Raw genomic sequence first — 57,671 nt, forward strand, 5'->3', positions numbered from 1 at the left:
GATTCTGTACAACGTATTTACGCAAAATGGCTGAGGTTCAACTTATACATTGGATTCCATACCGTGAAATTACCCATTCTTGGCGTTTTTTGCTCCAAAGCGGCAATTATGCTGGATAAAATCCAATGTAGGTTCAGGAATACTTCATTTTAGTCGCATTTTATTGGATGAATTCCATTGTAGCGTTACCCGACCTCACCTATACCTACTCTCGAGACGACTGCTTCAGGTAGCAGGCAAGCTGAATCCGGAGTACGTTCTCCGGATCGTCGAACGATAAGCCTAGCAGATCCTCTATTTTTCTCAAACGAAGGTACAGCGTATTGATATGAATATGCAGCTTATCAGCTGCGAGGCTGGCCGAACGGTCGGAGGCCATGTACGTGAGGAGCGTGTCGGCAAGCCCGGAGCCCTGACTCTTCGCCTGTTGAAGCGGCTCGAAGATTTCCCGGACAAACGCTTCAAGCTCCTCCTTCGGATGGCGGATGAACAGACGGTTCAGCCCGATATCCGAATACAGCATAAAGGCGTAGCTTCCTCTTGCGGCCAGATAAGACAACGCTTTATCGGCTTCGCCATGGCTGCTGCCTGCCGCATGAAGATCCCTGAAGAACGAACCGGCTCCCGTTCGGATTCTGAGATTCGAATACTGCTCCCAGCTGCCCAAGAAGGAACGGAACCGCTTCAGCACCACCGCTTCGTTCTTCCTTGACTGAAGCACGATCGTCACTTTATTGCCGCTGGCGAAGATGACGGGCACGAGGATTTGCTGCCCCAGCGCTTCGCGCAAATCAACGACAAAGCGGTAAACATGCAGGTTCAGCTCGGCAGATGGAGCCGGAGAGCTCAACTCCGATACCGCAACCATCAAGGGAAGCGCGGTGTCGATCCCGAGCAAGTCGGCCTTTTCCCTCCATACGTCGGGATTTTTCGCATGAATAAGCTCAAGAAACGTATCTTGCGTCTTCTTGTAATAAAATTCGGAAAGTGACTGCTTCCTCAGCAGCTCCAGCGCCAAGACGGAAGCCCCCTGCTCGATTGCAATCTGCTGCAGGGAATCCAGCCCGCCCGTCAGTTCGACGAGCAAATACCCCAAGCAGGCGGAGGATGCCACTATGGGATAGCAAAAAAGCTTTTTGCCGGGGCTATTCCCCGATTCTTCCGCTTGCCGATAAGAAGGGCCTTGCTCGCGGGCATAGAGCCGAAGCAGCTCCTCCCCGCTTAACCCCGAAGCCCCACGCTTCCGCTCGGGATGCCACTTATTCTCCAGCAGATCCACATAAATAAGCGGCAGGCCTATCATCTTGCTAAGCTCCGAAGCAATAGAGGCGGCTCCTTTATTCTGAAGAGACAGCTTGACGAGAGAGGCATGAATCTCATCCCTCCTGCGAAGCTCCAGGTTTTGTCTGCGCAAATCCTCAATTAACCGGGCATTCGTAATGGCGATCGATACCTGATCGGCGAAGCCCTGCAAGAGCTGCATATCCTGCTCGGTCAACAGCGGTTTTTTGCCGGTCTGGTAGACAATAAGGACGCATTCAGGCTTGTTATGAACGAGAATCGGCACCGTGACGATCGACTTGCTCTGCATAAAATCGTACGCGTGCGTCAAATGCTCTACATTCTCCGCTGTCATATCTCCGAAATCGATCAGAATCTCGTCGAAGTCGCGGTACAGCTTAGGCGTTCCTCTGCGAAACGTCTTTCCTATCATCCCTTCATCCGGCTTTATGGCCATCTTAAGCATTTCTTTTCCGATTTCGCCAGCCTTCGCCCGCACCTTAAGACGGCCAAGCGCCGGATCATACATCCATAACACGCCTATCGTTTCATAAGGGATAACCGAGAGCGCGTTCTTAAGAATTTTGCTGAGCAGCTCGTCCAGATTAACCGATTGCGTTACTTCCCGGATGCTTTCCATCATTTTGTTCAATTTTACTTCCTGCTGCTTCAAGCTGGCTTCCGAATAATAAGGGTATAAGCCGGTCGACAAATGGAATAAATCATCCTCGGTAAGCTCAAGAAGCTCGGTTTGGATACGAACCGCAATGACGGTATGAATACCATATGGTAGATAAACTAACATATATCCAGCTTTTTTCTCCCAATAAGCGTGGCTTATCTCAAAGGGATTCGCAAACTCCGAAGTATCCGGCTTCAGCCCTCCCCTGGACTCCAATAAGGCCCAATATTTAAAGCTTTGACTGATCCAAATCTCGTATTTCCCTTGTATGATGCGTGAATTGCCCATATTCCGATACATAGAGCTCCACCTGCCAGCAATGTTTATATGTACAGTATTATAGCTATTCTTCTGGAGGAATGCACATTGTTTCTCGGAATTGAATCTTGTAATTTATAAATATACCTAATCGAAATCTACCATTACATGAGAAGGAAGGTAACAAAGATGGGGAATGCAACAGGTTCTAAAAAGAAATACGTCGTTCTGATCTTGCTTTTTCTCGGCTGGTGTCTCGGCAATCTGGACCGGTTCGTCATCAACTACTCCGTTGTTGATATTACGAAGGATCTTGGACTTAGCGCATCCACTCAAGGCGTCATTCTCAGCAGCTTCTTCCTTGGCTACGCGCTGATGCAAATACCGGGCGGCGCGCTGGCCGACCGGTTCGGTTACCGCAAGGTTATCGTGACTGCAATCTTCATGTGGTCGATCTTCACCATCTTGACCGGCGCAGCCTGGTCGGCCGTGTCTCTGATCGCGATCCGTTTCTTGTTCGGCCTTGGAGAGGGCAGCTTCTTCCCTTCCGGCTCGAAAGCCATTGCAAGCTGGTTCCCGCTTAATGAACGGAGCCGGGCGATGGCGCTAATGCTTTCCTCCGGTGCCATTATGGGGATCGCAACGCCATTCATCTATGCGGCATCCAGCGGAACCATAGGCTGGCAGAAGTTGTTCTATATTATCGGGGCGGTCGGCCTTGTCGTAAGCCTCTTTATTTTCTTCTTCCTGAAGGAGCCGAAGCGCGCCGCCATCCAGGAAGTCCCTTCGGGACAACCCGCGGCAAAGCCGAAATCCACGCTCAAAACCGTGCTCAAGACCCCGATGATCTGGAATCTATTCATTGGCTACTTCAGTATTTACGCGGTCAACTGGGGGCTCTCCGCATGGATGCCAACTTATATGATCAACGTTCGCGGGCTGGATATGACGCAGGTCGGGACGCTCAGCATTTTCCCATCCCTTGCAGGCATTATCGCGATGCTGTTCAGCGGCTATCTGCTTGACCGCATTCCGGAAGGCAAGGACAAGAAAGCCGGCGCGGTGCTGGCCGTATTGGTCGGGGTCTGCCTCTATCTCATGAGCAACGCCGGCAGCATTTTCCTTTTCATTACTTATCAGACCATCATTGGCGTTTTATTCGCTTTTATCGCAACGCTGATCGCATCCAACTGCTTGAAGACCATGCACGAATCGCAAGTCGCAACGGCGAACGGCTTCATTAATACGGGTGCCCAGCTTGCCGGCTTCCTGACACCGATGCTTATGGGCTTTATGGTGGATGCCTCGGGCGGATCCTACAATTCAGCTTTCGTCTTGCTCGTCGTATTTGCCGTCCTTTGCGCGGCTGCGCTCATGCTGGCTCGTCCGAAAGCAAATGCTCAATCCCAAGCTGTCGTCGATTCCGTTACCAACTAAAACTAACGCGAGGTGTTCAACCATGTCCATAGAAATCACGCAGGAAATCTCGAAGCTCATCGATCGCAAAAAAGAGCAGTTCATCTCCGCCAGCGATCAAATCTGGACTTTCGCGGAAACGCGGTTTGAGGAATTCCGATCAGCCGCTTTGTTAAGCGGCATTCTGGAGAAGGAAGGCTTTAGCATCGAGCAAAGTCCCGCCGGGCTGGAGACGGGATTTATCGCCACCTTTGGCGCCGGAAGCCCGGTTGTCGCCCTTCTCGGCGAATACGATGCGTTAACGGAGCTTAGCCAGAAAGCGGAAATAGCCGAATTCGATCCCGTTACGCCTAACGCGAATGGGCATGGCTGCGGACATAATCTGCTCGGAGCAGGCGCGCTTGCCGCAGCGGTTGCCGTAAAGGATTACATGGTCGCGAACGGCCTCCCGGGGACGGTCAAATATTACGGCTGCCCGGCGGAGGAAAGCGGCTACGGCAAAACCTTCCTGGCACGGGAAGGGAAATTCGCCGGCGTTGACGCGGCCTTCAGCTGGCATCCCGCATCTTTGAACGCCGTCATGCATGGCTCCTCGAACGCTGTCCTTCACGCGACATTCAAATTCTTCGGCAAAAGCGCCCACGCGGCGGCTGCTCCTCATCAGGGACGAAGCGCGCTGGATGCGGTCGAGTTAATGAATATCGGGGCAAACTATTTGCGAGAGCATATTGTCGACAAGGCTAGACTCCATTATGCGATAACCAATTCGGGCGGATTGTCGCCAAACGTGGTGCAGAAGGAAGCGGAAGTAACCTATCTGATCCGGGCTCCCAAGACGGACATGGTTCGCGCCTTGCATGACCGGGTTGTTGATCTTGCCCGCGGTGCCGCCCTTATGACCGGGACAACGATGGAGCATACCATTGAAGGTGCCTGCGCCAACCTGGTACCGAACAGCACGCTGCAGGCCGTCATGCACAAGCATTTAAACGAGCTCGGCGCGCCTGAATATACGGAAGCGGAATACGGCTACGCCAAGGCCATTTACGAATCGTTGTCCCCCGAGGACAAGCTGGAAGCAGGCCAAACGTTCGGCCGCGAGCTCGCCGCCCTTCTCGCGGAGCGGCCGCTCCCCGGATTCGTCGCCCCTTACAACGACGAGCGCGAAATGTGGATGGCAGGCTCGACGGATGTGGCGGACGTCAGTTGGAACGTGCCGACCGCGCAATGCGTCACAACAACGATGGCATTCGGCACGCCGCTGCATGCCTGGCAGACGGTTGCGCAGGGACAATCCTCTTACGCGCATAAAGGAATGCTGCTGGCAGGCAAAGTCATGGCTTGTGCCGCGGTCGAAGTACTGAGAAGCGAAGAGCTTGCGGCGGCAGCCAAAGCCGAGCTTGAGACGCGGCTGGACGGGCATGCCTATGACTGTCTTGTGCCAAAAGAAATCACGCCGCCGCGGATGTCGGAGCATCAGGCGGTTGTTCGAAGCTAATCGGCTGCCGAACCGGCAGCGTTTCACCCGAGGGAGGCAATCATGAGATTCAAAGACGTATTTTCCATCATTGGTCCGGCTATGGTCGGTCCCTCCAGCTCCCACACCGCGGGAGCTGCCCGAATCGGACGCTTAGCCAGACAATTGTTCGGCGCCATGCCGGCTCGCGCGGACGTGATTTTCTACGGCTCTTTTGCAGCGACCTACATCGGCCATGGCACTTACTCCGCTATCGTTGGCGGGCTGCTGGACATGGAGACGGACGATATCCGCCTGCCGGATTCGCTCAGGATAGCTGCCGAAGCAGGTATTCTGGTAGAGGTTCAGACGGGGAAAGGACTATTTCCTCATCCGAATACCGCGGAGCTGCGATTGTACCGGGAGCACGAAGAAGAGCCTTCCTTTACGATCGTTGGCACTTCCATCGGCGGAGGGAACATCGAAATCGTCAGCGTTGACGGTTTCAAGGTGAAGCTGACGGGCCAATACCCGACGCTTGTGATCTGGCATACCGATTCTCCCGGGATGATTGCCGAGGTGACGCGGCTTCTGCAGGAGGAAGGCATCAATATCGGCTATATGTCGGTTGACCGGAAGAACAGGAGCGGACAGGCGATGATGGCCATTGAGACGGACCAGGCCATTTCCGCGGAGCTGCTGGAGAAATTGAACGGCTACCCGGGCATTCAAGCCATCCGCTTAGTGAAATGAGGACGTCAACAGGAGAAAGGAGTCACCACGAATGAATTTTCGCACTTTAAAGGAACTAGCCGAAAAAGCGGAGCAAAGCGGCTTGTCCATTGGACGGTATATGGTGCAGGAACAATCCCAGGAATCGGGTAAAGCGCCGGAAGAGGAATTTGCGCAGATGGCATCCTATTTTGAAGTGATGAAAGAAGCCGTGCGCAGAGGGTTAACGGAGGACACCACCTCCCCAAGCGGCCTGACCGGCCAGGACGCCAAGCGCGTTATGGCTTACAGGGACAAACGGGCGAGTCTGCTGGGTGAGGACGCAAGCCTTGCGATGGCGTACGCGCTGGCCGTCTCCGAAGTAAATGCCTCCATGGGCCGGATCATCGCAACGCCAACGGCAGGTTCATGCGGCATTATACCCGGCGTTTTAATCAGCTGTCAGGAACGGTTCGGCTGGAGCGACGAGCAAATGGTTGAGGGCTTATTCGCAGCCGGCGCCATCGGCTATGTCATCGCCAATAATTCGTTTGTGTCCGGCGCGGAAGGCGGCTGCCAGGCCGAGGTTGGTTCGGCAATCGGCATGGCGGCCGGCGCGCTCGCCGACTTAAGGGGCGCATCGCCAGCCCAGGCGGTTCATGCCGTGGGGCTCGCGCTCAAAAACTCGCTTGGCCTCGTCTGCGATCCGGTCGGCGGTCTAGTTGAAGTGCCCTGCATCGTCCGCAACGGATTCGGAGCGGTAACCGCGCTTGCGGCGGCGGACATGGCGCTTGCGGGAGTCCGCAGCGTCATCCCGTCCGACGAAGTCGTGCAGGTCATGCTGGAGGTTGGCACAGCGATGCCGGAATCCTTGCGGGAGACAGCCAAAGGCGGGCTCGCCCAGACCCCGACGGGAAGAAAAATCATGAAAGAGCTGCTGGAAAAGTAAAGCGAAACAACATCTATTCCTTCTTGCTCAAACAAAAAAGGACTCTCTCAACGGTTATCTTCCGATAACGGCTGGGAGAGTCCTTTTCCATGCGTCCCTTACACCAAATGGCAAGCAACCATATGGTCGGTGCCAATGGTCCGAAGGGCCGGTACCTCTTCCTTGCAGCGTTCCGTCGCGAAAGGGCAGCGGGTGTGGAATTTGCAGCCGGATGGCGGATTGGCCGGATTCGGAATATCGCCGCTGAGCACAATGCGCTCCCGCTTCAGCTTCGGAATCGGTATCGGAACGGCCGACAGCAGGGCTTTCGTATACGGATGCTGCGGACGGAGGAACAGATCCTCCCTTGTGCCCGTCTCGACCATGGATCCGAGATACATGACGCCGATCCGCGTGCATAGATGCTCGACAACGCTCAAATCATGGGAGATGAACAAATAGGACAATCCGTTTGTTTGCTGCAGCTTCCGGAATAGATTAATGATTTGGGCCTGGATCGATACGTCCAGCGCCGATACCGGCTCATCGGCAATGATAAGCTCCGGATTCAGCGCAAGCGCCCGGGCGATTCCGATCCGCTGACGCTGGCCGCCCGAGAATTCATGCGGAAGACGGTCGATATGATAATCCGACAGACCGCATAACTCGAGCACCTCCAGCACCCGGTCGCGAACCTCCGATTTATCGGCCAACCCATGGTCAAGCAGCGCTTCGCCAATGGCGTCGCCAACGCGCACCCGAGGGTTCAGCGAGCTGTACGGATCCTGGAAAATAAGCTGAAGAGCCGGCCGAATTTGCCGAAGCTCATCCTTCGGAAGCGAATAGATATCCGTCCCCTTAAACAGAACGTCGCCCGACGTCTTCTCGGTCAAGCGGACGATGGAACGCCCTACCGTGCTCTTGCCGCTGCCCGATTCGCCGACAAGACCAAAGGTCTCGCCTTTGCGGATCGTGAAGCTAAGGTCATCAACGGCTTTCACATGACCCACCGTCCGATTCAGAAGTCCCGACTGGATGGGGAAATATTTTTTCAGATTGCGTACTTCGAGCAATGCTTCAGGCATACCGCTTCTCCTCCTCGTACAGCCAGCACGCCGCTTGCTGCGATTCGCCTACCGGAACAAGCGCCGGCTGCTTGGTACGGCAAATGGCCATGCACTGCTCGCAGCGGTCATGGAAGTAACACGACTCCGTCAGCTCAAGCGGATTCGGGACTTGTCCGGGAATGGAATACAGCTCATCCTGGAGCTGGTTCATAATCGGCTTCGAACGCAGCAATCCCTTCGTGTAGGGATGCTTCGGATTTGCGAATATCGCCTCCACTTCGCCTTGCTCGACTATTTTGCCTGCATACATAACCGCTACGTAATCCGCCATCTCCGCTACTACGCCAAGATCATGGGTGATAAGCAGGATCGACATTCCGCTCTCTTCCTTCAGGCTGCGAAGCAAATCGAGGATTTGCGCCTGAATGGTCACGTCAAGCGCGGTGGTTGGTTCATCGGCAATAAGCAGCTTGGGACCGCAGGAGATCGCCATCGCAATCATAACGCGCTGCAGCATGCCGCCGCTTAATTCATGCGGATACGCATCGATAATCTGTTCCGCTCTGGAGATGCCGACTTGCTTAATCAGCTCGATTGCACGCTTGCGCGCCGCTTTCCGGCCAAGCTTCTGATGCTCCATCAGCGGCTCGATTACTTGCTCTCCGATCTTCAGGACCGGATTAAGCGAGGACATCGGCTCCTGGAAGATCATTGCGATTTCGTGGCCGCGGATCGTGCGAAGCTCATTGCGGGACAGCTTCAGCAGATCGCGGTCCTGAAACTGAATACTGCCGCCTTCCACCTTGCCCCCGGCACTCTCAATGAGTCCCATGATCGACATCGCCGTAATGCTTTTACCGCTGCCGGACTCCCCTACGATGCAGACGGTCTCGCCCGGCTTGATTTGCAGGCTGACATCGTCCACGGCCCGGACGGTACCCGCTTCCGTCTTGAAGAAGGTTCGAAGATGATCAATGGTTAGCAATTCCTTCATGATAGAAGCTCACCTACCTTTTCTGTTTCGGATCCAGCACGTCGCGCAGGCCGTCCCCAAAAATATTAATGGCAATAACCGTCGCAAAAATCGAGAAGCCCGGCGGCAGCCATAGCCATGGCCGCTCTTGGAAATCGATCATATTATTAGCGGCATCAATCATATTGCCCCAGGTCGGCGTTGGCGGCATAACGCCTAAACCGAAGAAGCTTAGTACGGATTCGCTAAGAATCGCACCGCCGATATTAAGCGTCGCAATGACGATAATAAGCGGTACAAGATTCGGCAGCAGATGCCGGAACAGCTTTCTTTTATCGCTAAGCCCCAGCACGATGGTTGCCTGCATGAACTCCCGTTCGCGCAAGGACAACAGCTGGCCTCTGATCATTCGGGCCAAGCCCGGCCAGCTGACGACGCTGAGCATCAGCATAACGATATACATCCGGTAGTCCGGCGGCACTTTCCACTCGGACAGCAAGGCACCGATAATGAATAGAAGCGGAAGGCTTGGTACCGTAAGCAGCAAATCAGCCAGCCTCATAATGAGCTGGTCGACAACGCCGCGATAGTAACCGGCTATAATGCCAAGCAGGGTGCCGATAAACACAGACAATACCATGGAAGCAAGCCCAACCGTCAGCGAGATTCTGCCTGCCAGCAGCACCCGGGTCATCACATCCCGCCCAAGGGTATCCGTACCAAGCCAATGCTTGGCACTAGGCGCATGATTCATTAAGGCCATATTGATTTTGTTATCCGTATAAGGAGAGAAGAACGGACCGATAAAACAAGCCAAAAACATAATCACGACAACGGCAAAGCCCGTTATCGCCAATTTATTGCGTACAAGCCTCCGGAAGGATTGCCGCCACAGCGACGATCTTGCATGTGGTTGATTTTTATTAACGCTTATTCCCTGAGCCGTTTCTCCGCCAGCAACCGTCATCTATAAGTCCCCCCCTTCCTACAGCTTCACCCGCGGATCCGCGAGATGATATAGAATGTCGGACAGCAAAGTTCCGATTACCGTCAGTACGGCGATAAACATCGTAAAGCCCATCAGCAGCGGATAATCGCGCAGCCCGAATGACTGCATATACAGTTGTCCGATGCCCGGCCAATTAAAGATCTTCTCTATAATTAGAGATCCGCCGAACAAAGCCGGAAGCTCGAAGCCAACCAGCGTTATGGCAGGCAGCAAGGCATTGCGAAGGGCGTGAGTGAATAACACCTTGCGCTCGGTCAGCCCTTTTGCCCGGGCGGTTCTTATATAGTCCTGTTTAATGACATCAATCATATTGCTGCGGAAGTAACGCGTCAGCGAGCCAACGCCCAGCAGCGTCATAACGATGACCGGAAGCGTCATATGGTGAATAACTTCCTTCACATAGGCAAATCCTTGGGCATTGCTCCCCGTCGTAATCATTCCTCCCGGCGGCAGCCACTTCAAGTCAACGGCGAGCACCTTAATCAGGAATAACCCGATAAAGAAGGACGGGATGGACATCGCGGCGAAGATCAGCACCATGACCAGCGTATCGAACCAGGAATACTGCTTATAGGCCGCGATTACCCCTACCACAACGGCAATTAACCAGGTTAAGAACGTAGAAACAATCGCAAGCAGGAATGAGTTCCAGATATATTGATTGAACAACGTGAGCACCGGCTTCTGCTGGGCAAGGGAATAACCGAAGTCTCCGTGCACCGCGTTCTTCATCCAAGTGAGATACCGCTCGATCAATGGCTTGTTAAGTCCGTAAATTTCCCGGAGCTCCGCCTTTCGTTCCGGGGTTAATTTAATATTGCCGGTGATGAAATCACCCGGCGTCATGGCGTACAAGCTAAAGATCAGAAAGGAAGCGGCGAGCAATATAATGGCCATGTAGGTCAGTCTCTTCACGAAATAAGTGCTCATATCGGCTCCTTAACCTCACATCCCCTGCCCGGCAATAGGTCCGGGCAGGGGACATTATTTTTACTTCAGCGTCCAATTCGGCAGGCTTGAAGCCAGTCCGTAGAATGGGCTGACGGACAGGTTCTCAATTCTTGCGTTGTAAGCATAGACGCTCTTCTTGTAGTTGGTAAAGATAACTGGCAGATCATCGTTAAGCAGCTGGAACGTTTCTTTATAAATCGCCTTGCGCTCTTCCATGTCGGTTGTGGCAAGACCTTTCTCGTACAGCTCTTTGAACTTCGGATTGTCGTAGCCTTTAATCTCGCCGTCTACGAACTGCAGCAGGCCGTCAGCCGGATCCGTCAGAAGCGGAGTCGAGAAGGATACCATGTCATAATCTCCGCCTTCTACCTTGGAGACCAGCGCATTGAAATCCGCGAATACTTCAGGCTCAAACTCAATGCCCAGCGCCGCAAAGTTTTCTTTCGCAACCGCGATGAAGATATCCGTGTTCTTACTCTTCGTGCCGAGATAATGGATTTTCAGCTTCTCGCCGTCTTTCTCGCGAATGCCGCCCGAACCAACGGTCCAACCGGCTTCATCGAGAAGCGATTTCGCTTTTTCCGTGTCGAATTTGTAGGGATTAATATTGTCTTCCGTGTAAGCCCACGAGATTGGCGAAGACGGAATGTTAGCCACAACGCCTGCCCCCTGGTTGGCATCCACGTAGATGCTCTGACGGTCAAGACCGTAGGTTAAAGCTTGGCGTACCTTCTTGTCATCCAGCGCCTTGTGCTCGAAATTAAGCTGCAGGTAGCTGTAAGTGCTTGGTGTATACGGAACGATATTAACGAAGCCAAGCGACTTCAGCTTGTCTATATTTTCGGTAGTAGCGCTGAAGGAGGCATAGTCAACCTCGCCCGTCTCCAGATATTGCCACGTGTCGCCTTCGGATGTTTTGTAAATGAAGTTTTTGGTCTTTGGCTTCTCGCCGTAATAGTTGTCATTAGCCGTGAAACGAACCTCTTGACCAGGAAGGAATTTCTCCAGCTTGTAAGGGCCGGTGCCAAGCGGCTTCGAGCTAAGCTGCTTCATATAACCCAGATCGCCTTGCTTGTAGTCCTTGCCGTAGTAAGCTTTGGACAGAACATCGGAACCAAGCAGCACAAGAGCAGCCGCATTCGGCTTTTCCAACGTAACGGAGAGGGTCTGCGGATCAACGACCTTAATTCCTTCGATAGAGGTCGCGCTTCCGTCCTTGTAAGCCGCGCTTCCTTTAATACCGAGCGTGTTAACCTGCGAGTCGCCGTCATACGACTTGTCATTCAGGATCGTCCACGTGAACGCTACGTCATCGCTTGTCAGCGGAGAGCCGTCGCTGAATTTCAGATCTTTGCGCAGGTGGAACGTATAGGTCAAGCTGTCAGGCGATACTTCCCATTTCTCCGCCAGCCCTGGCTGAGGAGCGCCTTTGTCATCCACGGTAACAAGCGGGGTATAAAGAAGCGAAGAAACGTTGCCGTCATATCCGCTTTGTTGGAAATAAGGAGTAAATGCACCGCTAGGGTCGGTAAGTCCGACGATAATCGTATCCGTCCGCTTCTTCGCTTGATCAGGCAATTTGCTGATGTCGCTGGCCTGAATCGTCTCTGGCGAACCTTGCGAAGCGGATGTATTGCTGGCTGCCGGTGAATTCGATGGAGCTTGGTTGCCACTGCCCCCGTTGCTATTATTGGAGCAAGCAGCAAGGAGCAAGGTGCCGGCAAGCACGACGGATGTTGTGGCTAGAGTTAACTTCTTCATAAAAACCCTCCCATAAGTTACAATATGACTTTTCGTAATTCCGACTGGTAAACTATGAATTGGAATCGTTAGTCCCTATTATAGAAACCTAAGACAGTTCTGTAAAGAGAGAACTAAAAAATATTTCTCCTCATAGAGAAATAAAGAAAATAACAAAAATGCCGCCTTCCCCCAATGAGGGAAAAGCGGCATCCTAAATTTCGCTAATTACCGGTTATATAATCCATAATCACATGCTGCAACCGGTCAAGAGCGCCGGAACGCAAGCTGTATACCGTCAGGTTCTCGCCTTCGAAATGAGCATGAATCAGTCCCGCGCTGCGCAGCTTGGAGATATGATCATGCGTGATCCCCTTCGACAGCTTGAGATAACGATGAATTTCGATAAAAGTCCGCGGTCCTTGATGCAAATAACGCAGGATCTTCAGCCTGCTCTTCTCTCCCAGACTTCTTAATATCCGATAGTCATGGGCGGACATGAAATCCTCGTCGCTGAGGTCTACTCTCGCGGAGTAGTAGCAAAGCGTTAGCTGATTAAAGTGCGATACGATATTGATAGGCTGAAAATGATACTGAGGAATCAGCACAAGCTTATTAAGATTCGCTATGGGTTCAAATATAAGTCCATTCGTTGTCTCGTCCACGAACTGCCAGGCCGGAGTGGTGGATTGGACCCCTGTTCTTTCCGCAGCGACCTCTTCCAGGCTTCTCAATATTTGCGGGCTGATATCCTTGAAATATTGCTCCTGCCATAGAGTGAACAGCTTTAGGATCTTATCTTTAAAAGCGTTCATGTCTACGGGAAAACTGCTGCTGTAAGGCGACATCCTATCATACAGATCACCCGTGCTCTGCTTCGAGAGCCAATTCACAAAGCCGGGAACATCGGCCTCCGGACTCAAATAAACAAGCAAGAACGCAAATTTCCACTCTTGGTCTATGGAAAGCTCGTCCAGCCAATCAGCCAGCTCCGGCGTCAGGTTGGTACGGGTTTCCTGTGCCCAGCTTGGCGAAAGATCCAGCTTCTTATGCGATTTTCGGCAAATATAGGTATGCAAACTACTGATCGCTTCGTTCAGCGGCTTAAATTCGATGTCTATTTGATATTCCATCCACACACCCCCCTCGCCTTTCTAGGTCATTATACCTTAACTTTGGCGTATTCTACACGGAAATGAATACGATTGCAAATTAAAAAAAACAGCCCCCGAAGAGCGCTAAGCTCCCCGGAGACTGTTCATATCCTATTACCCTTATTGTGCCACGATTGAACCCATCGAAGTAAAAGCAAGCGGTCCAAAGCCTTCGGTTGGCTCTCCTACCGGCTGATTTACTTTGAGCAGGAAGCTTGTGCCGCCCACCGTCTTCACGATAACTTCCTTCGTCAGCTTATTGCTTGCCGCTTTGAGCATCAGATCGAAGTCGCCGAGCATCGAATTTGAATCCTTCGGATCGATCGTCTGCACATCGCCTACGGATTTAAGCTCTTTTTCCGCATCCGCCTTCACGTCGTCCAGCTTGAATCCTTCCGGCAGCTTGCTGATCTCTACGTAATAATTGTTGTCTACATTCATAATCAGCTTATTAGCCGCCGCATCGAATTTGAACTGCTCGAAGATGTAGAGCGCGTAACCGTCGCCTTTCGCAAGCGTGCCGGTACGGGTCTCTTCATTGCCCTCCAGCTGGAGCTTGAAATCCTTCGTTGCGGGAAGCTCTTGAGCCGGCGTATCTTCAGCCGACTTCTCGATCTTTGCGATCTTGGTGATTGTGAGCAATTTCGCCGTTGCATCGCCTTCGATAGCTGCTTCCGTGTACTCGAAGCTTACTTTATCGCCCTCTTTAAGGGCAGCTGCCGCGCTGTCCGTTCCTTCCCCCAACTGATAAGCAGCCGCTTCGCCGTCCACTGTGATCTCTACCGTATGAGAGTCGGCCAGGCCGACAAATTCACCTTCTCCTTTTTTCGTTTCAACCTCTGGCGAGGACGATTCCGTCGGGGTTGGCGATGCCGATACCGTTGGACTTGGAGACGAGTTCGTATTCGCATTCGAATTATTGTTGTTGCAGGCCGATAATAAGCAGGCCGCCAGAACCGTACTGCTCAGCAGAATGGTCCATTTCGTTGTGATGCTCTTGTTTTTCATACTTTACCTCCTAAAAAGGAATTGCTTTTTGCTCGAATTGGCGAGCCCATGCCATTTACGCAATGGCGCTTCGTAAGCTTTGCTCGTTATTACAAACGTTGGCGCAGCTGTAAAGGTTACATTAAATTTATGAATAACATCACCTAATATCAGGGAAACCTTGTCATATACAGGCATAACAGGAGCTTCCTTGCATCGACAGCTCTAGCTTTTTGGAGCATAATGAGAGAAATATAATAAATCCTTTACCGAAGCTTATTTCGATGAGCGATCGCGCTTAAAGGAAGGATTTATTGCCAAACGAAATTTTTGATTTTGAAAATTTTAGTTGTGGAAATTTAAAGATTGTAATTCCGAGTAATCCGATGTATTATGAATACATTAGAACACCACAGACAAACTGGAGGATAGAATCATGCGCAAAAGCATTCCCGCTTTACTTACCCTCATTATTCTAGCAGTAATCATTAGCGCTTGCAGCGGCAACAACAACGGCGGCAACACTGCAGGCAATAATTCCGAAGCATCGCCTTCGAACACGGCGGCAGCCGATCAAGCGAAGGACGGCGGCAACCTGATTCTGGGTGTACAAGCCGACCCTGTCGTTCTTAACCCGATCTATGCAGGCGACCGCGTCAGCCTGACAATCGACCAAGCTCTCTACGCTCCGCTGTTCCAAGTGAACAATGGCAAGAAAACCTTCTACCTGGCTGACAGCCTTGAGCCTTCGGCTGACAACCTGACTTATACACTGAAGCTGAAAAGCGGCCTGACTTGGCATGACGGCCAGCCACTGACGGCTGACGACGTTGTCTTCACGTTCGATACGATTCTCGACGAGAAGCAAAACAGCTTCTTCCGCGAAAACCTGATCCTGGGCGGCAAGCCGATCAAAGCGGTTAAGGTTGACGACACAACGGTTGAATTCCAGCTGCCGCAAGTAAACCCGGCGTTTGAAGCCACTCTCGTGCAATTAACTCCTATTCCTAAGCATATTTTCGAAGGCGAAGCGAATATCGAGAAAAGCACAAAAAACAACGCACCGGTTGGTTCCGGCGCATTCAAGTTCAAAGAGTACAAGACGGGCGAGTACGTAACGCTTGAGCGTTTCGATAACTACTTCGGCGGCAAGCCGCATCTGGATTCGATCACTTACCGTATCGCGAAGGATGCCAATGCAGCTAACCTGGCTCTGCAGAACGGCGAGATCAACGTGAAATACCTGGATCCGCAAGACGTATCCACCATCGAAAGCACGGGCAACTTCGATATTCAAGCTTACTCCGAAGGCCGTCTGGCTTACCTGCTCTTCAATGAAGACAGCGACACTGGCGCCCTGAAGAAAAAAGAAGTTCGTCAAGCGATCTCTTACGCGCTGAACCGCGAGGAACTGATCCAAACGGTATACGGCTCGAGCGAATACGCAGACCCTGCTAAATCTTTTGTAACACCGGATGGCCTGTTCCAAACAAACGACGTTCCTTCGTATGACAACGATGTAAATAAAGCAAAAGAACTGCTGGCTTCCGCTGGCGAAAGCAACCTGAAGCTCCGCTTCATCGTATCGAGCGGCAACAAAGCGCAAGAAGCTGCTTCCCTGTACATTCAGCAAAAGCTGAAAGCCGTTGGCATCACGGTTGAGCTGCAAAGCATGGACGCTTCGGCGTACGGCCAGAAGTTTGTTGACCTGAAATCGAAAGACTACGAGCTGTCCTATGCCGGCTACATCATGGGCTACGATCCGGACGCTTACCGTATCCTTTACACAACCGGTTCGAACTCCAACTATGCTCGCTACTCCAACCCTGAAGTAGACAAGCTGTTCGACCAAGGCGCTGGCGAAGCGGACGCAACGAAACGCGGCGAAGCTTACCAGCAGCTGCAAAAAACAATCGCGGATGACGCGGTTATCTACCCTGTCGGCTACACGAAAACAATCGTTGCGATCGACAAACGTTTCGGCGGCCTGAATGAAGCCGTTCTGAAGCCGGTCGTTATCTTCGAAGATCCGTCGAAGCTGTACATGAAGTGAGCTTAAAAATAGAATTAAATATGGATATAGGCAAAAAATAGCTGGGGCTACCCCAATGTCATTAAGTTCGTTTAGTTTAATGACATTGGGGGTAACCCAGTTTATTTTTTGCCGTAAACAGCATAGGAGACAATCGCATGAGACAACTCATCGCTAGACGCTTACTGCAGACGATTCCGCTCTTGCTCTTCGTCTCGATCGCCTGCTTTGCCTTAATCAAGCTGGCTCCTGGAGACCCTGTTCTATCCTTCGTGACGCCGAATATGCATCCCGAGGATATTGAACGCATCCGTCATAATCTCGGGCTGGACAAGCCTGCTTACATTCAATATTTACTGTGGCTCAAAGAGCTGTTCCAGGGCAATCTGGGCTATTCGCTAGTCAATCACCAGCCGGTGATGGATCAGATCCTGGACCGTTTGCCTGCAACCGCGGGACTAATGGGCAGCTCCATCGCACTGTCCGTGCTGCTTGCTATCCCGCTTGGCCTGACTGCCGGAGCGAACCGTAACCGCTGGCAGGACAAGATCATTAACCTGATTTCTTATATCGGTATATCGGTACCCCTGTTCTATCTGGCTATTTTACTTATCTATTTATTTGCGATTGAACTGCACTGGCTTCCGATTATGGGCATGCGGACGATTGGCGTCCATTCCGCTTGGGACGTCGTTAAGCACGGTATTCTGCCATGCGTCGTTCTGGCCTTTGGTTTCCTGTCCGTCTACGTGCGTTACATCCGTTCCAGCACGATCGGTCAGCTTAAGGAAGATTATGTTCAGATTCAATACGCCTTTGGCGCAACTCGCCGGCAAGTGCTGTTCCGCCACGTCATGAAGCATGTTCTGCTGCCGGTAATTACGCTGCTCGGCATGTCCATGGCGGATCTGGTTACCGGCGCGATCGTAACGGAAACCGTCTTTTCCTGGCCGGGCATCGGCTCGCTTGGCATGACGGCCGTCAAAGGGATGGATTATCCCGTCATTATGGGCATTACGCTGTTCTCCGCCTTGTTCCTGATCCTTGGCAACTTGCTTGCGGATATTTTATACGGATTCGCCGATCCGAGAATCAAATCAACGAGGTGAGCTCATGAATCGGACCAAGTGGCGAAATGCGGGCCTAGAGCTCGTACGCAGCAAAATGGGGATCGTCGCTGTTGCGATTCTCGTTATTTTCATACTGGGAGCGATCTTCGCTTTTCTCTCCCCTAAAGATCCGAATGCCCTGGATGCCTTGCAGCGCCTGAAGTCGCCAAGCTCCGCGCACTGGTTCGGTACCGACGACTACGGCCGCGATTACTTCGCCCGCGCCTTGTACGGAGGACGCGTCTCCCTGATGGTCGGCTTCTCCGCCATGGTTCTGGCAACCACGATCGGCACGATCGTTGGGGTTGTCAGCGGCTACTTCGGCGGCTGGATCGATAACCTGCTGATGCGTTTATTGGAAGTCATTTTGTCGATTCCGACCTTCTTGGTCATGCTTTTGCTCAGCGTGTTCCTGAAGCCGAACCTGACGAGTATCGTCCTCATTATCGGGCTTCTGATGTGGATGAACATGTCCCGTATCATACGGGCCGAGACGATGACGATTCTGGAGCGCGAGTACGTGCTGTATGCGAAAGCCTCCGGACAGAATCATTTGGGCATTATTTTCCGTCATATCTTCCCGAGCCTGGTTCCGGTCATTATCGTTGCCGCAACGAACAACGTGGCTTCCGCGATTATGATGGAATCGTCGCTCAGCTTCCTCGGATTTGGGGTGCAGGCTCCAAACGCGACATGGGGAAGCATGCTGAACAATGCGCAGGGCTATATCGCGCAGGCTCCATACCTTGCGTTGTTCCCAGGTTTATTCATTCTGCTGACGGTGCTCAGCTTTAATATTCTAGGCGATATCTTGCGCGTTGGCTTCGAACCGAAGCTTGGCAAGCGGTAGTTGAAGGGATCCTCCTTCCTCCCCTTGCACGCGCCCCTTCCGAAAGGAGTGAACGTTAGATGGCAGACAGGCTGCTAACCGTCAATAACCTACAAGTATCCTTCCACACCCGCAGCGGAGAAAATAAAGCGGTTCGCGGCGTCAGCCTTCACATCGATCAAGGCGAGACGATCGGCATCGTTGGTGAATCCGGCAGCGGCAAGAGCGTCACCGCCAAAGCCATTATGGCGATGATTCCGCCCCCGGGCGAGATTATAAGCGGCGACATTACCTTTGCCGGCGAGAAGCTGAACAACTTGCCGGAGCGTAAATGGCGCCAAATTCGCGGCAACCGGATCGCGATGGTATTCCAGGATCCGATGACCTCGCTTAATCCGGTTAAGAAGATTGGCGATCAGATGACGGAGGTTATCCGCCGGCACCGCGGTCTTAGCAAGGAAGCCGCGCTGAAGGAAGCCATTGAGATGCTCCGCCAGGTCGGAATTAACGAACCCGAACGCCGCGTCCAGCAGTATCCGCATGAATTCAGCGGCGGCATGCGGCAGCGCGTTATGATCGCAATGGCATTATCCTGCCAGCCGGAGCTCCTGATCGCCGATGAACCAACAACGGCTCTCGACGTGACGATTCAGGCTCAAATACTCGATCTGCTGAAAGAATTGAAAGCGAAGACCAGTGCCTCAATCGCATTAATTACCCACGACCTGGGCGTAGTCGCCCAGGTATGCAGCCGCGTTATCGTGATGTACGGCGGCATGGTCATGGAAGAAGGAACGGTAGAAGATATTTTCTACAACTCCAAGCATCCGTACACGCAGGGTCTGCTGCGTTCGGTACCGCAGCGGCAAGGGGGCTCGCGCGAGCGTCTGGTGCCAATTGAAGGCTCCCCGCCGGATCTACTCGACCCGCCCCCGGGCTGTCCGTTTATGGAACGCTGCCCGCATGCGATGCCGAAATGCGCGGAGCTTCCGCCGCATTTTCAGATCGGCGAAGGCCATCGTGCCCTCTGCTGGCTGAACGATGTCGAGGTTCAGGCCGAATTAGCGCGCCATCCGGAAATCGAAGGGAGCGCTGCCCGTGTCAGAGGATAAAAAAGTGCTGGTGGATGTCCAGCAGCTGAAAAAGTATTTCGTGAAAAGCCGCGATGCCTGGGGCCGCACCTCGGAAGTGCTGAAGGCCGTTGACGGCGTAAGCTTCCAGATCAACAAAGGCGAGACATTTGGCCTTGTTGGCGAATCCGGCAGCGGTAAATCCACCGTCGGCCGCTCCATTCTAAGGTTGTACGACTATACGGACGGAACGGTCAAGTTCGACGGCCAGGATATCTCGAAGCTTAACGAAAAGCAGCTGAAGCCTTTCCGCCGGCGGATTCAATCGATTTTCCAGGATCCCTATTCGTCTCTAAATCCCGGCATGAGCGTGCTGGATTTGATCGGCGAACCGATGAATATCCACCGTCTGTACAAGGATATGGAAGAGCGCAAGGAAGTTATTGCATCGCTGCTTGAGAGGGTAGGTCTAAAGCGCGAGCATCTGTACCGCTATCCGCATGAATTCAGCGGCGGACAGCGCCAGCGGATCTCCATTGCGCGCGCGTTGTCGGTACGCCCGGACTTCGTCGTCTGCGACGAACCGATCTCCGCGCTCGACGTATCCGTGCAAGCTCAGGTTGTTAACATGCTTGAAGATTTACAGGCTGAATTCGGCCTGACTTATTTGTTTATTGCCCATGACCTGTCCATGGTAAGGCATATTTCGGACCGGATTGGCGTGATGTATCACGGGCGGCTCGTAGAGATTGCGGACAGCGATGAGCTGTACGACAATCCGCTTCACCCGTATACGAAGGCGCTGCTGTCCGCGATTCCGGTACCGGATCCGCGCGCTGTCGTTGAACGGGTCATTTATACGCCCGATGCTGCCGCTGAAGAAGCTGCGGTGCTGCGCGAAGTAAGCCCGGGGCATTGGGTCGCTTTACCGTAAGATCATTAATCAGAGCCAAGTTAGCTAAGGGAGGCTGAAACCAAATGACGAATATCGTAAAGCTGTCGCAATGGGATGCATTGCTTGTGGAGTCTCTTCGCAAAGGACATGGCTGGTCGGATGACGAAATTATTGCCAGAGTAAAGGCCGGAGCCGATCTTCCGACGGATGATAGCATCTTCCAATTCAACTATAGCGATCTGGCGGCCTTTGCCGAGAAAGAGCCGGAAACTTTTGAATCGGCAGTCCGTAACGGCTACCAGATCAAGTACAATACCGTGCGCGGCCTCCGCAGCTGGATTTGGGTCGCCTTCGGCGACGAGCCTCAGCTTGAGCTTGAAGCCGGACAAGAAGCCGTAACCGCACAGCTCACGCCTGAACAGCTGGAGCGCCTGAGAACGGCGCTGTCCTTCGGCTGGTCCATCGAGCCGGTTGAAGGCGCGGCGGGCTCTTACCGGATCGAACCGATTCAGCGGTAAGATTAAGGCGATTAATTGTTAAGGGGCTGTCCCATCGTCATTGTAATGACATATGGGACAGCCCCTTATTATTTCTTGACGTACGTTGGAATTTCTCCAGTAAAATGAGCAATTTATGAACCATTCCGAGGCTACGTTGGAATCACTCCAGTATAAAGGCCAAAAATGCGCCGCATCATCCAAATTGAGCTTATTTTACTGGAGGCAATCCAATGTAGATCTTTCGAAACACTTGATATGCCTCCTAATACTGTACCAAATCCAACGTAGACTACTCCCAATCAACGTATCTTTCTTCTCCGCCGAATAATTTATCTGCAATCAATTTCCCATCCTCACTAAAACCCCGAATCGTCCAATTGTCCTCCGATGGCCCATTAAATACAAATAAGGCGTAATTGTCGGTAACTTCTTGCAGATGGTACTCGCTTGGATTTGATTTTACCTCGTCAAGGGATAGCCGATAAGGCTCCGTTGGCCCTATATTGTCCATGTGGTTTCCGATCGCGATATATTTGATTTTTGATTCATCAGCGGTTTTTACGGCCACCAGAAAACTTTCGGGATCGCCAATCCCTGAAGCTTGAAATGGTTTGCCTTCTAAAACCTGAAAACTATAAGATCCTTCGTCATAACGGTAGAGGAACCCGTATTTCTTTTCTATTTTTGCCACGCCAAAACTATGGTTGGAATTGTCCTCGAATAAAACAGCCTTGGCGCTATTCCCCATATCCTCGGTCCGAATAACCTTTACATCCCCATGTATGGCGTTCGTTATTTTGAAATGCAGTCCTTCTACAAAAAGAAATCCGACTATAGCGCATACGGAAATGACCGCAAACATGAATTTTTTCAAGTAAATCCCTCCCATCCATTATGAGCTTATATCCTTGCGTAAGAAAAAGCCAGTGAACTTCCGTTTCTTTGAGCTCTAACAAAGCCATGATATAATAACGCCAATCAAGCATTGGAGGTCGCATAAGAACGTGGAAACAACAACCGAGCAGCAAATCGCGGAGTGGATGGTTAACGAGATTAAATTCAGAGGGATGCTGCGCCAGGAGGAAGCAATCGAGCATGTGAAGCAGCATTTTGGCGAGCAGTATATCTTCGTGAACGAGAACGGGAATGTCTCCTTGGAAAAGGAAGTGAAAAAGGCATTCCGCAAGCTGCATAAGGGACGGGTCGCTTGGGACCGGGACGGCTTCTTCTGGGCGTGGACTTAAGCGGGAGCCTCACCGCCCGCCTAGCTTCAGCGTCAGCACCGTAACAAAAAGCCTCCAGCTTAAGCTGGAGGCTTCATCTATTTAAGCTAGTCAATCAACCGATGCCGGTACCATTTCTTGCCGCGGAAGCGCCAGAGGAAGATCGTACCCCTTACGCCCCACTCCAGGTTCATCGCGAGCCAGACGCCAATGATGCCGAAGTCGAAGACAATCGCGAGCAGATATCCAAGCACAATCCGGAACAGCCACATCGACAGGAGCGATACGACCGACGTAAACTTCGAGTCGCCCGCGGCCCGAAGGGCCGACGGCATAATAAAGCTGATGGACCAGAACACTACCTGCATAAGAGCATTAATAATCGTAATGATGAAGATATCGTCTACAATCTCAGCCGGCGGATGGAACAACCCCACCAACGGATAGAATAGCGGCAGCATCAGGCAAGCCATCACGAACAGGCAAGCCGTGGACAACCACAGGAAGGATCGGGTGAACTTCCGGGCATCCTCGATATTCCGCTGCCCCATGCATTGGCCAATAACCGTGATTGCGGTGATCGCCAGCGCATTGGACGGGATCTGCAGCACGTTGGCAAGCGAGCCGCTAATCGCGTTAGTTGCGATAGCGAAGGTACCCAGACCAACGACAAACGTTTGGGTAACGATTTTGCCGCCGTTGAAGAACATCTGCTCTGCCGCAAACGGCAGCCCGACGAACAGAATTTTCCGAAGCATCGAAAAATTGACCGACAGCATATCCCGAAGGCGAAGCCGCAGGTTCGTATCAATCTTTACGAGGTAGACAATGGCCAGAATAGCTGCCGCATACCGCGAAATATTGACGGAGATGGCAAGCCCCAGCACGCCCATATTCATCAGGTTAATAAAGACGATGTTGAGCAGCACGTACGTCAGGTTCATGACAAGCGACAGCATGAGCGATGCCCGGCTTCTTCCGATCCCGCGAAGCGCCCCGCATACCGCCTCCATCATGGCGATGCCGACATAAGACAAGCCGCTGCCGATCAGATACGTCCTACCCTCCCGGAATACCTCCGGCGAAGCCGCTCCAAACAGCAGATTGAGCATCTGGCTATGGAACACCACGACAATCAGGCTGATTGCAAAAGCGACAAGCGTAACCGACGAGACGGAGCTCGCCGCGGACTTCGATACCATCTGATGATTGCCGCTGCCTTTGTATTGCGCAACAACAACCGTTCCCCCTGTCGATACGGCGATAAAGACGCTGATCAGGAAGATGTTCAGCGAATCGACCATGTTGACGGCACTGACCGCGTCCACGCCGGACGAGCTGACCATTGCCGTGTTCACCAGGTTGAGGCCAACGATAAACGCCTGGTCAATCAAAATCGGAATAAACAAGGCAATTATTTGCCGGTAATCAATCGACACTCCCGTGAAGTGCTTTTCCAGGAAAGCCTCATGCTTTCCTCTCAGTCTGGGTCGTCCTATACCCATATCATCATCTCATTCTTCTCGTTGAATTGGTGAAGCTTAAACTACCTACTAAGCTACTACTATCGCCATGATTTGTCCATGGCGGATTTCCGGCTAACGGCACAAAAAATCCACCTGCCTTAAGCGGCCGTGGATTTGGAGGATTCGTACGTCTGCGCTCTTCTGCTCTCAAGCTTCCGGGCGATGTAAAGCACCAGCATAAGACCAAGCAGCGCCACGCCTACGGAGAGCGGAATCGCCCAATGATGGGTGGAGTGCGAGAAGAACGGGATCAGCGCCACAGCCACAATCGGCGGGGCATTCCATTTGAATTTATTGATTAGCCAGATGGTAATAATGACGTTAACAAACAGCGAGATCGGACTTGGATAAATGTAGTACAATACCGTCCCGATGACAGAGGATACAACCGCGCCAAAGGTGACTTTGCCCACTTCCGATATCGTCGAGGAACGGGATAAGAACAGAAAGCTAAACGCGCCAAGCGTCGGGAAAAATAAGGTGTCTAGGAAAGAAAAATGCAGGGAAAGCCAATAAATAAGCATCACATACAGGCAAATTGCTATGGTTTTCAAGTTCATAAGCTTCTTGTTATACCTCCAGTCAGCTGCCGTACAAAATTGCGCTCGTTCCATTCTAAAGAGTTTTGGAAAGAGCGTCAATCGCAAAATATTCTCATTTATTTATACCTAAATCCCTACCAGAAAACTAAGAATTATTGTATACTGAGTGTAATCATCACGTAAACCATTTCGCGTGAATGGAGGATTCCTATATGTCCCAATCAACAGTTAACCTCAGTTACGAATGCGTCGAGGAAGTGCCCCTGCACCGCGTCCGAGGCAATCAGCTTGGCATTCTGCTAAGCGTCATTGCAGCGCTCTTGACCCAGCAATGGTGGATTCTATTCCTGCCGCTGGCCGTCCAGCTCGTCAGCCGTACGTACGGAGTCAAATATAATCCGTTTGTCCGCCTGTTCTCGCCGTTACTCCCGGTGAGCCAGCGGACCGAAGCCCGCGAGCTGCTGCGCTTTAACAACCTGCTCGCGATTCTGTTCCTTGTCGTCACCCTTGCCGCCCATTATCTTGGACTGACGGTGCTGTCTTACATCGCCTTAGGCATGCTGACTGCCGCCGTTGTGGCTGCTTTAAGCGGCTTCTGCCTCGGCTGCTTCATGTACTTCCAATACAAGCAGTTCCGTTATCGCCAAGCTGCAAAAGTAAAATAAGATAAACAAAAGCCCGCCGTCTCCGGCGGGCTTTCTTTCTATTCCGTTAAAGAACGATATCGGAAATAAACCGTTCCAACACCGTCACATCGGTAATGTTTTTGTTACAGCTCTCGCTGTTCACGCACATATAATTGCCGATAGCCTTGTAGTAATCCGGCGAAGCATTAGCCGGTCTCGACTTCGTAACGGCCGAGAACAATGCCACTTCCTCATGCCGGTTGCACAGGAAGCATACGCTCTTCTTCTGCACCGGCGTAAATCTGCCTTCCACGCCTACAAGCCGGCCGTTCAGATGATACGCGAGATACATTTTATTCGTTGCGATATCCGTCCAGCCGAGATAAGTCACATAACGCAGATCAATCGCCGCGAGATCGGGAACCTTCAGCTTCTTAGCCTTCGGGAACAGCTTCTTGAGCTGCTTCTCCTCGACGCTGTCGAACGGCTTCACGTATTCCTCAAGCGACCTCAGATAACCCTGAAACTCCAGCGGGGTATTTAACGACGCGAAGCATTCGAGCAGCTTCTGCTCAGCCTCCGTTGCCCCCGGGAATGCTTCCATCACCTTAAAAGGCGTGTTTGACCGCACGGACGCAATAACCTTCGGATCGGATACCGTGCTGCAGGCCTTCTGCAGCTCTCCTACTTGCTTCTTAATCATATTCAGTTGATGGTTTCTAATAAATGGTGTACACATTGCTTTGTCAGCCCCTTATTTTATTTGATCGACTTACTCTCAAATAAGGTGCAAAGCCCATTATTAGAAACGATAGCCGGGCGACCATCCTTCAAGTACGCCCCATGCAAAGTATCGCCCCTAATTCAGGCTCTGCATGAAGCTGATTCGTAATCCGGCAAATTGATTTGCCATTGTTACCGCCTCCCTTTACTACTCGATTATAAAATAGATCCGGCTTCGCCCGCAATCCTCGCCGCTTAGCCTTCCATCCATTTCCGCAGCTGCGGCATCATGCGCTTCGCATCCTCGTAGCCCTGCTTGTACAAGGCATCAAGCTTCGCCGGATCCCGTTCCATCCTTCCAACCACAAGCGTTTCTTGCGGACGGATCACAAATACCGTGCCGTTCTTCTCCTGCTCGGCGATGTCATCCAGCGTCTCGTTATAACGTTCATGCCGACCGAGCATCCGTTCCACCAGCCTTGGATACTTCCGGTAGGCGCGCTGCACGATCCAGCTGAACCTGCCGGCCGATTTCCGGTAGTCCCCGTTCCTCGTCAGAATAAGCAGATTACGCTTATAGCCGTCGCTCTCAGCCTTCCCGAGCGGAATCGGATCGGATATCCCGCCGTCCAGCAGCTTCCGCCCTCCGTATTCCACAATCGGCGCGATAAAAGGAAGCGAGCTGGATGCCCGGAGCAGCCGCAGCAGGTCAAAGTCCTGTTCGCTTTTCCGGTAATATACGGTCTCTCCCGTCTCGCAGTCGGTTGTGCCAATGACGAACTCCTCCGGGCTCCGCTCGAAAGCCGCGTAATCGAACGGGACATGCCGATTCGGAATCTCGTCGAAGATAAAGTCCATGCCGAAGAGCTGACCCTTCTTCCAGAGGTTTTTCCAAGAGATATACCGCGGATCGCTTACCCATTCCACATTGACGGTCCGGTTGCGCCCAAGCTGTCTCGACAGATAGCTCGCCCCCATGCAAGCCCCTGCCGACACGCCGATCATATAAGGAAAATACACGTTATGCTCCGAAAAATACTCCAGCACGCCCGCCGTATACACGCCCCGCATGCCGCCGCCTTCCAGTACCAGTCCGATATTGTTCGCCGTACTCATGATTCCTGCCTCCTGCCAGTGGCTTCGTCTCTATTCGTTACTTTCATTGTAGCGTAATCGCTAAAGAAACTTAACAAACTTTCCTAAGTCCATGCCTTGAAACCAGCCATCAACTATGTCACAATCGAGAAGGATACGCGGGACAGTTGTCTATATCTCGTCAATTTGCAACCGATTACATAGTTGGCGGCAATTCAATCCGATTCCAGCAACAAGAATCATCACAAATAGCGTGATCCACGCATTGTGTAATCATCCATTTTAGGAGGGACTTATCAATGAGAACCATTAAACTCGGAAGCACTGCGCTTGAGGTACCGGTAGTTGCGGTTGGCTGTATGCGTATCAATTCCTTGGATAAAGCAGGGGCAGAGCGTTTTGTCCAAACGGCACTGGAGCAAGGGGCGAACTTCTTCGACCATGCGGACATTTACGGCGCCGGCACATGCGAGGAAATCTTTGCCGAAGCGATTCATATGAACGACAGCGTTCGTGAAAATATTATTTTGCAGTCCAAATGCGGCATTAAGCCGGGCGTTATGTTCGACTTCTCGAAGGAGCATATCCTTGCTTCGACGGACGCGATCCTGAAGCGCCTCAAAACCGACTACCTCGACATTCTGCTTCTGCACCGTCCGGATGCGCTGGTTGAGCCCGACGAAGTGGCTGAAGCGTTCGACCGTCTGGAAAGCTCCGGCAAAGTACGCCATTTCGGCGTATCGAACCAAAACCCGATGCAAATCGAGCTGCTCAAAAAATCGGTAAAACAGCCGATCGTGGCGAACCAGCTTCAACTCAGCATCACCAACGCGAACATGATCTCCAACGGCATTAACGTGAACATGGAGAACAACTCCGCGATTAACCGCGACGGCAGCATCCTGGACTACTGCCGCCTGCACGACATTACGGTTCAGCCTTGGTCGCCATTCCAATACGGCTTCTTCGAAGGCGTATTCCTGGGCAATGACAAGTTCCCTGAGCTGAACAAAGCGATCGACGCGATTGCCGGCAAATATGACGTGAGCAACACTACGATCGCCATTGCGTGGCTGCTCCGTCATCCTGCCAACATGCAGCCGGTTATCGGCTCGATGAACATCGAGCGTCTGAAGGACTGCGTAAAAGCAGCCGACATTACGCTTACCCGCGAAGAGTGGTACGAAATCTACCGCGCGGCAGGCAACATTTTGCCTTAAGAAGCTTTCTAGATTTACAAACAGCCTCTGGTTCAACGCCGGGGGCTGTTTCTTTTCCTATAGCAAGAATCATCAAGAACATCCGTTTCCATTCGTATACAATGAGGTCACCCGGAGAACAAGGAGGCAACCATTCGAGTGAAGCAAGACTATCTGGTGCAGATTCAGCAGACGATTGATTACATTGAAGCCCATATAAGCGAGGAGCTGTCTTTATCGCGGCTGGCGCAGGTTGCAAGGCTCTCGGACTTCCATTTCCACCGGGTCTTTCTATCCATGGCAGGAGAGACCGTGATGGAATATGTGCGTAAACGGCGTCTGGCGGTATCCGCTTACCAGGTGGCTTATTCGGATGCGAAGCTGATTGATATCGCTCTTGATGCCGGGTTTCAGAACCATGAGACCTTCACCCGCGCCTTCAAGCGCATGTTCGAAATGACGCCGGGAGAGTACCGCAAGCGGGAGATCAAGCCTCCTGCCTACTCCAGGCTGAACGTGCTGCAGCGCAAGTACAATCCCTATTTAGGAGGAATACGAATGGAATACAAGATCATAACCAAACCTGCTTTCAAGGTAATCGGCTACGAGATCCGTACCCGGGCAAACGGAGACAACCATAAAGAGATTCCGGCCTTCTGGCAGGAATATATTCAAAAAGAGCTGTACAAAAACATCCCGAACCGCGTGCACAAGGATTCCCCGGTCGAGCTTGGCATCTGCTACAACTTCGATATGGGCTCGGACATCTTCTCTTACCTGATTGGCATGGAAGCGGAAACCTTTGACGGCGTGGAAGGCGAAGGCCTCGTATGCCGTGAGTTCGACGGCGCCGAATACGCCGTGTTCACTACGCCAAAGGTGCCGCGCGAGCAGTTCTCCTCCTCCATTCAGAATACGTGGATGACCGTCTTTAGCGAGTGGTTCCCTCATTCGGGCTACGAGCATGCCGGCACTCCGGAGTTCGAGCTCTACGACGAGCGCAGCAATCATGAGCTGGCGGAGATTCAGATGGACATCTATATCCCAATCAAGAAAAAGGCTTAATGCAGCGAAAAAAGCTATTCCCCTGCCGAGGGGAATAGCTTTTTTTATGTCTGCCTAGGAATTAATAAGTCCGGCCGCAACCAGTACGCGCTTCATCATAACGGCCGACTCCGCGCGGGTAATCGGCTGCTTCGGCAGAAGCTTGCCGTTTGTTCCTTTTACGATGCCCTGCTTCGTTCCGGATGCGACCGCCTCAAGCGCCCAGCTGTCGATGTTTTTCTTATCGCTGAACGGGTCGGTCAGCCCTGCGGTTTCGCTAGCCGAAGCTTGTAACAGGCCAGTCATGGAAGAAGCACGATTCATCATCACAATCGCTTCCTGCCGGGAGATCGAAGCATTCGGATGGAAGCCTCCGTCCGAATATCCCGTAATAAGACCGTACGACACGGCGTTCGCTACCGCGTCGTGGTACCATGCTGTCGCACCCACATCGCGGAAAGATACTCGAGTATCGTCCTTGGGAGCATGAATGCCGAGTGCCCGCAGCAAAATCGCGGTGAATTCCGCCCGCGTTACGGAGCGGTCCGGCGCAAAGCGGTCTGCGGATACGCCCTGGATCACCATACGGGATGCCAGATCGTTAATGTCGGCTTTCGCCCAATGATTCGTTACGTCGGCAAAGGTTTTAGAATGCCATACGACCGCGTACGTGCTGTTCGTCAAGCTGTTGATCTGTGCGTAGTAGTGACCCTCCGATTGCGTAATGACGGTAGGCACGTGAGTGATCGTACCGTCGCTTGCCATCACAACGCCAGTCGTGATACGGGAAGGGTCAACGCCGTCCGGAATCGCAATCGTGCGGCTTACGTAATTCGAGAAGTGGTCTATCGTAACCGATTTGCCTCTGTAGCTTGCCGTAACTTCAAACTGAACCGGCGTAGCGATAAGATCCGCCTCACTGTTAGCGGCGGCTTGCTCTACGCTTTGTTTATCCTTCGCGACCGATATGGTTACTTGAATCTTAATATCCTGCAAAGCCGTCCCCGCACCCCATTGTCCGGCAACCTGGTCGATATTCATCTGCGACGCAGACAACCTATAGCTGGCCTGATTGGTCTGGATGACAAGCGCTGCATCCCTATTTTCCATCAACTTGACCAGCTGTCCGTTCAGCTCGCCAACGACGACTTCGCGGCTGCCTTCCACTGGAAGCGTCAGCGTTTTGATCTGATTCTGTTTCAGCTGCTCGGCAACCTTCTCATTATCCACGCTGATGGTCGTAACAACCCGGCCGTTAACGACAACGCTTGTCAGCGTAGCCGATTCGCCCTGCTCCTTGCCGTCCACAATCACCTTCACTTTGCCGGTATCGATCGGCAGATTTGGATACACCGTAACCTCGCCTTCCGTTACCGCCACGGGCAAGGAGTGCATGTCCCCGTCCGTAAAGGTCAGGCTGACGGGATCTTCCTTATCAACCGTCAGCTTCTGCTTGGCGGATTCCGAGCCGGATTTTGCTTTCACTTGTACCGTAAACAGCTGTTTAGCCTCGTTAATCAACCGGTCGCCGCCCGTTGTATCTACCCAGATCACGCGAAGCCAACCGCTTTCCTGATCCGTATTGGACACGAAGCAGCCTTCCTGCGATTCGCTGCATGTCTCCGTATTCGCGTCGCCGTACTTCGGCTTAACGCTAATGATTTCGAGGGCTTTTGGGTCGTAATTCAGCTGGACGTTATACGAGCCGATCCCTCTTTCCGGCTGCTTGATCGATACCGGGATATCCACTGTCCCGCCGGTATTAACTGACACGTCGCCAATCTTCAGCTCGATGGGGGAGCTCTTCGCGGCAAAAACGTAGGGGCTGCCTAGCGACAATCCGCCCAGCAGCAGGGTAACAGCCAGCAAAGCCACTAGTAAAGGATTAAACATCTTCCGCTGTAAGGTCATGTTGAGCCTCCAATAAATTTTTATGGCGTATGATTGCCCATGTACTGGAATGAGCCTGCCGGATAAACGTTCCATTGGTCTTCGTCGTATTCAATCGATGCGCCGTTCACTCCGGATTTGCGGACAAGGGTTTTGCCGCTGGCTAATAACCCGCCCGGACCTGTTTCGGTTGGATCTCCCAATACATCAATCGTTTGAGTGCCCCTTTTTAAAACGATTGCTTTTAGAATCTTGTCGGGGTCGTTAATAATCACTTCATCGTTATAATACGTTGCATGCGTAACGTCAAAGAAGTCGTAAAACGTCCGGTCTATGAAAATAAAAGGCATGTTTTTATAAAACTCAAAAGCGATTGGATAGTTGCTGACTACGGTGGTATGGCTCTTGGTGTCATAGCGGTACACCGACACCGAGTAGGTATTCGCAGGGATCTTGTCCCCGCCTGGAGCCGCCGTTGGCGCATAGAGTTCTATGGCTATTTGAGAATCAGAACCGCGCAGAAACTCCGAAATATACATCTCCGGCACGATCTCAACCGACGTTGTCTTGAAGGCAAAGGCGCTAACCGTCTTGTTGCCGATCAAGCTGACATCCACGAAGGCTCCCGCTTCGACTACCGCATAATACTCCGTATTAGCCGTGAAGGCATTATGCTGAATCGTTACAGTTGAACCGTTCACGGATACTTTTGATCCGTTCGCCGCGTCTATCGTCTCGACCACGCTGTTATCGGCTTTCTTGTAGATCGTAATCTTTTTCCCCGCTGCGGCCGTGACGTTCTTGTCAAAGGTCATCGTCAGCGGATCTGCCTTCTTAACCTTGGTTGCTCCAGCTGCAGGAACCGTATTGATTACGTTCGGTTCGATTTCCGCCTTAATCGTCAGGTTCTGCGAGGTAATCGCATGCCCGCTTGCGACAGCCGAAGATGATGCCGTAACCGAGAAATCCGTGATGTCCGCATCAAAATCCGTACCGTCATAATCGAACATGACATAAGCCGATCCATCAGGTAACACTCCCGCACCGATAATCGATAAGCCCGCCGGTGCATGGTTCAATGCAAAATCATTCATGTCGACATCACTCAAGAACGTATCCCCGGTCAGGGTTAATGTTACGAAAGCTCCGGCATTCAAGGTGCCTTCAACCAGTGGTGCGCCCGGATCTACGGCAGCCAGCAATTCACGTGTATCCTTGGACGTGAATGCCCAATCCGATACACCCGCGAACGGATTACCCGCCGCATCCTTCACTGCCCCCGCTTCAATCTGAATGACATACCCCTTCAACGCATCAAACGGAGCATGCTGAATCGTTAGCGTGTCACCGCTAACCGATACCTCCGAATCGCTGCCAAAGGTATAAATGGCAAACTCGGTCTGATCCTTGGCATTAACAATCTTTACCGTCTTCCCATTCACCGGCACGACCGGTTCGCTAAACGTCACCGTAAGCTTATCCGCCAGTTCTACCCCCGTACTGTTACCCGTAGGATTGAAGCTGCTCGCAACCGGCGCAATCGTATCCGGCGTTGAGAAATTCCATGCCAATATTCCTTGCAAGCCGTCATAGTAGTTGCCCGCAGCATCCCGGAATGCTCCCGCGTCGATTTCCACGTAAAAATCTGCGCCGTCGGCCAGGTTCGGATTAAGCAGCGTCACGGTATTACTGTTAATCTGGACGGCATTTGCATCCGTCGCGTTATAGGTCTTGAACAGACTGTTGTCGGAAGCCCGGTAAATACGAACGGTCTTGCCGTTTACCGCTTGTACGGGCTCAGAGAATTCCATCGAGATATCGGCTGTCCGGTTTACGCCGGAGGCATCGTCCGCAGGCGTCGTTGACTGAAGAACCGGCGCAATCGTATCCGGCGTGGCGAACGACCAATCCGTACCATTGATTCCCGCAAAGTTGTTGCCGCTAAGGTCAGTCAACGCCCCCGCCTCCACTTCGATGGAGTAAGACGTCGTCTCGGCCAAGCCCGGATTATGAATCATCACCGACTTGCCGCTGATCGTCACTTTCGAGGTATCCGCAGCGTCATAGGAGACAAGCTCGCTATGATCCGCGTTGAGAATCGTTATTTTTTTACCGCTAACGGCATGAACATTCTCATCCAGCGTCAAGGTGAAGTTCGACGCTTTATTAGCATCCGCCGCTCCGTTCGCCGGGGATAATGCGGCCGTAACCGGCCCTTCCGTATCTACGGTTGTAAAGCCCCAGCCCGTGCTTCCGGAAATACCCCTAAACGGATTGCCGACAAGATCGGTAAAGGCGCCCGCATCAATCGTGACGTAATAAGCCGTCGCATTGTCGAGTCCCGGATTAACAAGAACGGCCGTGGTGCCGGTCACCGTCACTTTCGAGGTATCCGATGCGAGGTAGATCGTCACCGGTTGATTGTCCGACGCACGGTATATATGTATGCTTTTGCCTGCTGCCGCTTTGATCGGCTCATTAAACACAATCTGCAGCTGTTCGGTCCGGCTTGCGGCATTCGATAGAGCTACCGGCGTCGTTCCCGTTACGACAGGCGGCGAAGTATCGGGAACCAAGCCGATTGTGCCTGCCCGGGCAGCAGAGCCAGCTGCTCCGTTCGAATCAACCGGAGTAACCTCGAAGAAGAGGTAATGATCGACATCCGCGTCCTGAACGGTGTACGTTGTTGTTATTTCACCGGCAATCGGCGCCTTGTCGGAGCCGTCAGCAAGAGTGCCGCGGTACCATTGATAAAGCGTCGTGCCCTCGGCATCGTTCTCCGGATCGGCATAACGGTATCCGCCCGTTAGCGCGCTGCCCGTTTGCACCGTTCCCGTAATCGCAACCTTGTCGGCGACCGGCGCATCGTTGCTGTCTTTCAGCTCGGCAATAAACTTTACTCCGCCCGTTGCCGGCGTTTTGCCGACATAGCTATTCAACAGCACGGTTGCATCGGCCGTTGTAATGACGCCGTCGCGGTTAACGTCTAGCCTGTTTTTCTCCTGATCCGTTATCGGAAGCTTGGAATTAATCACTTTATAGATGTACAGCACGTCGGCTGAGGTTAATAGACCGTCCCCCGTTGTATCCCCAAGGAGAGTTACGTTTAGATCTACGTAATCGGTTAAAGCAAGCGAGGTAGAATCACTGCCCGTAATCGCAAGACGGGTAACACCAGGCTCTTTGACGCGAACTTCGATCCGGCCATTAGCCGCTGTTGCCGTTGCCACATTTGATTTGCTCGAGGAGGCCGTTACGGTGACCGGACCCGTAAACTGCGGGAATACGCCGCTGACGTCAAAGCTGAAAGAGTCTCCGTTAACCGCCATGCCGGCGCTCAGCCATCCGCTGTCCCCCGTTACCGGCGTCAACAACGTATTGACCGGCTCTGCATGCACGGTTTGTCCGCCAACTAGCGGTACTGTAAGCAGGAAAGCCGATAAGGCGCAAGCTGCTCTCTTCGAATGACGAGAGCTGTTCATTCGTACGTTCATGTCATCGTTCCCCTCCTGGTGATTGGACTCTACGCTGCGAACCTAGAATGACTAAAGAACTATATTTTCGCACCCTTATATGAGTCTTTAAGCCCATTATTCGACACATTTTGCCATAATCCTTTATATTGTGGCATGAAATTCCACATTTGATTGTCGAATCCCCCCTACCGAATGACTAAATTACTTTATTACTAAAATTCCCTGCAACTCTGCAGAAACATGGTTCGTCTAAGGGGAGGAAGGTTAAGCTAATAATAAAAACCAGGCGGTGAACATCATGAAAAAAATCAGCACCCTTGTTTTACTCGTAACGCTCAGTTTGACCCTGCTTATGGCAGGCTGTTCGAAGGCGGATAACTCGGCTAACACACCATCCTCTAACAACTCCACCAACCAGACGTCAAACTCTAATAATACGGATACAGGCTCGACGAATACGAGCACGAATGCGCCTAGCACGGAACCGGAGAACACTCCTTCGCAGCAGCCAAGCAATAACGGCGGCAGCACTTCCGAGAATCCAACTCCGATCAGCACGAATGAGAAAACCGTTCAGATCGGCAATGTTACGGCACTTCGTCTTGCCGATTCGAAGGCGGGCTGGGTAGCCGGCAATGGCCAGATCGCCAGAACCGATGACGGCGGCGCACACTGGAGGCTGCAATATTCGGGCAGCAAGCCGATTAATCAGATTTTTGCCCTTAGCAGCAATAAAGTGTGGGCAACCATTGGCGACAGCAATGCCAAAAGCCTAATCCTCATTCAATCGACGAATGGCGGCAAATCATGGACGAAGGCCGGTACCGTGCCTAATCATGGATTCCTCCATTTCACGAACGACAAAACGGCCTTCAGCGGCAATGCGATGACCAAAGACGGCGGCAAAACCTGGACGGAGCTGCAAACGCCGGGCAAAGAAATTGGCGAGGTATACTTCCATGACGTGAACAACGGCTGGGCGGTGCAAGTAGTGAATGGACGGCTTCTCTTCATGCATACCGGGAATGGCGGTAAAACTTGGAATACCGTGATGACACGCAAGACGGAAGACGCTCCTAACAACGTCATCATCCGTTCCACGGCAGCTAACGATGCCTGGATTGAGCTGATTGGAGGCTCCGGCATGTCCCAAACCTCCTATTCGCTGTTCCATACGGCAAACGGCGGCAAAACCTGGCTTCCTGCCATCGTGAGGAACGGAGCAGGCTCCGGTCCGGCACCAGGCTTCACGATGGACGATGCATCGGTTCCTAAAGGCATGACCAGCTCGGCTCCAGGCACCTTGTATGTCGTAAATCCGCAGACCGCGATTATGGGCGGGCAATGCTCGGCATGCGACAAACCTAACACCATCATGAAAACAACGGACGGCGGCAAGCATTGGACAATCAGCAAGTCCGAATTTACGGGCTACGGCACGCAATTCATTGGCGCATCGGATGCCAGCCATATCTGGTTCATCACGACGGACGCGTCTAATGCAGCCGTTCTGAACACGTCCTCCGACGGAGGAAAGACGTGGCACAAGGCCTTTACTTTCAAAAAGCCGCAGGTTCAAAAATAAAGCTTGCGCAAAAAGCCCTTCTGCAGCCTGCAGAAGGGCTTTGCTTTTTTATTGAAAATCGCAACTCAGTTCGTGTCCTTCATGCCTATCAGCTCTTTCCGGTGCGAATAGGCTAGCAGAATAAAGTTAATCAGCCCTAGAAGCACGTATGGCCAGGAGTAATTGTCCAGAACCAGATAGATGGATAACAGCAGCATCCCCAGCACAACATGAAAGGCGTCGGTCTCCGAGGAGATAGGCCTGCCCTTGCTCAGCCGTCTGGACGCCAATAGCAGCACCGCCAATATAATCGCATAGGCGAGGGATGCCGCAAAGCCGGTAAGCCCGCTCCAGACGCCGAAGGTCACGGCAATCGCTTTACCGCCCTTCCAATCGGCAAACGGAGAGAACATATGGCCAAGGATAGCCGCCGCCGCGGGAAAAATAATACCGAAACCGGTAACCGTGTCGCCATGCTGCATCAAGGCCAAGGGCAGGTAACCCTTCCCAAAATCCAGCACAATGCCGGCGAAGCCGTATCCGTAGCCCGCTGCCTTCCATAAATTTATCGCACCCGGATTGCCGTCTCCGTAGGTTATCAGATTAATCTTCATAAGCCTGCCGATCCAATACGAGAACATCAAGGAACCCGCCAGAAACGCTAATGCCGTCCATCCGATGATCATGGATTGCCACGCCCCCCTACCTCAATGCTTCTGCCCTTCCAGGCTACCTTCCGCAGAAACACTACCTGATACAGAGAATAAAGCATAACGTACAAGAAGAAGACCGTGCTTAACAGATGAACGGCCGGAAGCCAGATGCCGAAGCGCCCCGTATAGCCGACGAAATAATAAATTTGCAGCGTGTAGATCGCATAACCGATGGCTAAGGGCAGCAGCGCGGACGTTCCGATGACAAAAGGAGCCACTTCCGCCGCGATAAGGCCGATTAGCCAGACGGCTATGAGCAGCGTGGTTCCGATATGCAGCTTGCTTGTGCTGAGCACGGCCCCTTTGCTAAAGCCTTGAATTTCGCTTTTGATCCCGCCGGGATACATGCGGAAGGACACCATTCCCCGGCCGATATAATTCTTCACTTTCACCCCGGCCTGGATAAACCGCGCTCCCAGGTTCAGATCGTCAAGCACCTCGCCTTTGACGCTCTCATGTCCTTTCGCCTGCTCGTAATCCTCCCTTGTGGCGAGAATACAGGAGCCGTATAAACCCTTATTCGGGTTTGTCCGCTCCATGGGAGACGTAAAAGCGAACAAGCCAAGCAGGTTCGGGATAAGCGCCAGCCGCTCGTAAAATTTTTCCGCCACGTGAAAAGGAACAACCGAGAGAACCCCGCCCTCCTTCTCTCTCGCAGCCAGCAGGGAGCGCACCGCGTCGGGCGCCAGGCGGACATCCGCATCCAGAAACAGAATCAGCTCGCCCTCGGCCTGCAGGTAACCGTTCCAGACCGCCCAGTTCTTGCCTGTCCATCCGGACGGGAGTTCCGGGTTCGAGACGACTTTTATGCCATAGCTCTCCGCAATGGCCTGCGTACGGTCCTCCGAATGATCGTCCACCACAATAATCTCAAACGGTTTATAGGACTGAGCCTTAAGGGAGCCCAGCAAAAAAGGCAAATTGCCTTCCTCATTACGGGCTGGGATAATAACCGACAGCTTTCTTTCTTGAAAGGGACCTTCGCTGCTGACAGGCACCGTATTTCTTCGGAAAAGCACAAACCCCATGGCTGAGGCGCATACGAGTAAGGCTGTGATCAATACCCCCAATGTCTCACACCCCCCAATAAGCTTATATAGCAAATATATGGCTTTGGCAGTCGTTCTAAGAACGTTTATCTGCCCGGGGGGAGGCTTGATCCATTCATTTTTTATTTCATGTATCGGGAGGAAGCCTATAGACATGCAGGTCAGGACAGATACCTATGCCTTTTTCTTTCCTAATTGCGGGATTTCCCGCTCAGGCGGCCCGATTCTTACATGCTTCCCGTCGAACGACAGCACGGCCTTGCCTTCTACCTGCATCTGCTCCAGATAATCCTTAGGGATTTGCAGCCTCCCGATTTGATCGATAACGACAAACTGCTCGTGGCGGGAGCCAAACCGGGCATCCTGCTCCGATTGCTCCTGCCCCCCGGGCTCATCCGATTGCCCATCGCCTTCCCGCTTGATCCACTCTGTGCTGGTCAGCCCGTCGCGGATCGCCACGACTCGGTCGACCTGATCGGCTACGGACAGGTCATGGGTAACGATGACAATCGTCACTCCCATCTCCCGGTTCAAGCGGCGAAAAATTCGCAGGATCTGCTCCCCCGTGGCGTGATCCACCGAACCGGTTGGTTCGTCGGCCAGCACCAGCTGCGGCCGGTTCGCCAGGGAAATGGCAAGAGCGACGCGCTGCTGCTCGCCGCCGCTCAGTTGGGTAAGCCTGCTGCCCATCCGGCGCTCCAGCCCGACAGCCGCAAGCAGCTGCTTTGCATAAGCCCGGTCGGGCTTGCCGTGAATCAGCATGGGCAGCTCGACATTTTGCAATGCGGTCAGGTAGGGAACCAGATTGCGCCCGTTATTTTGCCAGATGAACCCGACAGTCTCCCGTTTGTAGGCGATCAGCTGCTCCTTGGTCATCTTCAGCAGGTCCCAATTGCCTACATGCGCCCGGCCCGCCGAAGGACGGTCAAGCCCGCCCAATATGTTAAGCAGAGTTGATTTCCCGCTTCCGCTGTTGCCGATAATCGCCATCATTTCGCCCTGCTCCACCGTGAGGTTCAGCCCGTGGAGGGCCACTACTTCCACCTCTTCCGTTTTATAGATTTTGACCAGGCCCTCGCAATAAATCATTGGCGCCTTATCGTCTGTTGCTTCCATTAACGTTCCTCCCCCAGCTTAACAGCCTGCGTAATGCGGAGACTTCTTAGCTGCCAGAGCAGGAGACAAGCGCCCGCCGCCAGCATGAAGCCAACGGCCGCATAAAGCTTAAGCATATCCTCCGCTTCGAACACAATTCTAAAGGGCGGCACCTGCCTCGCGTTCTCCAGGCTTTTGTCCTGCAGGAACGGCAGGAACAGGCGGCTTGCTAGCTGGCCCAGACCGATCCCCGCGGCAACGGACAGTCCCATCGTGAAGAGCTGCTCCAGAAGCAGCATGCACGTCAGCTGCAGACGAGACAGCCCCATCGCCCGCAGGATGCCAAGCTGAACCGCCCGGCGCGACAACGCGAAGAACCAGAAAATGAGATAACCAAGCAAGGATACCAGCAGCGAGATCAGAAAGCCGAGGCTCAGGATCCCGAACAAACCGCCTTGAGCGGGATGATTGCGACGGTCGATCAGCTCGCCCCGCGCATCCCTTACCGAGCTGACTTCGATTCCCCGGTTGGCAAGCGTGTCCAGTACGTTCGCCAGCTTCGCGCCTTCCTTCATGTTCAGCCACACTTCATAAGGCGTTTTCTCCACCTGCTGATAAATATAATCCAGATTCCCGATAAAAAAAGGCGCTTCATCCTCATACAAGCTGGGCCAATACGGAACCACGCCCACCACGACGAATTCCACGGGGGTATTGTCGTAGCCGATCTGAATGGTAAGCGGATCTCCTTCCTTCAGGCTGTGCTTCTTCGCAAAAGCTTCGGATACAAGCACCGCCTGCTCGGCCGTGCCTAAAGCATTCAAATAATAATAAGGATGCATCTTGTACAAATCGTTGCGGAACCAGGCGGTTCCGGCAAAAGCCGCATTGTCGATTCCGACGACCTGCCCGCTTCCCGCCGACTTGCCGCTTACCTCAACCTTGCCGTTTGCCTTCCATACCCTAGTGGCGGCTTCTACGCCCTGCAGGTTCCGGAATGCCTCAAACGAGGGCTCCGCGTAATAAATTTTGTTCTGGTCATTCTCGTCTTGGACCCCTTCCCACGCAGTATCGAGCACCACGTCGGCGCCATACTCATATTGCGTGCGGTCCGAGGCGTTAAGATCCATCGTCCGTGCAGCCGACGAATTGTACACGCCTAGCCCGATCGTCAGAATAAGCAGAATCATCAGCGGGTAAAAGCTTGCCGCGGAACGGGACAGCTGCGTCAGCGTCACGTATAGGGTAACCGGCATGCGGCTCCGCATAAGCCTATTCCAATACCGCAGCAAAAGCGGAAACAGCCTGAGGCAGAGCAGACCGGCCGCAAAGATCATCAAAGCCGGCAGGACAAATATAACGGTCTGCAGCGTTGTGTCTCCCCCGCTTCCCGCGGACACAAGGCTGCCGCTTTGCAGCATATACCAGCCTGCGGCGGACAAAAGAGCCAAAGCCGCGTCTATGTACAGTCGCTGCCAAAACGGCTTATCCGCGGAGCTCGCCCGCTTCTGGGCATGCTGGACAACGGAGGCTTCCGCAAATTTGCGAACGGGAGCCGTGGATGCCACTACGGCGAGCAGCGTTGCGGCAGCCCCGAAGAGCAGAGACGTTCCGGTAAAGCCAACCGGTATCGATTTTCGGCCGACAAAAGACAGGAACCCGCTGGACGATCCGATGACCTTCGCCATAAACCAGGCCAGCCCCATGCCGAGCAGCAACGCCGATATCCCCAGCAAGACCGATTCCAGCGCATACAAGGCGGTAATCTGGCGGGGACTCGCCCCGCGGCTGTGCAAAACCGCAATGTCGCTGCGCTGCCTCTCCAGCGCCTGCTGCGCATTAAGCGTGATGAAATAGAGCACCATCGCCAGCACCGGAGCAGCCAGCGCGAACAGCATGGCGAGCAGCAGCAGGCTTTGCTTCTGGAACTCATGCAGCATGGCGGCGAAGGAGAGATTCACCTTTGTGCCTGCCAGCATGCCATGCAGCGTAATGTCCAGCCGTCCAAGCTCGCCGATAAGAGGAGCCAGGTCGCGGATCCGGATATTTTGCAGATCAAACGCATAGTACCAGCCGCCGTCGCCCGGCATCAGCTTATCGACGCCAAGCAAGGTTTCGGACATCGTCTTCGGGCTGACCCACAGCGTATCCGCCAGCTTGTCCTTCCCGTCAATCGCCCAGTTCAGATCCGTCTCATTCTTCAGCGTGTAGGAGCCGGTGATGCGGAGGGTCAGCCGCTTTATCTTGCCGTCCTCGTTTTTGGCGTCGTAAGTAAAGGTATCGCCAATCCTCCAATCATACCGTTCCATCGTGTCGTGCAGAGCCAGCACCTCGATGGCGCCGTCCTGAATCCCGTCTCTTGGCAGCTTGCCATCCGTTAGATTCACCGCATCCGGCACGCCGCTCTGCGTGGCAAGCTCCATTCGAACCAAACGTCCGGCCTGCGCGGAGCCGCCGCTCCGAATCGTGGAGGACGGAAGACTAATCCGGCTGGAGTAGGCTTGGGCCGGGAACCCGATACGATCCGGCAATACCTTCCTCATCCAATTGTCCAATTCGCCAAGACCGGACCAATCCGCGTCAGCGCTGCCGTCCGATTGGTATTTCATATACAAGGAAGCGGCCGGCAGGCCTTCCGTCTCCTCCTGCAGCGACTTCGCGACGACCCGCTTCAGCGTGCCGTCCGCGTACATCGGAATGCTCATGGCAAAGGAAGCCGCAACGGTTAAGCCGAGCAGCGTGCTGAGCGTAAACCAGCGGTTTTGCCACATTTTCAGAAATAGAAACTGGAGAATGCGCATTATTTGCCCACAACCTTCTGGCCTTCCTCCAGCCCTTTAATAATCTCAACATCCGTTGAGGTCTGGATGCCGGTCTCGACGTCCACCTCGCCTTTGCTGCCGTCTTTGCCCGCGACAAGCACGTAATGCCTGCTGTTTTGCGTTCTTAGCGAGGATAGGGGAATGGTCAGGGCGTTTTCCTTCCGCTGCACGATAACGGACGCTGACAGAGGGGTCCCCCGGCCAAGGCCGTCAGGCAGCTTATCGAGTTCAATGAGGGTATAGGCGTCAAGCGATTCCTCGTCTCCGTTACCGCCCTGCTGCCCATCCTCAACCGGAAGTCTCTTGACTTTGCCCTTGAATTCGCCCACGGCGTTAATATCCACGATCGTTTCCATGCCGGGGGCAATGCTGTCCATATCGTTTGTGTTGAACTGTACGGCCACGACAAGCGAATCCATATCGGCTATGCGGCCAATCGATTCGTAAGCCCTCGCCAGATCCCCTTTTTCCGCGGTAAAGCTAACGATTGTTCCCGAATACGGGGCGACCAGCTTCAGACTGCTTAACTCCTCCTTCAGCTCGGCAAGCTCCTCCTTCATCAGCTCGTAATCCAGCTGCTGCTTGCGCAGGAGTACGCTATCCGCGGTTTCGGAGTCGCCACGCATCGCTTCCTTTAAATCCAGCTCGGACTTCTCGATATCGATTTCCTTACGCCGGATCTGACTGTTCAGGTCTCCCGGATCAAGCTCTGCCAGCACCTGGCCTTGCTTCACCTTGTCCCCGGCCTTCACATAGACGTCCGTGATCCGCCGGTTATCCGTCTCAAAAAATAAGTTCTCCTCCTGCGCGGACAACAGCTTGCCCGAACCGGTCGCTTTCAGCTCAAGCGTCTTCTTCTTGACCGGATATTCCGGCTTCTGCGAAATTTTCGGCACCTTGATTTCCGGCAATGCCTCCTTCTCTTCCTCCTGCGGCATCAGCGAGCAGCCCGCGAGCAAGGCGAACCCAACTACCGCAAGCACCAGGCCTGCCGCCCGTCCTTTCTTACTCCGGCTCCTGCAGCCGGCCGTCCGCCATCTGATAGACAACATCCGCCGCCTCCCATAACGTAGAATCATGTGTCGTCATGCAGATGGCGATTCCTTCCGCTTCGATAATGTCGCGAAAGATAGCGATAATTCTGGCCGCCATCTGCGAATCCAGCTCCGCTGTTGGTTCATCGGCCAGCAGCAATGCCGGTTTATGGGCGATAGCCTTGGCTATCGCAATCCGCTGCTGCTCGCCGCCCGACAGCTCATAAGGACGATGATTAGCCCGCTTCGTTAGTCCCACCAGCTCCAGGCATCGGGCCGTCCTTGGCTTCCATTCCGAGCGGCGCGCCCCGGCCATCCGCAGCGACAGCTCGACATTCTCCCAGGCGGAGAAGAGCGGCAGCAAAGCAAAGGATTGAAAAACAAAGCCGATCTGCCTGCGCCGAAGCATGGTCAACTGCTTGTCGCTCTGGTTCTGGAACGAACGTCCTCGGAAGAAGACCTCCCCCTCGGAGGGCTGATCCAATCCTCCGAGCAGATTAAGAAGCGTTGTTTTCCCCGAACCGGATCGCCCCCGAAGCATCGTCAGCTTGCCGGATTCGACCGTCAGGTCGATCCCCTTCAACACCTGAAGGGGAATACCGCCGCTAATAAAGCTTTTGTGAACGCCGCGCACCTCAAGCAACAGACCCGCAGGCTGCATAAGTTGAACCGCCATTATTCCGCCGCCTCGTCAGCCAGCGCCTTCGTCAGCAAATCCTGCCCCTGCGACTGAATCGCCTTAAGCACCTCGTCAACGGTTTGCGTGCCCTTTACCGCCTGATCGATCTGACCGGCCGCCATGTTCCCGAAGGACTGGGCAAAGCCTGCCGGCAGCGAGTCCTCCTGCAGCAATGCCTGCTCATTGATTTTCTCGTTATAGAAGGCGTCGATATTCTTGCCGTCCGCTTCGTTCTTGTAGGCTGTTCTGGCCGACAGAGCCGGCGAGGACTTGGAGCTTGTTTTCGCAAGCTGTTCGCCGTTTGCGTACTTCAGGAATTCCCAAGCGGCAGGCAGGTTCTCGGAAGAAGCATTAATCGCAAAAATCGTATCGAGACTCATGCTGCCTGTAGCCCCTTCCTGGGAAGGATCGGTCGGGATCGTGACCAGATCCCAATTCACGTCCTGACCCGGCGCTTTAACGGCTCCGCCGCTGCTTCCCGCCGCTTTGGATGCCGTGGCTGTGGCTATCTTGACGCCGCCGATTCCCATCATGTTCATCAGCATCGGACCATCCACCGTCATAGCCGCTTGTCCGGACATAAACCGCATCGTTGCCGGCCCAAACGAGAAGGTCGGCTTCCCGCCGCCCATTCCGCGGATCATCAGCCCTCCCTGACCACCGCCTCCTTGCGAAGAAACCGTGGAAATGCTGCCCGACTTATATCCGTCCACGACCGACTGGACGACCGCCTTCCATTCCGGCGTATCGAAGGATACCGTCTTGGCTTCTCCGTCCGCATAGAGCAGGCCTTTCGCTTCGCCAATCTCGCGGATCAGCTCGAATGAGTCCCGCGTCTGCATGGGAAGGGACAAGCCGTACAAAGCGTCATCCGCTCCGACTTTGTCCAAGGATACGTTGTCGCTGCCTTTTTTCGCGGGGAACCTTGCCGCCAGCTGCAGCACTTCCTCCCAGCTCATGCCATCCGTCGGATACGGGACGCCGTATTTATCGAACAGGTCTTTATTGTAGTAGAGAGCCTGACTCGAGAAGCTTGGGCTTAACCCGTACAGCTTGCCCCCGCCGCGCGCCTTCAAGAGATCGATAACCGAAGGCAGGAACGAATCCAGATCGAATTTGTCCTGTTTGACCGCGGCATCCAAATCGTACAGCTTGCCGTCCTTTGCAAGCTCCGCGTATTGCTCCTCCGTCAGCAGAACGGCGTCCGGCTGCTGCTCCTCGATAAAGCTCTCCATCGCCGCTACCGGATCATCCGCCGACATCGCCTCCTCCGTCGACACGACCTCAAGCTCCACATTCGGGAACATCGCCTGAAAGGCGTTGCCGTACTGCATGTAGAAGGCCTCCTCGTTGAAATAGCCGACCTTCAGCGTGCCTTTATCCTCTCTGTCGAGACTGCCGAATGCCGAGCCGGCCTCCTTGCCGCCCCCGGATGTACAAGCCGTCAAAGTCAGGGACAAGGCCAGCAGACTTGTGGCAAGCCCTCTTCTTTTTCCTCTCACTAACGATCACCCTTCTTTCGTTTAGTAGCTTCAACGGTTAGTATGATTAACGTTTCTTAGAAAACCGTTAGAGAAGCTGAAAGCAGGCTTAAAGGACGATTAAAGGGAGGTAAAAAAGTTCGGGGACCGCCGCCAAGCGGCATTGCGCTGCTCCAGCGCAGGCATCGGCGAGTGCCACGTGCCCCGTGCCCCGGGCACAGCGCTACTTGCTCCATGATGCTGCATGCTCCATGCACAGCGCTCCTTGATCCATACTCCGTACGGCATGCTACATGCCCCGTGCCCCGTACTCCGTGCTCGGGGCACAGGGCAGCATCTCCCCTTTCGGCGCATGATTAGTTTGCATGGATCCCGTCGCAGCTCGCGCTTGCAGGCGCCCTGCATCATACACATTGCACATTTTGCAGGATAACGATCCGCTTATAGCCGATTGGAGAACCTATCCTGCACGAAATGCAGGATAACTCGCCTGATGGAGCTTGTTTGCGCTGTTTTCCTCCGATATCCTGCATTCCTTGCAGCGTATTTGGGGTTACCGGGCTAAACGAGGCTCATACGCTGCATTTCGTGCAACGTAGGCGCATGGCGACACCACGACTAATCCATTCGAGGTTGGGCACGCGGCATTCGCCGGAAACGAACGAAAAAAACGCCCTCAACTGTCCACTTGGACAGTAAGGACGTTCTCTTATTTATCATTCATCCAGCAGGCAAAGTCACCAATACCCGCGTGCCGACGGCGGGCTTGCTCTCGATGCGGATTTTGCCGCCGTGGCGTTCGACGATCCATTTGGCAATGGCAAGGCCTAATCCCGTTCCGCCTTCTTGTCTCGTCCGTGCCTTGTCCCCGCGGTAGAAACGGTCGAAAATATGCGGGAGATGCTCCGGCTGGATGCCGATTCCCGTATCCTCGACCTCGAGGTAAACGGTATGCGCCAGCTTGCGGCAGGCTACCCTTATTACGCCGCCCTCCAGCGTATATTTAATGGCATTATCCATTAACACCATAAGCAGCTGATGCAGCCGTTCCTCATCGGCCTGGAGCAGGACAGACGACTCTACTTCGCCGCGCAAAATAATATCCTTCACTTCCGCCAGCATCGTCATCTTGCCGATCCCGTCCTGCACAATTCGCTCCATATAGATAGGCCGCTTATCCAGCTCCAACTGATTGGAATCGGAGCGCGCCAGCATGAGCAGTCCGCTGACCAGCTTGCCCAGCCGCCTTGTCTCCTGCAGCACCATGGAAATATGCTTGCTGTCCTGCTCGATTGTATGCTCCGGATGACGGAGCAGCAGCTCCGCATGGGCTTGAATTACCGATAAAGGCGTGCGCAGCTCATGCGAGGCGTCCGAGACGAACTGCTGCTGCTTCTCCATTGAGTTGCGGATGGGAATAAGCGAACGGTTGGCTAAATAATAACCCGCCGCAACGGCGACAAGCAGCCCGATAAAACCGCCGAGGAGCAGAATCATCCGCAGCCGGTTCAGCATGCTTACCTCCGCCGATATGTTCGTAAGCAGCTGATGCTTCACGCCAACCTGCACCTCTCCGCCAATGCTGCTGTATATCAACGGAGCAGCCGTTTCCTTGCTGCCGTTAAATACCCGGTAATACTGATCCCCCAGCTTGACCGTCTCGGGATGATCCCCGAAGTTGTCGGGCTGCAGGCGATTCAGATCCTTTTCCCCAAACATGCCCGCCGCGGGTATCTGGATTGGCTTATTGTCCTCCGTCCAGAACAGCTGGAACACCGGACGATTCATCTGGCCCACCTGATAAATGACGGACGGCTTTGTCTGAAGCGACGGCAGAGCCTGCAAGGTCGTCTTCGAGGCAATGCCAGCCACCGTTAACTGATTGCTCACTCCCGTCAGGGATTTGTCAATCTGCGAGAACATCATGTCTTTCATCACAAAATATACAAACGCGTTCAGCGAAATAAGAAGGATGGATAAAACCGCCGCGTTGCGGATCGTCAGCTGCATTCGGGTACGCTTGATCATTGGGCCCTCTCCTTCAGCATATACCCGACTCCGCGGATCGTATGGATATAACGGTCGCAGCCGGAAGGCGTGAGCTTTTTCCGCAAATAATGGACGTACACATCCACTACCCCCGGACTCGCATCCGAATCTATCCCCCATACGCGGTCAAGCAGCTGCTCCTTCGTCAGAATCTGCTCCCGGTTCAGCAGCAGAAACTCCATCAGCTCGAATTCCTTGGCCGTCAGCTTCAGCGCCTCGCCGTTCGCGTATCCTTCCATGAAGTTACATTTAACCGAGAGGCTGCCGTAGGTCAGCTCCCCGTCCTTTGCTCCACGCAGCTGTCGCCGCATGAGCACGCGAAGCCTGGCCAGCAGCTCCCGCATGGCAAAAGGCTTAATCATATAATCATCGGCGCCCGAATCCAGGCCAAGCACCCGGTCCTCTACGCCGTCCCTCGCCGTCAGCAGCAGAATAGGCACCGCATTTCCTTTTTCGCGCAGCTCCTTCAGCACGGTTACGCCGTCCATGCCAGGCAGCATAATATCCAGAATAATCAAGTCATGAATGCGCTGATCGGCCAAATACAGCCCCTCCAGCCCGTTATCGGCTTCATCGACCTGATAAGCTTCTTCCTTCAGAACCGTCGCGATGGCATCGCGAAGCGGTCTCTCGTCTTCCACCATTAGTATCCGCAAGGCTATCTGCCCTTTCTTCTAATCATAATCGCTCGCCCCATTGTACAGGACGAACCTTAAGAAAGGGTTAGAAATCCGCTACCGCTAATCCGTCATTCGCAAAAATAGTACAGCCAGGCGAAGCTTCATGAAATCATTCGGTTTCTTGAAGTCCAGGCCAAGCAGCTCGCTCATTTTCTCCAGCCTATAGCTTACCGTGTTCCTGTGAACATATAGCTGCCTGGCCGTGTCGCCAAGCAAGCCCTCGTTCCCCACAAACGCTTCCAGCGTTTGAAGCATATCCTGCGCCCCGGTGGAATCGCTGTCGAGCAGCGGCCCCAGAACATGCCTGCAGTAATGACGCATGCTGTCCTCCGGAACAAACTGGAATAAATGAGCCATCTGTATCGTGTCGAAATGCAAAATCTGCTCCCGCGACCGCAGCTTCCGGCTCAGCTTAATCGTTTCCTTGCATTCGTCAAACGCTTCGGCAAACTGCATGGCTGTATCCTTTGGCGTACTAAAGGCAAATTGAATCAACCTATCCTTTGGGCTCACCGCCTCAAGAGAGGACGCCAGCGCCTGAATCGTCCCGGCGCTGGTCACCGGGTAGATCGACAACAGCCCTGCCTCCGTTACAACATGATAGCCCCTTTTATCGCGAATGGCCGGATTGAATTCCAGCTCCTGCCGCACAGCCTTAAGCCGGGTCGGCTTCAACCGGTTTCCTTCCACCTCTTCGGCCGTACATAATACGCAGACGAATCGGCTGTCCAATACATGCACGCCGGCCTTTTCCGCCTGATGAAGCACCGTATCCAGAGAGGCGCCTGCCTCCAGATAATGATTGATGATTGCGCCAAGCTCCTGATGCCAGAATGTCTCCGAGCCATTCTCCATCATCTTGGACAAGTAATAGGCGAGCATCTCCGAGGCTTGATGGAATAATCCCTCCTCGGATTTCGGCAAGTAATCGACCGGCAGCACAAAGATGGCAAATCCAATGCAATCATCCCCATGAAATAACGGCAGCCGATATAATTGCCGGTCAGTCTTCGTTATTCTGCGCGGCTCCGGCTTCCAGGGCCATTCGCCCATCAGCTCCCCCTCCGAGCAGTCGGAGTCATTAAATAGAATGTGGCCTCTTCCGCCCACAATCGCCATCGGGTATTCCATGACCGAAGCTATACGCTGAAACGGATTATCCGCGATGTCTTGGTAGAGAGCAACCTTCATTAATCGCTTTTGCTTCTCGACGACCCGCTTAAGCCATGACGTATTGCGGTTGATCTCGTCCTGCAGCAGCCCGTTGATCTGATCGGAGAAAGCGAACGGGTAAGGCAGCTCGATTAAAGGAAATCCAAGCGCATCCGCTTCTTCGATAAGCGCAGCGGGCATCTCCGACCAGAACCTGCCAAGCTTAATGCCAAGACCGGCGGAATGCCGCTGATGCAGGCTTCTTATCGTAGCAATGGCATCCTCTACGGAGTCTTTGAATACGTAGGCCGTCGTAAAAAACATATCCCCGTCTTTTGCCCATTGCACAAAGTCGGGAGCATCAATAATATTAAGCGATTTAAGCGGCCGGGAGCCTCCGGCCCTTCCCGCAACCAGCTTTCCTTCAGATAATGGATAGACGCGCATGGCCTCTTCAACGGTCAACAACATAGAATCCCCTCCCGCTAGCTGTAGCGGCTTAAATAGCCTAAAGGGCTCCCCCATTTGGAGGAACCCGGACTATGCAAGCCCTGACTATTTTTCAGGCAAAAATTCATTCGTGTAGAATTGATCTATTGTCAAATCCTTTGTTACCAGGCCCGCTTCCTTCATCTGACCAAGCAGCGTTGTCCAGCGCTCCTCCGACATGTAACCCGTACCGTGGGAAGCGGCGTCCCCGCCGAATACGAAATCCTTCGCCACGCCTTGCGCATAGGCAAGATGATCGAGGGCGTAATCCTTGTTGTAGCTGTTAATAACCTTGTTCACTTCATCGCCATGCTTATAATAGTAATCCCAGCCTTCTGTTGTGGCTTTTAAGTACGCTTTAATCACTTCCGGCTTTTCTTTAATCATTTTCTCCGTCGTAATGACTACGTTGCCGTAAGGATTATAGCCAAGATCGGCGTTGAGGAACCAATCTACGTCCACATTCTGTGATTTCAGCACAAACGGCTCATTCGTCGCGTAGCCTTGCTGCACGGCATTTTTATCCGCCACGAATCCTGCCAGCGAGCCATTGTAAGCTTGGATCTTTACATTGTTCAGCTTGTATTTGTATGCAAGATACTGCCAGTACGGGAAGCCTGTCGCCACATAGACGTTATGGCCGTTCAGATCTTCGATTTTGTTAATGTCCGACCCCTTATGGAAAATCAGATTTTGAGGATTGGTCTGCAAATCCGCGTAGACCGCCACTACCGGGATGCCTTCCTGTCTAGCCAGAATGACCTCGTCGGCTTGGGACATGGCGAAGTCGACTTTGCCGGAAGCCACTAGCTGCACGTTGGATATTTGAGGGCCGCCTTGCTGGATCGTTACGTCCAGCCCGGCATTTTTGTAAATGTCTCCGGATAACGCCGCAAAGTGACCGCCCATCTCCGGCTGCGCGAACCAGCTCATTTGCTGAATGACCTTGGCCGGTTTATCCGGCGAGAAAGCCGTGCTGCTGCCTCCATTGCTGGAGCAGGCAGTTAATGCCACTGCTATCGCAGCTATAAACCCGGTTTTGAATAATAACGACTTCTTCATTGTCATGTCCCCCTATATCCTCATTTAATGGATGCCGATTATTCCTCGCTCAGTTAATCCTTATCCGATCCAATCGCCGACTCATGCCAATGGCGCAGGGTGAAATGGGAGATCGCTGCAACGCTCAGATAGAAAGCCATTCCTAGCAGCGAAGCCGCAATCGTACAGGCGAACAGAAACGAGGTCTGCATCTGCACGGCAGCCGAGGTAATGGCCATGCCTAATCCGCCTTTCCCCCCGCCAATACCGGCTACGAATTCACCAATAATAGCGCCAATGACCGCCATGCCGCTGGAGATTTTCATCCCCCCGAGCATATAGGGCAAAGCGTACGGAAAACGGAGCTTCCAGACGGTCGTCCACGTACCCGATTTATACATCCGCATCAACTGAACCAGATTGCGGTCCGTGGAGGACAATCCCAGGTTCGTGTTCGAAATAATAGGGAAGATCGCGACGATAAGCGAAATGAAAACGATGGAGTTCATCCCCGGGCCCAGCCAGATCACGACCAGAGGAGCGATCGCGACGACGGGAATGGTCTGCAGCACAACCGCGTAAGGCTGAATCCCCCATCGGATCCATTTGGACGCCATCATCAGCAAAGCGACGGCGGTGCCAAGCAATACGCTAAGCAGGAAGCCGAGCAGCGCCGCCGCAAACGTATTGCCCGCTGCCTGGAGTAGATCCGGGAATCCCTTTAGCGCCGCACGCCAAATATCGGAGGGTGCCGGAAGAAGATATTTGGGCGTATTTAAAAGCCGCACGCCAAGCTGCCATATCGCCAGAAGAAAAAGAATAAAAACAACGGGTGTTGCGGTCTTATAGACGAGCTGCCGGTGTTTCTTCGTAGACCCGCCTATGGGCGGGACTCCGTCTTTAGCCATCATGGTCACGGAAGTCGTTGTCGCTTGTCCGTTTGCCTGCATCATTACTGTCCACCTCTTTCCGGGCCGTTAGGATAATGTATTGGTTATCAATCGAACCTTTTCTCCAAATACAGGAGAAGTCATAAAGGCATTCGTTCGCGGATATGCTTCTTCAATCGGAACCACCTGCTTGATTCTCCCCGGATGCGCCTCCATCGCTACCACGTGCCCCGACAGATACACAGCCTCAAATACGCTATGCGTAACAAACACAATCGTCAGCTTGGATTGGCTCCAGATGCTGAGGAGCTCCTCGTGCAGCCGGTGCCTCGTCATCTCGTCCAAAGCGCCAAACGGTTCATCCATGAACAGCAGCTTTGGTTCGGACACAAGCGCCCGGGCAATGGATACCCTCATCTTCATCCCGCCGGACAGCTGGCGCGGATAGCTGTTCGCATACCCCGCCAAGCCAACCTTTTCCAAGGAAGCCATAGCCCGGGCTTTTCGTTCCTCAGACGGGACGCCGCTTATTTCTAAAGGCAGGGCAACATTGGCCAGAACCGTACGCCAAGGCATCAGATTCGCTTCCTGGAAAACGAAGCTTGCTTGCTCTTTGTTGGCAGCGGAACCGGCCTGAAGCTGCACTTGGCCTGAAGTCGCTTGATCAAGACCAGCCATAATGCGAAGCAAAGTAGATTTGCCGCAACCGGACGGACCGACCAGCGAAACAAACTCGCCTTCTCTGATGGAGAGATGAATGCCGCTGAGCGCTAGCGTGCCATTCTCGTATTGCTTAACAACGTCATGGATCCGGATAGCCTCTGCCTCAGCGGTAGTCTCCAAATAAGCTGTCGTATTCATCAGGCGATTCGCTCCTTTCGGGAATGTTGTTCCAAGCGTTATCATTGCTCTTGCCTTGCCACAGGGCTCCGGCAACCGGAAGGCCCGCCTTGCAGACCAACTGCCGCCTTGGCAAAGCTGCCAGTGCATGCGGCGCGTTCAACGCATGCACAAGGACGAAATCCGCCGCATCGCCCGCCTTGAGCTCCAGCGAGCCGTTAGACATCCATTGAAAGACCGAAGCCATGCGGAGGTCATCATTCCATACCTGCTTCTCCGCCAACAGTCTGCCTCGGCGCAATATATCCGGATGACCGTACGGCGTCCATGCGTCCAGTCCGGTATGATCGGTTGCAAACGATACCTTTACACCCTGCTTCGCAAGCAGCGGAACCGGCGGCATTGCGGTATCGATCGGAACGCTTGTCACCAGATCCATCTCTTCCCCCGCCATTCGGCTTCCAAGTTCCGCAACAAGCCCGGTATCTACCTCGCCAAGCCCATAGGCGTGACTGACGGTCACCTTGCCCTTCATGCCGGCCTCTGCGGAATACTCCAGCATTTTTTCGATGGTATACACGCCTAGGTGACCCGGATCATGCAAGTGTAGATCAATCCGTTTATCAAATTCCGCAGCAAGCTCGAACATGGTGTGCAGGGATAGCTCGACGTGGCGGTCGACGCCAGCCGGATCCACTCCGCCGACCAGGTCGGCACCCATTCGTAGGGCTTCCCGGATATAAGGCGTGGATTGCGAACGGAGCAGGCCTTGCTGTGGAAAGGCAACAAGCTCGATGGCCATCCTTGAAGCAAAATCTTCTTTTAATTGAAGCATCAGTTCCAGATGGGACAGGCCAATATCCGGATCGATGTCTACATGAACCCTTGCTTCCACCGTACCCGCCGCAAGCATAGCCTCAAGCGTCCTGACGGCCAGCTCCTTGCGGCGGTTCTTGCAGCTTGCCAGCAGCTCCTTTTCCAGCTGGAACTGGTCCAGAATGGAGGAGACCGGCGTCCGGGAAATCCAGCGATCCGGCGGAAAGGCTTTATCAAGATGAACATGGGCGTCCCGGAAAGCCGGCAGCAACAGCATGCCTCGAGCGTTCCAAACGGAATCCTCCCGCTCTGAAGCAACCTCGGAGGAATCAAACTTCGCAACACGGCCCTTTTCAATGATCAGCGTTCCTATGCGTCCGTTCATGTTTACTTGCTGAATAAGCAGTCGTTTCTCCATTATGCGATTTCCCCCTGATACCGTTATCGCTCAATTTACTATTTGTTTGTGTGAGGTAAATGGCTTGCGTTCTTTGTCTTACTCGAATTATGCGGGGGACAGCTGTAATCCGTCAATTATGTATGTTAACTTTTATAACACGACATAAAGGAAACCCTTTCAATTGTGCATAGCTAAAAATCGCTATTCCCAGCCTTTCCAGCTCCTCTCCCCCTCGGCATAATGTTAATTAGCATATTTATATGTAATATAAACTCACACAAAGGATGATCGTTATGCTGGATATTTTATTCGTCAGATCGGCTGGCCTGCATTCGGACTCGCTTCGAGATATTGGTGTAAAGGACGGGAAAATTACGTATATCGCTAATCATTCCGATGCTGCTCCCGAGAGCAAGGAGGTGTGCAGCTTGGATGGAAAGCTGCTGTTGCCCGGTCTGGTAGAGCCGCATATTCATTTGGATAAAGCTTTGCTGCTGGAACGAATGTCCGAGGATATCACGGATCTTCGCAAAGCTATCGAGGTAACCTCTTGCCTGAAGCAATCTTTTACGGCGGAGGATATCTATGAAAGGGCTATGCGCATTATCGAGCAGGCTGTACGCAAAGGAATTACCCATATGCGTTGCCATGCGGAGGTGGATCCGGTCATTGGGTTAACTTCTATGGAAGCCATGGTAAATCTTAAGAAGCAGCTGAAAGGAATAATCGATCTGCAGGTTGTCGCCTTCCCGCAGGATGGCTTGTTCCATGACGAGGGAATGCCTTTGTTAATGAAGCAGGCGGTAGCGCTTGGGGCCGATGCGATTGGCGGAATTACTTATATGGATGCGGATGTAGGGGCCCATCTGGAGTTCGTATTCCGTCTGGCGCAGCAATACGGACTTCCGGTTGACCTGCATGTCGATTTCTCCGATAACCCCAAACAGCTTGCCATTAGAGAAGTGATTGAGGCCACCCGGAAATTCGGAATGAATGGCCAAGTGAGCGTCGGCCACCTGACTTCCCTCGGGGCTGCCGGGCATGCGGAAGCCGAGAGAATTGCCGCTGGCATTGCCGAGGCAGGAATTCATGTCATCAGCCTGCCTTTAACCGACTTGTACTTAAATGGTAGAGGAGAACATAAAGGGGATTACCGCGGACTTACGCCAATCTCCTTGCTCCTTGAGCATGGCGTAAATGTAATCTACGGAAGCAATAATGTCCAAAATGCGTTTACGCCATTCGGGACGACGGACCCGCTGGATGTTGGGCTGCTGCTCGCGCAGACCTCTCATTTAGGCAGTGCGAAAGACGCCAGGCGGCTTGTTAGCATGGCAACGGACGGATCCGCTGCAGCTCTAGGCCTTTCCGGTTACGGAATCCGCATTGGAGCCGATGCGGATTTAGTCGTCTGCAGCGCCAAAGATGCACGATCCCTGTTATATGAACGCCCGGAACGCGAACGTGTTTACAAGAATGGAAGACTCGTCTCCCAAACGGAGGTCAAGCAGTATAATTGGATGAGCATGGAGGAAACGGTTAGGTAACTCAAAGACCGGCTGACTCCTGACCATGATGACCGAGTCTGCCGTGAAGCCTGATCTCTCGGTGCCATGCCTAAGCCCGCTTTGGCGCTCGAGACTGCCACTTCAGCGGCTTTAAGGTCCCTTAGGGACCTAAACCGTCTAACTAGCTACTCTTTTTACTTAGTTAAGGTCCCTTAGGGACCTTACCTTCCCATGCCAGCGCTCACTTTGGCGCTCGAGACAACCGCTTCAGCAGCTTTAAGGTCCCTCAGGGACCTTAACCGTCTAACTAGTTACTCTTTTTACTTGCTTAAGGTCCCTTAGGGACCTTAACTTCCCATGCCTATGCCCGCTTCGGCGCTCGAGACTGCCATTTCAGTGACTTTAAGGTCCTTTAGGGACCTTAACCGTCTAACTAGCTACTCTTTTCGCTTGCTTAAGGTCCCTTAGGGACGTTAACTTCCCATGCCAGCGCCCGCTTCGGCGCTTGAGACTGCCACTATAGCAACGATAAGACCCTACCGGGGTCTTATCGATTGGCTTTCTTCCGTTCTTGCCATGCTTAAGACCCTCCCAGGGTCTTATCTCGCTGCACGCAGCCCGTTTCAGCACTAAATTGTGCCTATTACGAATCAATAAGACCCCGCCAGGGTCTTATTGATCGCCCTCCATCGGTTCCCGTGCCACATAAGACCCTGCCAGGGTCCTATGCGCATCCTCCGGCCGGCCAGCAAAAAAGATGCCCCATCGCCAATGCAGCGACGGAGCATCTTATATTCCTTATTTCGCGTAGTTAAACATCGACTGCACGGTTACCTGCCCCGGCGATGCAGGGACGAACAACACTTGGTCAGCCGCTTTTTTCTTGAACTGAACCGTTACGGGGATACCCGGGATCAGATCGAAGAAGTTATCCGTAAAGATCCCTTCCTCCTCCGCTTGCACCCAGACCTGCTTGGCCAGCCGCTTGGCCGTTAATACGAAGGCTGTTCCTTCACTGCCGGCAGCCTCTTCCACCGCAATCTCAGGATCCGTAAGCGCAAGCTCCTTCGTGTAGACAAAATAGTGCTTGGAATTCGCCAGCTCATGACCAGCTTGAATCAGGCGTCCGACAAGTACCGTGCCCTTCGGATCGAACTCACCAAGCTGTTCGGCCGACAGGGAGAGAACCGGCTTAGCCGAGCGGGCGCCAATGGCAATCGTCTCGGAGCCCGACTTCAGCAGGCAACCGTCGAGCTCATGCAGGCTCCATTCCAGCACGGCGTCAATGGACTGTCCAAGGTCGGATACGACATGGAGGTTCGTTACGTCCTCCTTCTGGTCGAAGGACAACAGAACATCGGCAAAGCTGTTCTTGATCAGATATTGAGCGGCCTTCCATCTGCCGTAATAATCCATGCTCGACCAAGAAGCCACCGGCCAGCAGTCATTAATCTGCCAATATAGCGAACCCATGCAATAATCCATGCTCCGGCGGTGCGCCTCAATCGCCTGCTTCATCGCTTCGGCCTGCAGCACCTGACTGATATAGAGGAAGGAAGGGAAATCCTTCGGCTGCTTCATGTACCGGTCCGCATAATCCTTGATCAGGAAGTTGCCCCGGCCATTCTTCTGATGATGCAGCATCACTTCGGAATCCAGCGCCATATCCTTCTCCTCGGCATAAGCCCGCACGGTCTTGTATTCCGGGAAGGACTGGAAGCCGTACTCGCTCATGAAGCGCCCGATATTCTGGTTATACTGCTCGAACGGCTCCTGGGCATGCCATACCGCCCAATAGTGGATATCGCCATGGGAGGAGTTGTTGGTCGCATGCTGCTCGCTATTGCCCGTCAGGCGCTGCATCGGCGATGACGGCCAGTATTCAACGTTCGGCGCCATCGCCGACACAACCTCCGGCAGCACCTGATGGAAGACAGCCTCGTAATCGGCCCAGATTTGCTCCCGCTGCTCGGCGGTGTACAGCCGCTTCCAGCCCCAGCCTTTATCCTCCTCGAATTGCGACCAGGCCGCATCAATCTCGTTGTTGCCGCACCATAACGCGATGCTTGGATGGTTGCGCAGACGGCGCACATTGTCCTCCGCTTCCGCGCGCACGCTGCTCAGGAATGCTTCATCGCCGGGATACATGCTGCAGGCGAACATAAAGTCCTGCCAGACCAAAAGCCCGTTCTCATCGCATAAGGTATAGAAAATATCCTGTTCATAGAAGCCCCCGCCCCATACGCGGAGCATATTGAAGTTCGATTCCACCGCGCTTGCAATCTCGTGGCGGTACCGTTCATCGGTTACTTCGGCAAAGAAGCTGTCGCTTGGAATATGGTTAGCACCTTTCGCAAAGACGGGTATACCGTTAACCTCGAAGTAGAACGACGATCCCTGCTCGTCCGGCTTGCGGATAAGCTTAACGGAACGCAGTCCCGTCACTGTGGAAGCTTGAGCCATCTCCTCCCGCCCTTGCGAGAGAACAGCTGTAAACGTATACAAATGAGGCGCTCCAAGACCGCGCGACCACCACAGCTTCGGCTCTTCAATTGCAAGCGGCCAAGAAACCGTCTGCGCGCCACTCTCAAGTACGACGTTACGAGTCCATTCCTGTCCGTTATCGTCATGCAGCTTAAGCTCAAACTCGCCGCCGCTCTCCGATTCCACCGCAAGCTGAACGGTTAATTTTGCCTCAGCCGCCGTCACATCATCCTGCTGCACATACAGATCCGAGATTCGCGCGCCGCTCCAGCCCCGCAAATAAACCGGCCGGCCAAGCCCGCTTGTAACAAATCGCGGACCCCAGTCCCAGCCGTAATGATACGGCGCTTTGCGCGAGAATACGCTTACTTTTTTGCCTTCAAGGCCTCCGGTAACGGAGTCGTCATTAGGTGCCGGCAATCCGGGACCGTAAGACTCCAGCTTAGCCAATCCCTCTTCAATCGGGGAGCGGAAGCGAACGTACAGGCGGTTG

46 protein-coding genes (1 of these 46 running past the window's edge) are annotated in these 57,671 nt (G+C 53.3%); 16 read left to right on the top strand and 30 right to left on the bottom strand.

Annotated features, from left to right (window positions below; all coding sequences use genetic code 11):
* Positions 1-205: 205 nt before the first annotated feature.
* Entirely contained in the window at positions 206-2,263 is a 2,058-nt protein-coding gene (locus PGL01S_RS24215) for a helix-turn-helix domain-containing protein (protein WP_127497199.1), read from the bottom strand.
* A gap of 147 nt (positions 2,264-2,410) precedes the next feature.
* Between PGL01S_RS24215 and PGL01S_RS24220 the strand changes: the two genes are divergently transcribed.
* Genes PGL01S_RS24220 through sdaAA form a run of 4 tightly spaced genes read left to right on the top strand, consistent with a single transcriptional unit; the run spans position 2,411 to position 6,753 of the window.
* Positions 2,411-3,658 carry an MFS transporter gene (locus PGL01S_RS24220; RefSeq protein WP_127497201.1) on the top strand — a complete coding sequence of 416 codons (1,248 nt, stop codon included), beginning with the start codon at positions 2,411-2,413 and terminating at the stop codon, positions 3,656-3,658.
* A gap of 28 nt (positions 3,659-3,686) precedes the next feature.
* The gene (locus PGL01S_RS24225) at positions 3,687-5,135 is read left to right on the top strand and encodes a M20 family metallopeptidase (RefSeq protein ID WP_127497312.1); all 1,449 of its coding nucleotides are present in this window, start codon (positions 3,687-3,689) and stop codon (positions 5,133-5,135) included.
* A gap of 42 nt (positions 5,136-5,177) precedes the next feature.
* Positions 5,178-5,846 carry an L-serine ammonia-lyase, iron-sulfur-dependent subunit beta gene (gene sdaAB, locus PGL01S_RS24230; protein WP_127497204.1) on the top strand — a complete coding sequence of 223 codons (669 nt, stop codon included), beginning with the start codon at positions 5,178-5,180 and terminating at the stop codon, positions 5,844-5,846.
* A 31-nt stretch (positions 5,847-5,877) separates the two neighbouring features.
* Positions 5,878-6,753, top strand: a complete 876-nt coding sequence (gene sdaAA, locus PGL01S_RS24235; RefSeq protein WP_127497206.1) for an L-serine ammonia-lyase, iron-sulfur-dependent, subunit alpha — start codon at positions 5,878-5,880, stop codon at positions 6,751-6,753.
* 98 nt (positions 6,754-6,851) lie between these two features.
* Here the strand turns inward: sdaAA and PGL01S_RS24240 are convergent, their stop codons facing one another.
* The 7 genes from PGL01S_RS24240 to PGL01S_RS24270 all read right to left on the bottom strand — a co-directional run bounded on the left by PGL01S_RS24240 (position 6,852) and on the right by PGL01S_RS24270 (position 14,634).
* On the bottom strand, positions 6,852-7,817 hold the full coding sequence (locus PGL01S_RS24240; protein ID WP_127497208.1) for an ABC transporter ATP-binding protein: 966 nt from the start codon (positions 7,815-7,817) through the stop codon (positions 6,852-6,854).
* Positions 7,810-8,793, bottom strand: a complete 984-nt coding sequence (locus PGL01S_RS24245) for an ABC transporter ATP-binding protein (protein WP_127497210.1) — start codon at positions 8,791-8,793, stop codon at positions 7,810-7,812. Before PGL01S_RS24245 ends, PGL01S_RS24240 begins: the two co-directional genes overlap by 8 nt.
* A gap of 13 nt (positions 8,794-8,806) precedes the next feature.
* A complete protein-coding gene (opp4C, locus tag PGL01S_RS24250) occupies positions 8,807-9,739 on the bottom strand; it encodes an oligopeptide ABC transporter permease (RefSeq protein WP_127497212.1) in 933 nt (310 codons plus the stop codon).
* An 18-nt stretch (positions 9,740-9,757) separates the two neighbouring features.
* Positions 9,758-10,711: an ABC transporter permease gene (locus PGL01S_RS24255; protein ID WP_127497214.1), complete on the bottom strand. Its 954-nt coding sequence runs from the start codon at positions 10,709-10,711 to the stop codon at positions 9,758-9,760.
* 60 nt (positions 10,712-10,771) lie between these two features.
* The gene (locus tag PGL01S_RS24260; protein ID WP_127497216.1) at positions 10,772-12,493 is read right to left on the bottom strand and encodes an ABC transporter substrate-binding protein; all 1,722 of its coding nucleotides are present in this window, start codon (positions 12,491-12,493) and stop codon (positions 10,772-10,774) included.
* 203 nt (positions 12,494-12,696) lie between these two features.
* Complete coding sequence (locus tag PGL01S_RS24265; protein ID WP_127497218.1) at positions 12,697-13,605, bottom strand: ArsR/SmtB family transcription factor; 909 nt, start codon at positions 13,603-13,605, stop codon at positions 12,697-12,699.
* A gap of 141 nt (positions 13,606-13,746) precedes the next feature.
* Positions 13,747-14,634, bottom strand: coding sequence for a DUF8580 domain-containing lipoprotein (locus PGL01S_RS24270; protein WP_127497220.1), 888 nt, complete (start codon positions 14,632-14,634; stop codon positions 13,747-13,749).
* Positions 14,635-15,049: 415 nt separating this feature from the next.
* Between PGL01S_RS24270 and PGL01S_RS24275 the strand changes: the two genes are divergently transcribed.
* The 6 genes from PGL01S_RS24275 to PGL01S_RS24300 all read left to right on the top strand — a co-directional run bounded on the left by PGL01S_RS24275 (position 15,050) and on the right by PGL01S_RS24300 (position 21,066).
* On the top strand, positions 15,050-16,666 hold the full coding sequence (locus tag PGL01S_RS24275) for an ABC transporter substrate-binding protein (RefSeq protein ID WP_127497222.1): 1,617 nt from the start codon (positions 15,050-15,052) through the stop codon (positions 16,664-16,666).
* A gap of 137 nt (positions 16,667-16,803) precedes the next feature.
* Positions 16,804-17,754, top strand: coding sequence for an ABC transporter permease (locus PGL01S_RS24280; protein ID WP_127497224.1), 951 nt, complete (start codon positions 16,804-16,806; stop codon positions 17,752-17,754).
* Between the two features lie 4 nt (positions 17,755-17,758).
* Positions 17,759-18,604 (top strand): ABC transporter permease, encoded by an 846-nt coding sequence (locus tag PGL01S_RS24285; RefSeq protein WP_127497226.1) that lies wholly within the window; start codon positions 17,759-17,761, stop codon positions 18,602-18,604.
* Between the two features lie 59 nt (positions 18,605-18,663).
* Positions 18,664-19,695, top strand: coding sequence for an ABC transporter ATP-binding protein (locus PGL01S_RS24290; protein WP_127497228.1), 1,032 nt, complete (start codon positions 18,664-18,666; stop codon positions 19,693-19,695).
* The gene (locus PGL01S_RS24295; protein ID WP_127497230.1) at positions 19,682-20,587 is read left to right on the top strand and encodes an ABC transporter ATP-binding protein; all 906 of its coding nucleotides are present in this window, start codon (positions 19,682-19,684) and stop codon (positions 20,585-20,587) included. Before PGL01S_RS24290 ends, PGL01S_RS24295 begins: the two co-directional genes overlap by 14 nt.
* Positions 20,588-20,631: 44 nt before the next feature.
* Complete coding sequence (locus PGL01S_RS24300) at positions 20,632-21,066, top strand: hypothetical protein (protein ID WP_127497232.1); 435 nt, start codon at positions 20,632-20,634, stop codon at positions 21,064-21,066.
* Between the two features lie 271 nt (positions 21,067-21,337).
* Here the strand turns inward: PGL01S_RS24300 and PGL01S_RS24305 are convergent, their stop codons facing one another.
* Positions 21,338-21,922 (bottom strand): hypothetical protein, encoded by a 585-nt coding sequence (locus PGL01S_RS24305; RefSeq protein WP_127497234.1) that lies wholly within the window; start codon positions 21,920-21,922, stop codon positions 21,338-21,340.
* A gap of 130 nt (positions 21,923-22,052) precedes the next feature.
* Between PGL01S_RS24305 and PGL01S_RS24310 the strand changes: the two genes are divergently transcribed.
* On the top strand, positions 22,053-22,292 hold the full coding sequence (locus PGL01S_RS24310) for a DUF6953 family protein (RefSeq protein WP_373312763.1): 240 nt from the start codon (positions 22,053-22,055) through the stop codon (positions 22,290-22,292).
* A gap of 86 nt (positions 22,293-22,378) precedes the next feature.
* Here PGL01S_RS24310 and PGL01S_RS24315 read toward each other — a convergent pair whose 3' ends face one another.
* On the bottom strand, positions 22,379-23,776 hold the full coding sequence (locus tag PGL01S_RS24315; RefSeq protein WP_127497237.1) for an MATE family efflux transporter: 1,398 nt from the start codon (positions 23,774-23,776) through the stop codon (positions 22,379-22,381).
* A gap of 119 nt (positions 23,777-23,895) precedes the next feature.
* Positions 23,896-24,351, bottom strand: a complete 456-nt coding sequence (locus PGL01S_RS24320) for an HPP family protein (protein ID WP_164775581.1) — start codon at positions 24,349-24,351, stop codon at positions 23,896-23,898.
* Between the two features lie 200 nt (positions 24,352-24,551).
* Between PGL01S_RS24320 and PGL01S_RS24325 the strand changes: the two genes are divergently transcribed.
* On the top strand, positions 24,552-25,004 hold the full coding sequence (locus PGL01S_RS24325) for a DUF4395 domain-containing protein (protein ID WP_127497242.1): 453 nt from the start codon (positions 24,552-24,554) through the stop codon (positions 25,002-25,004).
* A 46-nt stretch (positions 25,005-25,050) separates the two neighbouring features.
* On the opposite strand, the gene PGL01S_RS24330 is transcribed toward PGL01S_RS24325, so the two are convergent.
* Both PGL01S_RS24330 and PGL01S_RS24335 read right to left on the bottom strand, forming a co-directional pair.
* Positions 25,051-25,704: a FusB/FusC family EF-G-binding protein gene (locus PGL01S_RS24330; RefSeq protein WP_127497244.1), complete on the bottom strand. Its 654-nt coding sequence runs from the start codon at positions 25,702-25,704 to the stop codon at positions 25,051-25,053.
* A 239-nt stretch (positions 25,705-25,943) separates the two neighbouring features.
* Positions 25,944-26,804, bottom strand: coding sequence for a patatin-like phospholipase family protein (locus tag PGL01S_RS24335; protein WP_127497246.1), 861 nt, complete (start codon positions 26,802-26,804; stop codon positions 25,944-25,946).
* A 278-nt stretch (positions 26,805-27,082) separates the two neighbouring features.
* On the opposite strand from PGL01S_RS24335, the gene PGL01S_RS24340 reads away from it, so the two are divergent.
* Both PGL01S_RS24340 and PGL01S_RS24345 read left to right on the top strand, forming a co-directional pair.
* On the top strand, positions 27,083-28,003 hold the full coding sequence (locus PGL01S_RS24340) for an aldo/keto reductase (protein ID WP_127497248.1): 921 nt from the start codon (positions 27,083-27,085) through the stop codon (positions 28,001-28,003).
* A gap of 138 nt (positions 28,004-28,141) precedes the next feature.
* Entirely contained in the window at positions 28,142-29,047 is a 906-nt protein-coding gene (locus PGL01S_RS24345) for an AraC family transcriptional regulator (RefSeq protein WP_127497250.1), read from the top strand.
* A 54-nt stretch (positions 29,048-29,101) separates the two neighbouring features.
* Here PGL01S_RS24345 and PGL01S_RS24350 read toward each other — a convergent pair whose 3' ends face one another.
* A complete protein-coding gene (locus tag PGL01S_RS24350; protein WP_164775582.1) occupies positions 29,102-30,937 on the bottom strand; it encodes an S-layer homology domain-containing protein in 1,836 nt (611 codons plus the stop codon).
* Positions 30,938-30,957: 20 nt separating this feature from the next.
* Positions 30,958-34,410, bottom strand: a complete 3,453-nt coding sequence (locus PGL01S_RS24355) for an Ig-like domain-containing protein (RefSeq protein WP_127497255.1) — start codon at positions 34,408-34,410, stop codon at positions 30,958-30,960.
* Between the two features lie 280 nt (positions 34,411-34,690).
* Between PGL01S_RS24355 and PGL01S_RS24360 the strand changes: the two genes are divergently transcribed.
* On the top strand, positions 34,691-35,977 hold the full coding sequence (locus tag PGL01S_RS24360) for a WD40/YVTN/BNR-like repeat-containing protein (RefSeq protein WP_127497257.1): 1,287 nt from the start codon (positions 34,691-34,693) through the stop codon (positions 35,975-35,977).
* A gap of 65 nt (positions 35,978-36,042) precedes the next feature.
* Here the strand turns inward: PGL01S_RS24360 and PGL01S_RS24365 are convergent, their stop codons facing one another.
* From PGL01S_RS24365 to PGL01S_RS24430, 14 genes are all read right to left on the bottom strand, one after another.
* Positions 36,043-36,642 carry a glycerol-3-phosphate acyltransferase gene (locus PGL01S_RS24365; RefSeq protein ID WP_127497259.1) on the bottom strand — a complete coding sequence of 200 codons (600 nt, stop codon included), beginning with the start codon at positions 36,640-36,642 and terminating at the stop codon, positions 36,043-36,045.
* Positions 36,639-37,739, bottom strand: a complete 1,101-nt coding sequence (locus tag PGL01S_RS24370) for a glycosyltransferase family 2 protein (RefSeq protein WP_127497261.1) — start codon at positions 37,737-37,739, stop codon at positions 36,639-36,641. The genes PGL01S_RS24365 and PGL01S_RS24370 overlap by 4 nt, the downstream gene beginning before the upstream one ends.
* 153 nt (positions 37,740-37,892) lie before the next feature.
* Positions 37,893-38,807 (bottom strand): ABC transporter ATP-binding protein, encoded by a 915-nt coding sequence (locus PGL01S_RS24375; protein ID WP_127497316.1) that lies wholly within the window; start codon positions 38,805-38,807, stop codon positions 37,893-37,895.
* 26 nt (positions 38,808-38,833) lie between these two features.
* A complete protein-coding gene (locus PGL01S_RS24380) occupies positions 38,834-41,614 on the bottom strand; it encodes an ABC transporter permease (protein WP_127497263.1) in 2,781 nt (926 codons plus the stop codon).
* Positions 41,614-42,687, bottom strand: coding sequence for an efflux RND transporter periplasmic adaptor subunit (locus tag PGL01S_RS24385; protein ID WP_127497265.1), 1,074 nt, complete (start codon positions 42,685-42,687; stop codon positions 41,614-41,616). Before PGL01S_RS24385 ends, PGL01S_RS24380 begins: the two co-directional genes overlap by 1 nt.
* Complete coding sequence (locus PGL01S_RS24390; protein ID WP_127497267.1) at positions 42,641-43,345, bottom strand: ABC transporter ATP-binding protein; 705 nt, start codon at positions 43,343-43,345, stop codon at positions 42,641-42,643. Before PGL01S_RS24390 ends, PGL01S_RS24385 begins: the two co-directional genes overlap by 47 nt.
* On the bottom strand, positions 43,345-44,850 hold the full coding sequence (locus PGL01S_RS24395; RefSeq protein WP_127497269.1) for an extracellular solute-binding protein: 1,506 nt from the start codon (positions 44,848-44,850) through the stop codon (positions 43,345-43,347). Before PGL01S_RS24395 ends, PGL01S_RS24390 begins: the two co-directional genes overlap by 1 nt.
* Positions 44,851-45,549: 699 nt before the next feature.
* Positions 45,550-46,857 (bottom strand): sensor histidine kinase, encoded by a 1,308-nt coding sequence (locus PGL01S_RS24400; RefSeq protein ID WP_127497272.1) that lies wholly within the window; start codon positions 46,855-46,857, stop codon positions 45,550-45,552.
* Positions 46,854-47,534, bottom strand: a complete 681-nt coding sequence (locus PGL01S_RS24405) for a response regulator transcription factor (protein ID WP_127497274.1) — start codon at positions 47,532-47,534, stop codon at positions 46,854-46,856. The genes PGL01S_RS24400 and PGL01S_RS24405 overlap by 4 nt, the downstream gene beginning before the upstream one ends.
* Positions 47,535-47,618: 84 nt before the next feature.
* Positions 47,619-49,181 carry a PucR family transcriptional regulator gene (locus PGL01S_RS24410; protein ID WP_164775583.1) on the bottom strand — a complete coding sequence of 521 codons (1,563 nt, stop codon included), beginning with the start codon at positions 49,179-49,181 and terminating at the stop codon, positions 47,619-47,621.
* A gap of 84 nt (positions 49,182-49,265) precedes the next feature.
* Positions 49,266-50,261 carry an ABC transporter substrate-binding protein gene (locus PGL01S_RS24415; RefSeq protein ID WP_164775584.1) on the bottom strand — a complete coding sequence of 332 codons (996 nt, stop codon included), beginning with the start codon at positions 50,259-50,261 and terminating at the stop codon, positions 49,266-49,268.
* Between the two features lie 53 nt (positions 50,262-50,314).
* Complete coding sequence (locus tag PGL01S_RS24420; protein WP_127497280.1) at positions 50,315-51,193, bottom strand: ABC transporter permease; 879 nt, start codon at positions 51,191-51,193, stop codon at positions 50,315-50,317.
* A 24-nt stretch (positions 51,194-51,217) separates the two neighbouring features.
* Entirely contained in the window at positions 51,218-51,991 is a 774-nt protein-coding gene (locus tag PGL01S_RS24425) for an ABC transporter ATP-binding protein (RefSeq protein WP_127497282.1), read from the bottom strand.
* Complete coding sequence (locus PGL01S_RS24430) at positions 51,957-53,204, bottom strand: amidohydrolase family protein (RefSeq protein WP_127497284.1); 1,248 nt, start codon at positions 53,202-53,204, stop codon at positions 51,957-51,959. The genes PGL01S_RS24425 and PGL01S_RS24430 overlap by 35 nt, the downstream gene beginning before the upstream one ends.
* 275 nt (positions 53,205-53,479) lie before the next feature.
* Here PGL01S_RS24430 and PGL01S_RS24435 point away from each other — a divergent pair, with 275 nt between their 5' ends.
* On the top strand, positions 53,480-54,733 hold the full coding sequence (locus PGL01S_RS24435) for an amidohydrolase family protein (RefSeq protein WP_127497286.1): 1,254 nt from the start codon (positions 53,480-53,482) through the stop codon (positions 54,731-54,733).
* A gap of 759 nt (positions 54,734-55,492) precedes the next feature.
* Here the strand turns inward: PGL01S_RS24435 and PGL01S_RS24440 are convergent.
* Positions 55,493-57,671, bottom strand: the 3' portion of a protein-coding gene (locus tag PGL01S_RS24440; RefSeq protein WP_127497288.1) for a beta-mannosidase. Its footprint extends 359 nt past the window's final position; the window shows 2,179 of its 2,538 coding nt (coding positions 360-2,538); its start codon lies beyond the right edge, outside the window — the gene reads right to left on this strand; it ends in the stop codon at positions 55,493-55,495.

The organism is Paenibacillus glycanilyticus NBRC 16618 (assembly GCF_004000805.1).
Classification (GTDB): domain Bacteria; phylum Bacillota; class Bacilli; order Paenibacillales; family Paenibacillaceae; genus Pristimantibacillus; species Pristimantibacillus glycanilyticus.

Coding starts and splice junctions, on each gene's coding strand:
- PGL01S_RS24215 (WP_127497199.1), bottom strand. CDS start 2,263: ATGTATCGGAATATGGGCAATTCACGCATCATACAAGGGAAATACGAG.
- PGL01S_RS24220 (WP_127497201.1), top strand. CDS start 2,411: ATGGGGAATGCAACAGGTTCTAAAAAGAAATACGTCGTTCTGATCTTG.
- sdaAB (WP_127497204.1), top strand. CDS start 5,178: ATGAGATTCAAAGACGTATTTTCCATCATTGGTCCGGCTATGGTCGGT.
- sdaAA (WP_127497206.1), top strand. CDS start 5,878: ATGAATTTTCGCACTTTAAAGGAACTAGCCGAAAAAGCGGAGCAAAGC.
- PGL01S_RS24240 (WP_127497208.1), bottom strand. CDS start 7,817: ATGCCTGAAGCATTGCTCGAAGTACGCAATCTGAAAAAATATTTCCCC.
- PGL01S_RS24245 (WP_127497210.1), bottom strand. CDS start 8,793: ATGAAGGAATTGCTAACCATTGATCATCTTCGAACCTTCTTCAAGACG.
- opp4C (WP_127497212.1), bottom strand. CDS start 9,739: ATGACGGTTGCTGGCGGAGAAACGGCTCAGGGAATAAGCGTTAATAAA.
- PGL01S_RS24255 (WP_127497214.1), bottom strand. CDS start 10,711: ATGAGCACTTATTTCGTGAAGAGACTGACCTACATGGCCATTATATTG.
- PGL01S_RS24260 (WP_127497216.1), bottom strand. CDS start 12,493: ATGAAGAAGTTAACTCTAGCCACAACATCCGTCGTGCTTGCCGGCACC.
- PGL01S_RS24265 (WP_127497218.1), bottom strand. CDS start 13,605: ATGGAATATCAAATAGACATCGAATTTAAGCCGCTGAACGAAGCGATC.
- PGL01S_RS24270 (WP_127497220.1), bottom strand. CDS start 14,634: ATGAAAAACAAGAGCATCACAACGAAATGGACCATTCTGCTGAGCAGT.
- PGL01S_RS24275 (WP_127497222.1), top strand. CDS start 15,050: ATGCGCAAAAGCATTCCCGCTTTACTTACCCTCATTATTCTAGCAGTA.
- PGL01S_RS24280 (WP_127497224.1), top strand. CDS start 16,804: ATGAGACAACTCATCGCTAGACGCTTACTGCAGACGATTCCGCTCTTG.
- PGL01S_RS24285 (WP_127497226.1), top strand. CDS start 17,759: ATGAATCGGACCAAGTGGCGAAATGCGGGCCTAGAGCTCGTACGCAGC.
- PGL01S_RS24290 (WP_127497228.1), top strand. CDS start 18,664: ATGGCAGACAGGCTGCTAACCGTCAATAACCTACAAGTATCCTTCCAC.
- PGL01S_RS24300 (WP_127497232.1), top strand. CDS start 20,632: ATGACGAATATCGTAAAGCTGTCGCAATGGGATGCATTGCTTGTGGAG.
- PGL01S_RS24315 (WP_127497237.1), bottom strand. CDS start 23,776: ATGGGTATAGGACGACCCAGACTGAGAGGAAAGCATGAGGCTTTCCTG.
- PGL01S_RS24325 (WP_127497242.1), top strand. CDS start 24,552: ATGTCCCAATCAACAGTTAACCTCAGTTACGAATGCGTCGAGGAAGTG.
- PGL01S_RS24330 (WP_127497244.1), bottom strand. CDS start 25,704: ATGTGTACACCATTTATTAGAAACCATCAACTGAATATGATTAAGAAG.
- PGL01S_RS24335 (WP_127497246.1), bottom strand. CDS start 26,804: ATGAGTACGGCGAACAATATCGGACTGGTACTGGAAGGCGGCGGCATG.
- PGL01S_RS24340 (WP_127497248.1), top strand. CDS start 27,083: ATGAGAACCATTAAACTCGGAAGCACTGCGCTTGAGGTACCGGTAGTT.
- PGL01S_RS24350 (WP_164775582.1), bottom strand. CDS start 30,937: ATGACCTTACAGCGGAAGATGTTTAATCCTTTACTAGTGGCTTTGCTG.
- PGL01S_RS24355 (WP_127497255.1), bottom strand. CDS start 34,410: ATGAACGTACGAATGAACAGCTCTCGTCATTCGAAGAGAGCAGCTTGC.
- PGL01S_RS24360 (WP_127497257.1), top strand. CDS start 34,691: ATGAAAAAAATCAGCACCCTTGTTTTACTCGTAACGCTCAGTTTGACC.
- PGL01S_RS24365 (WP_127497259.1), bottom strand. CDS start 36,642: ATGATCATCGGATGGACGGCATTAGCGTTTCTGGCGGGTTCCTTGATG.
- PGL01S_RS24375 (WP_127497316.1), bottom strand. CDS start 38,807: ATGATTTATTGCGAGGGCCTGGTCAAAATCTATAAAACGGAAGAGGTG.
- PGL01S_RS24380 (WP_127497263.1), bottom strand. CDS start 41,614: ATGCGCATTCTCCAGTTTCTATTTCTGAAAATGTGGCAAAACCGCTGG.
- PGL01S_RS24385 (WP_127497265.1), bottom strand. CDS start 42,687: ATGTTGTCTATCAGATGGCGGACGGCCGGCTGCAGGAGCCGGAGTAAG.
- PGL01S_RS24390 (WP_127497267.1), bottom strand. CDS start 43,345: ATGGCGGTTCAACTTATGCAGCCTGCGGGTCTGTTGCTTGAGGTGCGC.
- PGL01S_RS24400 (WP_127497272.1), bottom strand. CDS start 46,857: ATGATCAAGCGTACCCGAATGCAGCTGACGATCCGCAACGCGGCGGTT.
- PGL01S_RS24410 (WP_164775583.1), bottom strand. CDS start 49,181: ATGTTGTTGACCGTTGAAGAGGCCATGCGCGTCTATCCATTATCTGAA.
- PGL01S_RS24415 (WP_164775584.1), bottom strand. CDS start 50,261: ATGAAGAAGTCGTTATTATTCAAAACCGGGTTTATAGCTGCGATAGCA.
- PGL01S_RS24420 (WP_127497280.1), bottom strand. CDS start 51,193: ATGATGCAGGCAAACGGACAAGCGACAACGACTTCCGTGACCATGATG.
- PGL01S_RS24425 (WP_127497282.1), bottom strand. CDS start 51,991: ATGAATACGACAGCTTATTTGGAGACTACCGCTGAGGCAGAGGCTATC.
- PGL01S_RS24430 (WP_127497284.1), bottom strand. CDS start 53,204: ATGGAGAAACGACTGCTTATTCAGCAAGTAAACATGAACGGACGCATA.
- PGL01S_RS24435 (WP_127497286.1), top strand. CDS start 53,480: ATGCTGGATATTTTATTCGTCAGATCGGCTGGCCTGCATTCGGACTCG.